This is a genomic window from Pararoseomonas sp. SCSIO 73927 (assembly GCF_037040815.1).
Taxonomy (GTDB): domain Bacteria; phylum Pseudomonadota; class Alphaproteobacteria; order Acetobacterales; family Acetobacteraceae; genus Roseomonas.
The window spans coordinates 4,263,646-4,321,316 of sequence record NZ_CP146232.1 but is presented as its reverse complement, the minus strand read 5'-3'; the positions used below and the strand labels follow the sequence as shown (position 1 = coordinate 4,321,316).

Here is a 57,671-nt window from a genome sequence, read left to right as displayed (position 1 = left end):
GGAGGCGGCGCTGGCCCGCGCGCAGGCCGGGCTCGGCATCGTGCCGCCGGAGGCCGCGCAGGCCATCACGGAGGCCGCGCGCGCCGAAAGGCTGGACCTGCCGAAGCTTGCGGCGGCCACGCGCAACACTGGCTACCCCGTGGTCGGGCTGGTGAAGCAGCTCGGCGCCCTGGCGGGCGAGGAGGCGGCGCGCTGGACTCACTGGGGCGCCACCACCCAGGACATCCTGGACACGGCGCTAGTCCTGGCGCTGCGCGACGCCTTCGCCCTGATCCGCCGCGACCTGGACGCCACCATCGCCGCCCTGGCGGGCCGCGCGCGGGAGCACCGGGGCACGGTGATGGCCGGCCGCACGCACCTGCAGCACGCCCTGCCGGTGACCTTCGGCTACAAGTGCGCAGTCTGGCTCGCCCCGCTGATCAACGCGCGGGAGACGCTGGAGGCGCTGCTGCCCCGGCTGCTGCGGGTGCAGTTCGGCGGCGCCGTGGGCACCCTCGCCTCCCTCGGGGAAGGGGGTCCTGCCGTGGTTGATGCGCTGGCGAAGGAGCTGGACCTCACGGCGCCGGAGATCCCCTGGCACGTCGCGCGGGACACGGTGACGGAGGCGGTGTGCTGGTGCGGCATCCTCTGCGGCGCGCTGTCCAAGATGGCCACGGACGTGATGCTGCTGATGCAGACCGAGGTGGCCGAGGTATTTGAGCCGCACGAGGCCGGGCGCGGCGGCTCCTCCACCATGCCGCAAAAGCGCAACCCCATCGCCTGCGAGTACGTGCTGGCCCAGTCCCGCGGCGTGCACGCCCTGGTGCCGCAGGTGATGTCCGCCATGGCGCTGGACCATGAGCGCGGCACCGGGCCCTGGCAGGCGGAGCCGCTGGCGATCCCGCAGGCGATGCTGCTGACCCATGGCGCGTTGGATCAGGCGCGGCAGATCGCGGAGGGCATGACGGTGGACGCGGCGCGCATGAGGCGTAACCTGGAGGCAACCGGGGGAGCGATCATGGCGGAAGCGGTGATGATGGGATTGGCGCCGATGCTCGGGCGCGGGGCGGCGCACGACGCCGTGCACCACGCCTGCGACGTGGCGCTGGCAGAGCGCGTCCCGCTGGCCGAGGCGCTGGGCCGGGACGCCGCCGTCGCCTCCCGCCTCGATGCGCCGGCGATCGGGCGCATCACCGATCCCGCCACCTATCTCGGCAGCGCCGGCCTCTTCGTGGACCGCGTCCTGGCGAGGCTGGCATGAGCCCCGCGGACGGTTCCGGCGGGGGCGCGGTCCCCGTCCCTCCCCCTGCCCAGAGCGTCTACCGCACCGTCTCCAAGGGCACGCCCCGCGCGCTGCGGCCGATCCTGGCGCTGGACGACTTCGAGGACGCGGCGCGGCGCCGGCTGCCCCGCCCGCTCTTCGGCTACATTGCCGGGGCGGTGGAGACCAATGCCTCGCGCACGGACAACCGGTCCGTCTTCGGCGAGTGGGCCTTCCGGCCGAACTACCTCATCGACGTCTCCCGCCGCAGCATGAAGACGACCCTGTTCGGGGAGGAGTTCGGCGCGCCCTTCGGCATCTCGCCCATGGGGATCAGCGCCATCATGGCCTATCGGGGCGACCTCGTCCTCGCGCGCGCGGCGCGGGAGGCGGGGATCCCGATGATCATGAGCGGCTCCTCCCTCATCCGCATGGAGGAGGTGGCGCAGGAGTATCCGCGCGCCTGGTTCCAGGCCTACCTGCCCGGGGAGCCCGCGCGGATCGAGGCGCTGGTGGACCGCGTGCAGAAGGCCGGCTTCGGCACGCTGCTGCTGACGGTGGACACCACCACCCTGGGCAACCGGGAGAACAATGTCCGCACGGGGTTCTCCACGCCGCTGAAGCCGAACCTGCGCCTGGCCTGGGACGGGATCACCCATCCCCACTGGCTATGGAACACCCTGCTCCGCACGCTGCGGCACCACGGGATGCCGCATTTCGAGAACTCCTACGCCACGCGCGGCGCGCCGATCATCGCCAAGCACGTGGAGCGGGACTTCGGCGCGCGGGACCACCTGAACTGGACGCACCTCGCCCAGATCCGGCGCCAGTGGAAGGGGCGCCTGATCATCAAGGGCATCCTGACCGGGGAGGACGCGGCCCGCGCCGCCGCGGAGGGGGCGGACGGCGTGATCGTCTCCAACCACGGCGGGCGGCAGCTGGACGGCGCCATCTCCGCCTTCCGCGCCCTGCCGGAGGTGAAGGCGGCGGCCGGCGGGATGACGGTGATGATGGATGGCGGGATCCGCCGGGGCACGGACGTGCTGAAGGCCCTCGCCATGGGCGCGGACTTCGTCTTCGTCGGCCGTCCCTTCCTCTACGCCGCGGCCGTGGGCGGGGAAGCCGGGGTGCGGCACGGGATCGAGCTGCTCTCCTCCGAGGTGAACCGCAACGTCGCCTTCCTCGGGCTGCAGTCGCCGCACGAGATCGGGATGGGGCACCTCGTCCGCGTGGCCGGGGTACCAACGAAGGCGGAACTGGCGGCGGCGCTGCGGGGCTGAGCCGTTCCGCCCCGTGTCCCTTGCGGAGCGGCGCGGCGGGGTGACAGGCTTCTCCCACAAGGTGCGGAAAGCGCCAGCGAGGGAGGAAAGGTCATGCGCATCAGGCGCCGTGGGGTTCTGGGTGTCGCAGCCGGGCTGACCGCGCCGGGCATCGTGCGGGCGCAGGGGGCCTGGCCAAGGCAGCCGGTCCGGCTCATCTGCCCCTTCGCGGCGGGAGGGCCGACCGACGTCGCCGCCCGGATCGTCGCGGACGGGCTTTCCAACATCCTGCCGGAGCGCGTGGTGGTGGAGAACCGTACCGGCTCCGGCGTGGTGGTCGGCACGGAGATGGTGGCCAAGGGACCGAAGGACGGCACCACCTTCCTCTACAGCACCGTCGCGCACTCCGTTCTGCGGGGCCTCTTCAACAATCTCTCCTTCGACCCGGTGCGGGACTTCCAGCCCGTCGCCCTGCTCGGCACCATCCCCATGCTGCTGCAGGTGAACAATCAGGTGCCCGCGCAGGACCTGCGGGCGCTGATGGCGATGATCCGGGAGAATCCTGGCCGGTTCGACTACGGCAGCTCCGGCGCGGGCGGGGCGGTGCACCTTGCGACCGAGCTGTTCCTGCACGCGGCGGGCGGGTTGAAAATGAACCACGTTCCCTACCGCGGGGCCGCGCCCGCCATGCCGGACCTGCTGAACGGCAGCCTGACCATGTTCCTCAACGTCGCCTCCGACGGGGTGGAGAGCGTGAGGCGCGGCCAGACCAGGGGACTGGCGATCAGCTCAGCAAAGCGGATGCCCCAATTGCCGGACCTCCCAACCTTCTTCGAGGCCGGGCTGCCGGGCTACGAGGCCTATACCTGGCACATGCTCCTCGCCCCCACGGGCACGCCGGAGGAGATCGTGCGGAAGCTGAACGAGGCAGCGAACGCCGTGGTGCGGGACGGGCGCGCGCAGCAGCGCTTCACGGATATGACGATCGAGCCGCGTTCCGACACCACGCCCGCCACCGCCTCCGCCTGGCTCGCGGCCGAGATCGCGAAGTGGGAGCCGGTGGTCAAGACAATCGGGATGACGCCCGCCTGAGGAGACCTCCTCCCCCGCCTACTCCACCGCGGGCGCCAGCAGCCCGCCGGAGGAGGAGAGGACGGGGGAGTCGGTCAGCTCCACCGCCTCGATCGCCACGCCCCGGCGGGCGATCTTGCCCGTGGTGATCTCGATCTGCTGCACGTCGGTCTGGATGTCCACGAAGTGCTTCCGCAGCTTCGTCACGCGGTCGTCCAGCCGGCCCACATCCTTCACCAGCTCTGCCACCTGGGCCTTGATCTGCCCGGCCTCCGCCCGGATCCGCACGTCCTGCATCAGCGCGCGCATGGTGCCGAGCACGGCCCACATGGTGCTGGGGGAGACGATGTAGACGCCCAGCCGCGCGGCCCGGTCCACCACCGGGGCGTGGGCGGCGTGGAGGTCGGCGTAGATCGCCTCGCTCGGCACGAAGATCAGCGCGCCCTCCGCCGTCTCGCCGGGGCAGATGTACTTGCCGGCCACGTCGTCCACATGGCGCGTCACGTCGGCCGCGAAGCGCTTGGTGGCGGCGATGCGGGCGCCGTCGTCGGCCGCATCCCGGGCGGCCAGCCACCCCTCCAGCGGGAACTTGCTGTCCACGGCGATGGGCCCTGGCGGATAGGGCAGGCGGATCAGCACGTCGCAACGCGTGCGGTTCGCCAGGGTGTGCTGCCAGGAGAAGCCGTCCGGCGGCAGGCGGTCCTCCACGATCTGGCGCAGCTGCACCTCGCCGAAGGCGCCGCGGGACTGCTTGTTGCCGAGAATCTGCGCCAGGCTACCGACCTGCGCGCCCAGCGCCTCCATGTTGGCCCGCGCCGCGTCGATCACGGCCAGCCGCTCGTGGATCTTGCCGGCGGTCTCCTCGGCCTTCACGGCGTTCTCGTTCAGCACTCGTCCCAGCCGGTCGTTCTGCGCGGCCACGGCGGCGCCCAGCGCCTCCTGCGAGGCGGCCAGCCGGTCCGCCAGGGCCTTCTCCTGCGCCGCCAGCCGCTCGTTCTGGGCGGAGAGCGCGCCGGCCAGCGTCTCCGTCAGCGCGAGCGACGAGGCGGCGAGGCGCTCGGCCAGCACCTTCTCCTGCGCGGCCAGCCGCTCGTTCTGGGCGGCGCTGGAATTGGCGACCGCCAGCCCCTGGGCCGCCAGGGCATCGGCCATGGCGCGCGTGGCCTCGGAGAGCCGGTCCGCCAGCGCCTGCTCCGTCGCGCCCAGACGTTCCCGCTGGGCGGCCAGGGCGGCCTCCGTCGCCAGGCGCGATTCGGCCAGCCGGTCGGCCATCACCCGTTCAGTGGCGGCTGCCCTCTCGGCCGCGCTCGCGGCCCCGCGCTCCTGCGCGGCCCCAAGCGTGTCCAGCTTCGCGGAGAGGACGGCCAGGGCTTCCCCACTGCCGCCCCCACCCCGCCGGAACAGCAGCGCCGCCACGCCCAGCAGTGCCAGGCCGGCCAGGATCAGGGGCAGCAACGGGCTCAGTTCGGCCATACGGAAGGCTTTCGACTCATTGGTTTGCGGGGCGGCTCTCGCAGCGCGTCAGATCCATGCCATATACCAGGGGCCCATGGGAACATTGCCGGAACCCTTCGCGGGCTGGTTCGCCGCGCGCGGCTGGACACCGCGACCTCATCAGCTGGCCCTCTGGAGGGCCGCATCCGCCGGGGAGAGCGCCCTCCTCATCGCGCCCACGGGCGGCGGCAAGACGCTCGCAGGCTTCCTGCCCAGCCTGCTGGAGCTGCACGCGGCGCCGCGGGAAGGGCTGCACACCCTCTACGTCTCGCCGCTGAAGGCGTTGGCCGTGGACATCGCCCGGAACCTGATGGACCCGGTGACCGAGATGGGCCTGCCCATCCGCATCGAGACCCGGACGGGGGACACCCCTCAGAACCGCCGCGCCCGGCAGAAGGAAACCCCGCCCAACATCCTGCTGACCACGCCGGAGAGCCTGGCGGTCCTCCTGGCGAACCCGGAGGCGCCGGAGCTCTTCTCCGGGCTGCGGAGCGTGGTCGTGGACGAGGCCCACGCCATGGCCGGGACGAAGCGGGGCGACCAGCTCTCCCTCTGCATGGCCCGGCTGAACGTGCTGGCGCCGGGCCTGCGCCGGGTCGGCCTTTCCGCCACCGTGGCGCACCCGGAGGCGCTGCGCGCCTGGCTCTCCCCCACCGCCCGCGCCGAGGATGTGCGCCTGGTGGTGGGACGCGGCGGGGCGGAGCCGGAGATGAGCCTCATGCTGCCGGAGGGGCACCTGCCCTGGGGCGGCCACATGGGCATCGCCTCCGCGCCGGGCGTGCTGGCGCGGATCGCGGAGGCGGGGGTGACGATCGTCTTCGTCAACACCCGCGCCCAGTCAGAGCTGATCTTCGCCGCGCTGTGGCGGATCAACGAGGACAACCTGCCGATCGCCCTTCACCACGGCTCGCTGGAGATCACCCAGCGCCGAAAGGTGGAGGCGGCGATGGCGGCGGGGAAGCTGCGCGCCGTGGTGGCCACCGCCTCGCTGGACCTCGGCATCGACTGGGGCGCGGTGGACCAGATGATCCATGTCGGGGCGCCCAAGGGCGTATCCCGCCTGCTCCAGCGCATCGGCCGCGCCAACCACCGGATGGACGAGCCTTCGAAGGCCGTTCTGGTACCGGCGAACCGCTTCGAGGTGATCGAGTGCGTGGCCGCGACCGAGGCGGTGCGCGCCCACGAGCTGGACGGCGACCCGCCCCGGCCGGGCGGGCTGGACGTGCTGGCGCAGCACGTCCTCGCCATGGCGTGCCAGGCGCCCTTCCACCCGGACGAGCTCTACGCCGAGGTGACGCGGGCCGGGGCCTATTCCACCCTGTCCCGCCGCGACTTCGACGACGTGCTGCGCTTCGTGGAGGATGGCGGCTACGCGCTGCGCGCCTACGAGCGCTTCCGCCGCCTGTTCACGGATTCCGAGGGGCTGGTGCACGTCCGCGACCTGCGCGTGGCGCGACAGGCCCGGATGAACCTCGGCACCATCGTCGATACACCAATGATCAAGGTACGGCTGCGCGGCGGCCCCGTGCTGGGCGAGGTGGAGGAGTGGTTCGCCTCCACGCTGGAGCCGGGAAACAGCTTCATCTTCGCCGGCCAGACGCTCCGCTACGAGGGCATCGACGCCCTGACCATGGTCGTCTCCCGCGGCGGCGAGGGCGATCCGCGCGTGCCCACCTATGCCGGCGCCCGCCTGCCGCTCTCCACTAACCTCTCCTTCCGCGTCCGCTCCATCCTGGCCGAGCCGCGACGCTGGCGCGCCCTGCCCGACCCGGTGCGGGACTGGCTCCGCTTGCAGCAGCGGCGCTCCGAGATGCCGCAGCGGGATGGGATGCTGATCGAGGTTTTTCCCAAGGGCGGCCGCTGGTTCATGGTCGCCTACTGCTTCGAGGGGCGGCTAGCGCACCAGACGCTGGGGATGCTCGTCACCAAGCGGATGGAGCGGCTGGGCTTCGCGCCCATGGGATACCTCGGCACGGACTACGTCCTGGCCACCTGGTCCGCCTTCGAGCCCACGGGCCCTGAGCGCCTGTTCGAGGAGGACATCCTCGGGGAGGAGCTGGAGGAGTGGATCGCAGAGAGCTCCATGCTCCGCCGCACCTTCCGCAACATCGCGACGATCGCCGGGCTGATCGAGAAGAACCACCCCGGGCAGGAGAAGTCCGGCCGCCAGATGACCATGAACTCGGACCTGATCTACGACGTGCTGCGCAAACACGAGCCCGACCACATCCTCCTCCGCGCCACCCGCGCCGAGGCCGCCCATGGACTGACCGACGTGTCCCGCATCGCCACCCTGCTGGCCCGCGTGCAGGGGCAGATCCGGGTGCGGCGGCTGGATCGCGTCTCCCCCCTCGCCGTCCCCGCCCTGATCGAGGAGGGGCGCGAATGGGTGGCGGGCGGCGCGGAGGACGCGCTGCTGGCCGAGGCCGCCGCCCTGGTGGAGGAGGCGACGGACGGCGCCGAGCACTTCGCGGACGTGCTGGCGGAGGTGACGGAGGGCGTCCGCGTGCGTTCAGGCGTGGTGGATCGCCCCCGACGACAGGACCGGAAGCGCCGCCCGCCGCCGCGCCGCTTCGTCCGCAGCGCCAAGGGCCTGGCCTCGTGACCCCCGCCCCCCTGCACCTGGCGGGCGAGCGGCTGATGCTCGATCCCGCGGGCGTCGTCTCCTGGCCCGCGCGCCAGACGCTGATCGTCTCCGACCTGCATCTGGAGAAGGGCAGCCACTTCGCCGCGCGCGGCCGCTTCGTGCCGCCCTACGACACGCGGGAGACGCTGGCGAAGCTGGCGCTTGCGGTGCGCCGCTACGGCCCGGCGCGGCTGGTTCTGCTGGGGGACAGCTTCCACGACCCCCTGGGCTGCGACCGCATGGCGCCGGCCGACTGCGCCGCCCTTCAGCGCATCCTCGGCGCGGTGGAGGAGGTGGTCTGGGTGCTGGGGAACCACGACCCGGTGGCACCGCGCGGCCTGCCCGGCACTGCGCTGGAAGCCCTGGTGGACGGCCCCCTCACCTTCCGCCACGAGGCCGATCCCCGCACCGGGGGCGAGTTGAGCGGCCATTTCCACCCCAAGGCCACGCTGGCCACGCGGGCGGGCGGCATCTCCCGCCCCTGCTTCGCCACCGATGCGCGCCGGGTCATCCTGCCCTCCTTCGGCGCCTACACGGGCGGGCTGGACGTGCGCGACCCGGCGCTGGGCGGGCTGTTCCCGCGCGGCGGGCGGGTGTTCCTGCTGGGGCCGGACCGGCTGTTCAGCGTGCCCATGGCCCCGATGCGCCGGCGCGCGGAGCCGGTGGCGTGAGCGGCCTGGGTCCGGTCCTCACCCTCCCTCGGGAGGGCGCGGGTTGAGGGACATTCGCGGCCGTTTCGAGGGGATCCGCGTGGTCGGCGACGTCCACGGCGACGCCGACGCGTTCCACGCGGCCGTGGACGGCGCGGCGGCAGAGCGGCTCTTCGTCATCCAGCTCGGCGACCTGACCGATGGCGGCTCGGACGGGCCGGGGGTGCTGCGCCGCGCCATCTCCCTGCGCGTGGAGGGCCGCGGCCTCTTCATGCTGGGCAACCACGACCACAAGCTGCGCCGCGCGCTGGAGGGCGCCTCCCTCCGGATCGAGGCGAGCGGGCTCGGCCGCACGCTGGAGCAGATCGGCGCCGCGGGCGACGCGGAGAGCCTGCGCCGGCGCGCGGTGGAGGAGATCGGCCGGGCGCCGGCCTGGCTGCGGATCGACCAGCGCCTCTTCGTCCATGGCGGCTTTCACCCGCGGATGCTGCACGCCCCGGCGCCGCCGGATGCCGGCGCGCGCAAGCCGGAGGGCCTCGTCCCCCGTGCTCTCTTCGGCCAGGTGACGAGCCGGATGCGCGACGACGGCTTCCCCGAGCGGCTGCACGACTGGGTGGACCGCATTCCCCAGGGCTTCACCGTCTATTGCGGGCACGAGGTACGGAGCACCGATGGCCGCCCCTACATGCAGCTCGGCGCGGGGGGCGGCGCGGCAGTGTTCATGGACACCGGGGCCGGCAAGGGCGGTCACCTCTCCTGGGTGGACCTGCCGTGGTAGCCGGGCCCCGCTAGAGGCGTCAGCCCAGCCCCACCTTGCGGTTCACGAAGTCCAGGGAGTAGCCGCGCCGGATGTCCAGCCCCGCCGGGTAGACCCCCGTCTCCCGCATGATCCCGTAGAAGCGGTCCCAGCGCTCATGCGTCATGGCGCCGACGCCGAGGGTCAGGGCCTCGTTCGAGCGGACGATCCCGCGCTCGTTCATCGCGCGCAGCCCGTAGGCCAGCAGGTCGTCCGGCATCTCCGGGTTGTGCTGCTTGATGAGGGCGTTGGCGGCGGCCACGTCCGTGCCCCTCATGTACTCCGTCCAGCCCTCCACCGTGGCGTCGATGAAGCGCTGCACCAGGTCGCGCCGCTCCGCGACCATTCGGGCGGAGACGTCGATCGTGGTGTTGTAGGCCTCGTACCCCGCATCCGCGAGAAGGTGGACGCGCGGGCGCGCCCCGGCCTGCATGGCGGAGTAGGGCTCTGAGGAGACGAAGCCCTGCCAGATCGCGTCGGGGTTCGCCATGTAGCCCTGCAGGCCCGTCGTCTTAGGGCGGATCTGCCCGTCATCGAACCCGAAGCGGCTGCGCAGGAAGGGCCAGTGCGTCACGCGCCCGGCGGCGCTGAGGCTGACCGGCCTGCCCTTCATCTTCTCGAAGCTGTCGATCCCCGCCTCCTCATGCGTCATGAGGATCACCGGGTCCTTCTGGAAGATTGCGGCGATGCAGAGGAAGGGCATCCCGTCCCGCGCGTAGTTCAACGCCTGAAAGGGGTTGGACATGATCATGTCCGCGCGCCCGCCCACGAGCATCTGCGCGGGGTTCTGCTGCGGGCCGCCCTGGCGCAGGTCGCACTCGATCCCGTACCGGCGATAGATGCCAGCGGCGGCGGCCTGGTAGTAGCCGCCATGCTCGGCCTGGGCGCGCCAATCCGTCTGGAAAACCACTTTGTCGAGCGTCTGGGCCGAGACCCGCGCGCCGGGGACGAGGACCAGGGCGGAGCCGCCCGCGAGGAGGCTGCGGCGGTCGATGCGGTACTTGGTGCCCATGGTGGTTCCCTTCGGAGGCCGGTTCCGGCCGCGGGCCCGATGCCCGCGCCGATGCGCGCGGCCCCCTGATGCCACGGCGCGGGCCGGTCGCGGAAGCGCGCCCGTTCCGCCGCCGGGCTAGCCCCCCGCGCGCCGGCCGCTATGCTGCGCCCCCTCGCCCGCCCCGCCAGAATGAGGCCGAACAGCCCGGCATGGACGTCGCCGCACCCCTTCCCGACATCGCCTCCCCAAAAGTGACGGCGCCGGACGAGATGGTCGACGGGCGCGGCCGCGTGCGCCCGCACTGGAGCGGCCTGCTCGGCGCCCTCTGCGGCCTGCCGGAAGGGGAGCTCGCCCTGCGCGCCCAGCGGCTGGACCGGGCCTTCGAGGAGGAGGGGACGGCCGGGCTGCTGCCGGCGGCGGCTCCGGGGGACCGGGCCCGGCGCCTGGACCCCGTGCCGTTGGTGCTGGACGCGACGGGCTTTGAGGCGCTGGCGGCGGGGCTGGCCCAGCGCGCCCGGCTGCTGGAGGCGGTGCTGGCCGACCTCTACGGTCCCCAGCGGCTCCTGGCCGAGGGGATGGTGCCGCCGGAGCTCGTTTTTCCTAATCCCTGCTTCCTGCGCCCGTGCCGCGACCCCCGGCCCGGCGCCGCGCCGCCCCGCTTCCTGCACGGCTATGCGGCGGACCTGATCCGCGGCCCGGACGGGCGCTGGCACGTGGCGGCGGACCGGCTGGTCTCGATGGAGGGGGTGGCCCAGGCGCTGACAAACCGCGCCCACATGGCCCGAACCCTGCCCGAATGCACCCGCGCCGTACCGATGCGGCCGCTGCGCCCCTTCGTGGACGCCTGGCGGGACATGCTGCACCACGCCGCTGGAGGCGATGCCTCCGGCCCCGCCGCCGTGGCGCTGCTGACGCCCGGCGTCGGCCACCGCGCCTGGGCGGAGCACGTCACCCTCGCCCGCGACCTCTCCTGCGCCCTGGCCGAGGCGGGAGACCTGACGGCGCGGGGCGGCGCCCTGTACCTGAAGACGCTGCGCGGGCTCCAGCCCGTGCGCGTCCTGCTCTCCCGGATCGACGGCGCGCTGCTGGACCCGCTGGAGCTCGGCGGACGCACCTCGCTCGGCGTGCCGGGGCTGCTGGACGCGATGCGGGCCGGCGGGCTGGCCGTGCACAATCACCCCGGGGCGGGGCTGGCGGAGGCGCCGGGGCTGCGCGCCTTCCTGCCCGCCCTCTGCGAGGCGCTGCTGGGGGAAGTCCCTGCCCTGCCCTCCCGCGAGACGCTCTGGCTCGGCGACCCCGCGGCCCGCGCGCGCGTGGCGGCGGCGCCGGAGGGCTTCACCCTTCGCCCGGCCGCGCGCGGTGTGCCCGAGGGGCCGGGACCCGACAAGGATCCGCGTGCCTGGTGCGCCGTGGCCCGCATGGCCCCTTCCCTCTCCCCTTCCCTTCAGCTGGGCGGTGAGGGGCTTGAGCCGCGCCCTGTCGTGCTCCGCATGTTCCTGCTGCACGACGGCGCGGAGTGGCGCGCCCTGCCCGGCGGTCTTGCCCGGGTGGCGGATGCGGAGGGCAGGGCGACGCCGCTCTGCAAGGATGTCTGGGTGCTGTCGGAGGACCGGGCGGAGATCCGCGGGCCGGGGCCGCTGAACCTCCCGGCCCTGCCTATCCGCCGCGCGGCGGGGGACCTGCCCTCCCGCGTCGCGGACAACCTGTTCTGGCTCGGGCGCTACGTCGAGCGGCTGGACGATTCCGCCCGACTGATGCGCGCCACCCTCGCCCGGCTGGACCGGGCGCCGATGCTGCCGCACGACGTCGCGGAGGTGGCGGCCCTCGCCCGCTGCCTGCAGGACGCCCGCCTGATCACGGAGGAGGAGCGGCCGAGCTCCGGCGAAGACGCCGCCCTCCGCCGAGCCCTGGCCCGCGCCGGGCGGGAAGGCGGGCGGCTGCACCGGCTGACCGGCGAGGTGGCGCGGCTGGTGGAGGCCACGCGGGACCGGCTAACGGGCGACATGCACGCCGCCTTCACCGTGCCGCTGCGGGACTCCCGCGCCGCGCTCCTCGCCGCGGACAACCCGGCCGCGCTCGGCGCCGCGCTCGGCGGGCTGGTGCGCTACGCCTCCGGCGTCGCTGGCGTGGCGGCAGAGAACATGGTGCGCGGCGGCGCCCACAGCTTCCTCGACCTCGGGCGGCGGCTGGAGCGCGGGGTGAGCGTCTCGGCCCTGCTCGGGCACCTCCTGGCGGAGCCGCCGGCGCGGATGGAGAGCGCCCTGGTTCTCGCGCTAGAGCTCTGCGATTCCGTCATCACCTACCGCACGCGCTACCTGCACGTGCTGCAGCCCGCCCCGGCCCTGGACCTGGTGATGGCGGACCCCGCCAATCCCCGCGGCCTGTCCTTCCAGCTTTCCGCGGCGGAACGCCTGCTCGCCGGGGTGGAGGGCGGCGGCGATCCCAGCCTCTCTGCCGCCGCGCGCCGCCTGCGGCAGGATGTGGAGGCGATGGTGGCGGAGGTGGTGCAGGCCGCCGAGCCCGCCCAGGCCGCGAACGGCCTCTCGCCCCGGCTGCTTGCGCTGAAGGACGCGGTCGGCGACCTGTCCGACGTGATCGGGCGCCGCTACTTCACCCTGATCGCCGCCCCGCGCCTGCTCGGCGTGGACACCGCGGAGAGGGGCGCGGCGTGATCTACCGGGTCCGGCACGTCACGGCCTACGCCTATGAATCTCCGGTGGAGATGGCGACGCACCTCCTCCACCTGCTGCCGCGTCCGCTGGAGGGGCGGCAGCGCGTCCTGCGGGCCGCCCTGACCAGCGACCCCGCCCCGGCGCGGCGGGCGGAGGGGCTGGACCACTTCGGCAACACCACCGCCTGGCTGTACCTGGACCGGCCGCACGCCCGCTTCACCGTGACGGCGGAGTTCATGGTGGATGTGACGGCGCCTCCGCCCCTGCCCGCCTCCACCCCGGCTTGGGAGAGCCTCCGCGAGGCCGCGCTGCGCCGGCCGGACGTGGCCGAGTTCCTCTTCCCCAGCCCGGCCCTGCCGCCGGTGGAGGGCGCCCGCGCCTTCTTCGCCTCGCACTTCACCCCGGGGCGGTCGGCCGGGGAGGCGGCGGTGGAGATGATCGCGGCCTTCCGGAAGAGCATGGCCTTCCGCTCCGGCGTCACCACCGTCTCCACGCCCGTGGAGGAGGTGCTGCGGCGGAAGGCGGGGGTGTGCCAGGACTTCGCGCACCTGATGATCACGGGGCTGCGGATGCTCGGCATCCCCGCGCGCTACGTCTCCGGCTACATCCGCACCCGCCCGCCGCCGGGCGGGGTGCGCCGGGTGGGCGCGGACCAGTCCCACGCCTGGGTGGCCGCATGGCTCGGGGAGGAGGCGGGCTGGGTGGAGATGGACCCGACAAACAGCCTTTTCGTCGAGGAGGAGCACGTCGTCCTGGGTTGGGGGCGCGACTTCGGCGACGTCTCCCCCTTGCTGGGCATCATCCTCGGCGGCGGCAGCCATTCCGTGAACGTCGGCGTGGACATGGAGGAGGCGGAGCCGGTTCCCGGCTGATCCCGCGTATCCGCGGCACCGTTCCTGCATGGGCGCGCCTCCTGCGCCCCGGGATCCGGGTGCCACGACACACGGAGAACGCCGACCATGACCCTCTCCCGCCGATCCCTTCTCGCGGCCGGTGCCGCCGGGCTGGCCGCGCCGGCCATCCGCCCCGCCCTGGCCCAGGCACCGCTGCGCTTCTGCCTGGACTGGGCGCTGCAGGGGAACCACGGGATGTTCTCCCTCGCCGATGACCGGGGCATCTTCCGCCAGAACGGCATCGCCCTGCGGATGGACCGCGGCTTCGGCTCCGGCGACACCACGGTGAAGCTCGCCTCCGGCGCCTACGACATCGGCTACACCGACGTTTCCACCATGGTGAAGTTCAACGCCGAGAACCCGGACAAGCGCCTGGTCTGCATCTACCAGGTGCTGGACCGCACGGCGGCCGCGCTGATCACGCTGAAGAGGAGCGGCATCGCCGCACCGGCGGGCGTGGCCGGAAAGCGCCTCGGCGCGCCGGAGGGCGAGGGCAGCCGCATGCTCTTCCCCGCCTTCGCGAAGGTGTCGGGGATCGACGCCGCCGCCGTGCGGTGGACGAGCATGGCGCCCAACCTGCGCGACACGATGCTGGCCCAGGGCCAGGTGGATGCCGTGACGGGCTTCCTCTTCACCACCTACTTCAACCTCGTCGGCCTCGGCACGAAGGAGGAGGACATCGTCGCCTGGCCCTATGCCGAGAACGGGCTGGACATCTACGGCTCCGCCATCGTCGCGCGCGCTGACTGGCTGGAGAGGAACCCGCAGATGGCCGCGAACTTCGTGAAGTCCTCCATCGCCGGGCTGAAGCTGCTGCTGGCCGAGCCCGACGCCGCCATGGCCTCCCTCAAGAAGCGCGAGGCGCTGTTCGACGAGGCGCTGGAGAAGCGCCGCTGGTTCATGACCCGCGACCGCTCCATCCTGACGCCGAACGTGCGGGCGGGCGGCACGGGCGTGCTGGATCAGGCGCGCGGCGAGCTGCTGATCCGGGTGAACGCAGAGGCCTACGGCGTGTCCAACCCGCCGAAGTTCGCAGACCTGTTCACCGACCGGTTCCTGCCACCCCAGGCGGAGCGGATGCTCGGCTGAGTGCTGCCCTGTCCGGGACCAGGGGGCGCCGCCCCCTGGAACCCCCGCCAAGGGCCTGAGGCCCTTGGATCCCCGTCTGGCTGCCGCCGTGCCGTCCTGAGACGGGGTCTCCACCTGACGGGCCTCCTCCTGCCCTAGAAGTCGCCTCGGGTCATCGACCCGAGGCGCACTGTCAGCCGAGAGAGACCAAAGCCTAGAAGAAGATGATGGTGAGGGGTCCGGGGAGAGGAAGAATTCCTTCTTCCTCTCCCTGGCCACAGACCGACGTCCGAGGATCAGGCCAGCATCCCCGTCTCGATCCGCGCGACGAGCGGAAGATGGTCCGACGCCCCGCGCGCCAGCTTCGTGTCGTGCGCCCTGCGGTCCACCACAAGCCCGTGCGGCAGGCCCATGATCCGGTCCAGCGCCAGCATGGGGCGGAAGGCCGGGAAGGTGTGGACCGGGGGCTGGTGCCCGAATACCGCCTCCAGCACGCCGAGTGCCGATGCCCTGGGGCGCCACTCGTTAAGGTCGCCCATCAGCAGCGTGGGCATGGGCGGCCCCTGCCCGATTGCCTGAAGCAGCGCTTCGGCCTGGTGGTGCCGGCGCGCGGCGCCGAGGCTGAGATGGGTCGCCACCACCCGGAAGGCGCCCCATCCCAGGTCGAGTTCCGCCAGGATCGCCCCGCGCGGCTCCAGGCCGCCGATCCGCAGGCCGACCGGCGGCCGCAGCACCCTCGCGCCCGGGCGGACGAGTAGCACGTTGCCGCGCCACCCCTGCTCGCCCGCACGATCCGTGACGGAGAGGGGCAGCAGCCCGGCCTCGCGCTCCAGCCAGGCAGCGTCGAACATGGCCCGCCCGGGGCGCAGCCAGTGCTGGGCCTCCTGCAGCGCGACGAGGTCGGCCCCCGTCTCCGCGATCACCCGGGCGATGCGGGCGGGCCGGAAGATCCCGGCGGTGCTGCGGCCGCGATGGGCGTTGTAGGTGGCGACGAGCACGGGATCAGCGCCGGGGCCAGAGCAGCCCGGCCAGGGCGGCGCCGAGGGTGGTGAGGACCACGTCGGTCCAGGTGTCCGTCCAGTCCCCGATCAGCCCGGTCGCGTACTCGAAGGCCTCCCAGACCGTGCCGAGGTTCAGCCCGAACAGGGTTGCGGCGAGCACGAGGCGGAGCCGGCCGCGCGGGCGCCCGTCCGCCGCGAGCAGCGCCAGGAATACCGCCCCGGACAGCCCGCCGCTGACGAGGTGGACGACCTCGTCATAGGGGTTCTGCCCATAGAACCAGTTCAGCCCGTAGCCGGGGCTTGAGACAAGGGAGGCCAGGGCCGGCACGGCGTCCAGGCCTCGTGGCAGGGCACGGATGCGCCGGGGAAGGACCCCCATCCGCTCCCGCGGCGGCAGGATCAGGCCAAGGCAGCCCAAGGCGGCCAGGGCCGTGCCCCCGGCGGCATTGCCCTTCTCCAGGGTCCAGAACCAGAAGGCCACGCCGAGAAGGGCGAGGATGGACGCCCAGGCCAGGGGCGACTGGCGCCGCAGGTCGTCCCTTGTCAGCAGCGGCAAGGGTGACGCCTCCCCGGCCGGGTTGGCCACCGAGCGCGCCCCCGGAGCTTCGCCGGTCGTGCAGGAAGGGCCTGCCGACGGGGATCGCCCGTTCCGGCGCCGGCCGCGATGGCCGGGCGAAGCTGTCCGAAGCGCGCGCGGCGCATGGGCATGGGCTAACCTTCCAGTGAGCACGTACGGTGCCGGAAACGGCGGCGACGGCCGTGGGCTTCCAGGCCGCCCGTGTCTTCCTGCAACAGCGGACATCCAGGCGGCGGCCGGGCCAGACCTGTCAGCGGCGGGCAGCGGCCGCGAAATTCCGCTGGACATGCAGGTGAGTCGTCCGACGATCCGTTGCCGCCCCGCCCCGGAGCATCGAGGCCCGGGGCGTTGGCGGAGGTTACTGCACGCTGATTCTCTGCTCGCGGATGATGCGGGACCAGCGGTCGGACTCGGCAGCGATGCGGCGGGCGAAGCTGTCCTGCGTGTTGGGCAGGTAGATCAGCCCCTGATCCTCCAGCAGCTTCTTCACCTCCGGCGTGCCGGCGGCCTCCGTGTAGGCCTGGTAGAGCCGGTCGATCACCGGGCGCGGCGTGCCGGCGGGGGTGATCACGGCGTACCAGGTGACGACATCCGCGTCCGGGTAGCCGGCCTCCACCATCGTCGGCACGTCCGGCAGCTGCGGGATACGCTGCGGCGTGGTGACGGCCAGCGCCCTGATGGCGCCCGCCCTCAGCTGCGGCAGCATCAGGGGCAGCGTGTCGAACATCGCGTGCACGTCGCCTTGCAGCATGGCCGGCAGGGATTCGTTCGTGCCCTTGTAGGGCACGTGCTCCATCTGGATGCCGTCCCGCTCCTTCAGCATTTCGAAGATCAGGTGCTGCGCGGTGCCGACGCCGACGGAGGCGGCGTTCATCCGCCCCGGCCGCTCCTTCACCATCGCGACGAGATCCGCCACGCTGTTCACGGGCAGGTCCTTCTTCACCACCAGGACGAGCGGCGAGGCGGCGAACATGGTCACCGGCACCAGGTCGCGCCGCGCGTCGTAGGGCATGTCCCGGTAGAGGTGCGGAAAGATGGTCAGCGGGCCGAGGTTGCCCATGCTGATCGTGTAGCCGTCCGGCACCGCGCGCGCGATCTCCGCCACCCCGATGCGGCCGCCCGCGCCCGCCTTGAAGTCGTTCACGATCGGTTGGCCGATACGGCGGGAAACCTGATCGTTGTAGCCGCGCGCGATGAGGTCATTCAGCCCGCCGGGCGGCCAGGGGATGATGAAGCGCACGGGCTTCGTTGGCCAGGATTGGGCGAGCGCCGGCCGGGCCAGGGAGAGCGCGCCGGGAAGGGCGAGGAGCGCGGCGAGGTCGCGGCGGCGCGGGCTGGGCATGGGTGGTCGATCCCTGGAGGACGGGCGATCAGTCGATGCAGCGATCATGCCAGGATCGGTTTGACCCGCCAGGGGCCGCCGCGCGAGGGTCCGCCTATGCAGCCCGAACACCTTCTTCCCATTGGCGGCCGCGCCGCCTGGACCGGCGCGGAGCTGACGCGCGACGAGAGCTGGGTCTTTCGGCTGGACGAGGCCGCGGTGGCGGAGATCGACGCGGCCCTGGCCGGCGTCCGCGCGCGCGGCCTGCCCTTGTCGCGCATCTGCGCCGCGGACTTCCCCCTGCCCGGCCTGCGGAGGACCCTGGCTGCCGTTTCTGAGGAGCTGGAGAACGGGCGCGGCCTGGTCCGCATCGCCGGCCTGACGCCCGGGCGCTACACGGCGGAGGAGCTGAACGCGGTGTTCTGGGGCCTGTGTGCCCATCTCGGCACGCAGCTGCCGCAGAACACGGAAGGCGAGATCCTGGCCGAGGTGAAGGATGAGACCGGAACCGGCGCGGCGGTGACAGGGGCGGACGCGGGCGGCGCCGTGCCCTCCGCCCGCGCGCGGTCGCGCTCCACCGGCCCGCTGCGCTTCCACACCGACAAGTGCGACCTGCTCTGCCTGCTCTGCGCCTCCAACGGCATCGCGGGCGGGGAGAGCCGGATTGTGTCCACCATCGCGCTGCACGACGCGATGGCGGAGCGGCGGCCGGACCTGCTGCGCGTGCTCTACGAGCCCTTCCACCGCATGCGCCCGGCCGACGAGGAGGGTGACGACGTGTCCGACCGCGTCTTCACCATGCCCGTCTTCTCGCGCGGGCCGACCGGCGCCTTCACCAGCCAGTACTCCCGCACCTACGTGGAGATGGCGCATGCCGAGCCCGGCGTGCCGCCGCTGCGGCCGGAACAGGTTGAGGCGATGGACATGCTGGCCGCGCTCGCGGACGAACTCTGCCTCCAGATCCCCTTCGAGCCCGGCCAGATCCAGCTGATGAACCAGCACGTCACTTACCACGGCCGCACGGCCTACGCGGACGACGCGGCGCACGGTGCGTCGCGCGTGCTGCTGCGGATCTGGCTTGCGGCGCCGAACAGCCGGGCCCTGCCCGCGGGGCACGCCGTGCAGTGGGGCAGCACGGCGCCGGGCGCGATCCGGGGCGGGGCGATGCCCGGGCGCTCCGCTCTGGCGGCGTGACGGCGCTTCACCCTTCGCCAACTTCCGCTTGACATGCTTCGGCCGGGCACGCGATACGCCCGGCCCCGAAACGGCGTGAACCGCCGCCCGCGTTCACCGCACCACAGGGAAGGAGGAGGTTGGCATGGATCGATACGACGCACCGAACGCCCACCGGCCCTTCCCAGGCTATCCGGTCCGGAGCGCGGCCATCCTGCCGATGCTGCCCGAACGGCGCTGCACCTCTCTCCCCTCTCCGGCGCGCCCGGGACCGGGGTCCGCCGCCGGGTGACGCGCCCGGCACCGCCCTGAGGGGCGGTTCCGGCCCCTCTCCCGCTCCGCCCGCCGGATCACCCATCCGCGGACGGCATCGTGACAGTCAACCCATCCTTCCCGCGCGTCGGTGCCGCCCTTCGGCCTGCCGTCGCGCATCCCCTTCCCGCCCCGCACGCTTGCGCGGGGCGGGACCGGTTCCGCGCGGGCACGTCGTGCCTGCCGGGCCGTCTGGGCAGAACGGCGCGCGGGGCCCGGCCGCGCATCCCGACGTGGAGAACCTTCCGATGAGACAGCCCGACTCCCTGGAGATCCGCTGCCGCGAGCTCGCGCTCGCCGCCGGCATCGACCCCGACTCCCGTATTCCCAAGCCCGGCGAGGAGCTCGATGGGCGCGGCATGCCGGCCTGGTGCGGCTTCCGCGACGCCGCGCGCGCCGAGCGCACCGCCGCCCAGGTCGCGAGCGTTGCCGTGGGCGCGCAGGAGCCCGCCTGGCGCGACGCGCCGCTCACCGTGTTCGGCGCGCATGACGAGGGCACGATCGGGCAGATGCGCAACTGCCTCGCCGTCGGGCGCCCCGTGGCGGGCGTGATCTGCGCGGACGGACATCTCGGCTACGCGCAGCCCGTGGGCGGCGTCATCGCCTATGAGGGGCAGGTGAGCATCTCCGGGGTCGGCTTCGACATCGGCTGCGGCAACATGGCCGTCCGGCTGGACCTGCCTTTCGAGGAGGTGCGGGACCGCGTCCCGGAGGTGCTGGCGGACATCCGCCGCCACGTGTCCTTCGGCGTCGGCCGCGCCAACGCGGAGCGCGTGGAGCACCCGCTGCTCGACGACGACGACGCGTGGCGCGCCTCCGGCATGAGCGACTACCGCCAGAAGGCGGCGGCGCAGCTCGGCACGGTGGGGTCCGGCAACCACTACGTGGACCTGTTCCGTGACGAGGCGGACCTCGTCTGGATCGGCGTCCACTTCGGCAGCCGCGGGCTGGGGCACAGCAGCGCCACGCGCTACCTGAAGGCGGCGGGGGGCAAGGACGGCATGCACGTCCCGCCGGCGGTGGTGGAGGAGGACAGCCCGCTCGGCCAGGACTACCTGGCCGCGATGGAGCTGGCCGGGCGCTACGCCTATGCCGGGCGCGAGTGGGTGGTGGAGAGGGTGCGCGGGATTCTCGGCGGGGCCGTGACGCACAGCGTGCACAACCACCACAACTACGCCTGGAAGGAGTGCCATGGCGGGCGCGACCTGTGGGTGGTGCGCAAGGGCGCGACGCCGGCCTTCCCGGGCCAGCAGGGCTTCGTCGGCGGCTCCATGGCGGACGCCGCCGTGATCCTGGAGGGGGTGGAGAGCCAGGCCTCGGCCGCGGCGCTCTACTCCACCGTCCACGGGGCGGGCCGCACCGTCGGCCGCCGCGAGGCGAAGCGCCGCTTCGTCCGCGCGGAGATGGAGTCCTGGCTGAAGCGGGAGGGCGTGACGCTCTCGGGCGGAGACCTGGACGAGAGCCCGATGGCCTATCGCCGCCTGGACCAGGTGGTGGCGGAGCACGCGGGCACGGTGCGCGTGCTGCACCGGCTGCGCCCCTTCGCCGTGGCGATGGCCGGCGCGGACGAGTTCGATCCCTTCAAGGACTGAGTGAAGGAGGATCGAGCGAAAGGGGAACAGCGATAGGGCGGGGGGGGGGCGCGGGCCCCCTCCCCTCAATCCGGCTGGATCCGCGCCTCCCGCACCACGCGGGTCCACTCGTCCAGCTCGCGCACCACGCGGGCCTGGATTTCCACGGGCTGCATCACCCGGATGATCGCGCCCTGCTCTTCCGCCCGGCGGCGGAACTCGGGGGTGGCCACCACGGCGTTGCAGGCCTCGGTCAGGCGCCGCAGCGTGGCGTCCGGCGTGCCCGCCGGGGCAAACACGGCGAACCAGCCGATCACCTCGAGGTCCGGCAGGCCCTGCTCCGCCAGGGTGGGCACGTCCGGCAGCGCGGGGTGGCGCTGCGGCGCCGTGATGGCGATCGCCTTCAGCCGGCCCTCCCGCACGAAAGGCATCAGCGGCGGCGGCGTGGTGATCATCATCTGCACGCGCCCCGCCACGAGGTCCTGCGTGGCCGGGCCGGTGCCGCGGTAGGAGACGTGGGTCATCTGCGTTCCTGTCCGCAGCTTCAGCAGCTCCGTGCCGAGGTGCTGGAGGGATCCGTTGCCGGAGGAGGCGTAGTTCAGCTCCCCCGGACGGGCCTTCGCGTAGGCGATCAGCTCCCCCATGTTGGCGGCCGGAACGGAGGGGTGCAGGAACACCACCTGCGGCGCGTCCAGCAGCAGGGACACCGGCGCGAAGTCCCGCCGCACGTCGTAGCCGATGTTCGGGACGAGCGCTGGCGAACCGACATGGTAGCCGGAGTACTGCACCAGCAGGCGCGTGCCGTCCGGCCGGGCACGCGCCACGTCCTGCGTGCCGAGGGCGCCGTTGGCGCCGCCCTTGTTCTCCACCACCACGGGCTGGCCGAGCTGGCGGGACAGCGGCTCAGCCAGCAGGCGGGCGGCGAAGTCCGTGGTGCCGGCCGGGGCCGTGGGCACGACGAGGGTGATGGCGTTGGACTGGGCGGCGGCGCCGCGGGCGCCTGCTGCGGCCCCGAGCGCCGCGAGGGCGGCCCGTCTGGACAAGGGCATGGCTCGTTCTCTCCTGGACTTGTCCGGTCAGCATAAACGGGGCTGGCACGGGGGCGAGCGTTGCCGAAATGCCGCACCCTCCGGATGACACGAACATTACGCTGAAGAGCGATTGCGAGGCGTTCTCACGTCACATAAATGAGAGACTTGCCGCGACTGACCTTCTGCAACCGGCATCGGAGACCGCCATGCGCCCCGCCCCTTCCCGTCCCGCTCGCCTGTTGGCCGGGCTGATGAGCGCCACTGCGCTCACAGCTGTCGGCGTCACGGCCGCCCGCGCCCAGGAAGCCGGGGAGACCGTTTCCGTTCCGCTGGTGGACGTGGCCGGAAGTGCTGAGCGGGCGCTGGACCCGGTGCGCGGCTTCGTGGCGCGGCAGGAGATCAGCGGCACCAAGACCGACACGCCACTGATCGAGAACCCGCAATCCGTTTCCGTGGTGCCGCGTGACCAGATCGACGCGCGCCAGGCCCAGACCCTCGGCGAGGCGTTGCGCTATACCGCCGGCGTGCGGGTGGAGAACTACGGTACGGACAGCCGCACGGATTGGTTCCAGATCCGCGGTTTCAACGCTCAGGACAACGGCATCTTCCTGAACGGACTCCGCTACAACACCGGCTTTGCCGGCAACGTGTACGAGACCTACGGGCTGGAGCGCTACGAGATCCTGCGCGGCCCCACTTCCGTCCTCTACGGGCAGATCGCACCGGGCGGGCTGGTGAACATGGTCTCCCGTCGCCCGACGGACACGGCGCAGGGCGAGGTACGTCTGACGGCCGGCAGCTACGGCCGCGCCCAGGCGCAGGCGACGAGCAGCGGGCCGCTGACGGCCGACGGCGTTTGGTCCTACAGCCTCACAGCGCTCGGCCGTAAGAGCGAGACGACCGTGGACCACACGCGGGACGACCGCGCCTTCATCGCCCCCGCCCTGACCTTCCGGCCGGACGCGAACACCTCGCTGACGGTGCTGGGCTACTACCAGCAGGACAGCACGAATGGGAACCAATTCCTGCCTTTCAACGGCACGGGGCGGCCCACTGCCTTCGGCCGTATCAGCCGCGACCGCTTCACCGGTGAGCCCGACTTCGACAAGTACGCGCGCACGCAACTCGGCATCGGCTACGAGTTCAGCCATCGCTTTAACAACGTGTTCTCCTTCCAGCAGAACGCGCGCTACTCCCACACCGACATTGCCTGGAACCAGGTCTATGGCGGCGGGCTGGCCGCCGATCAGCGCACGCTGAACCGCATTGCCTATCGCGCCGATATCGGCGTCTCCACCTTCCAGGTGGACAACCAATTGCGCGCCGACTTCACCACCGGCCCGCTGACGCACACCGTCCTCGGCGGCTTCGATTATAACTATGTCGCCTATCGCAACGGACAGGCCTTCGCGAGCGACCCGAGCTTCGGGTTAGATCTCTTCGCCCCGGTCTACGGCGCCTTTCCCATCCCGAACCTTTCCTCCCGCTTCAGCGACATCCGGCAGAACACGAGCCAGTACGGCCTCTACCTGCAGGACCAGATCCGCTGGGGCCAGCTGGTGCTGCTGGGCGGCATCCGGCAGGATTTCGCCTATGCGGACACGCGCAGCCGCCTGAACGAGAGCAACAGCTACCAGTACGACGGCAAGTTCACCTGGCGCGTCGGCGCGATCTACCTCTTCGAGAACGGCCTCGCGCCCTACGTCTCCTACGCGCGGTCCTTCCAACCGCAGATCGGCACCACCGTCACCGGCGCCACCTACGATCCGCTTGAGGGCGAGCAGTACGAGGCGGGCATCAAATTCCAGCCGAACGGGATGCGCAGCTTCATCCAGGCCAGCGCCTTCCAGCTGACTCAGGAGAACACGCTCACGGCCGATCCGAGCAGCCAGTTCAACCAAGTCTCGGTTGGCAAGATCCGCGTGCGCGGGCTGGAGCTCGAGGCGGTGGCGGAGCTGGGCAACGGCATCACCCTCACCGGATCCTACACCTATCTCGACCCGGAGATTACCCGCACCACGGTGGCGGCCGAGGACGGCAACCGCCCGAACGGCGTGCCGCGCCACACGGCCGGGCTCTACGGCGAGTACACCTTCGTCAACGCCGCCGGGCCGCTCTCCGGCCTCACGCTCGGCGCGGGCGTGCGCTACCTCGGCAACACGACGAGCGCGAACAGCAACTACTTCGTGGTGCCCTCCACCACCCTGTTCGACGCCACGGTGCGCTACGACCTCGAGAAGGCCTCCCCGCGCCTGCGCGGCCTGACACTTGCGGTGAACGCGAGCAACCTCGGCGACACGCGCTACGTCAGCCGCTGCTCGACGAACGACTCCTGCTTCTATGGCAACCGGCTGAACGTGCTGGGGAGCGTCTCGTACCGCTGGTAGCAGCGGCGCCGGCCCCGGGGAGGTGCCCTCCCGGGGCTGGAGGCTGTCGTTGACGGAGCTTCCTTCCGGATCGGGAGCACGGTTGCGACAACTTGCCGTAATCCCATCCCGTGAACGCGGGCGGGGAGGAGCGGTTGTTTGCCGCGCCCGGTCAAGCGCTTTCGCCCGAGGCGGCCGGACAGCAGCGACCGGGAAGCGGGGTGGGCCAGTCAGGCCGCTACGGTGCGGGCGATCCTGCGGCGGGCTGGACGGTGACGGAAACACTCAAGGCGCGTCACAGACATGTCAGAGATCAGGTGCCTCGACCTGTCATTGCGCCAATGACATTGTTCCTCGCATGACCCTGAACGACGTCCTGGCCCTTCTGGCCGACCCCGAAAAGCTGATGCGGCGGTGCTACCTCCATATTCACGGCGGGAGCGGTGCCGCGCCCGCGAATGGGCAAGCTGCCCTCGCCACCTTCAAGGTGGAGTTCGGGCATCAGACCGCCATGGGCTTCACCACCGGCCTCAGTGGCCTGCTAGGCCTGAAAAAAGACCGGCCCTTCGTGAAATTCATCAAGCAGCCCGGCCCCGCACAGAACCCCGTACCGGCCGACTGCTTCAATGCCTACTACATCCCCATGGTGCAGACGGCCGATGTTGCGGCCGGAAGCAGCCACTACACTCTGCCGATTGCGGCGGGGAGTCTGATGATCACCTCCAAGCTGTCTGGCTGCACGGTTGGCATAGGATCGGACGCGAACGGCGCTGTGCTGGTCAGTCATGTCCAGCCAAACGCCAATGCCGCGGGCGGATCGGCGGCGCTGTCCACTGCGGTGCAGACCGGCATGCATGCGATGCAGGGCGAGTTCCGCCGGAACTCTGAATACACGGGCTTCGCTGCCGTCATGGGGCGCTGCGACGGGAATCGCTGGCGGTTCTATCTCCAGGCAAGCGTGCCGGGCCAGACCAGCAACTATTCCATCACCGATCTTCGGACGATCTGACGCAGGGCAGCGATCCCTCATGTGATCCCGCCAAGGATCGGTAACCGCTGCTCGGATCGGAGCGGCCACGGGTCATGAGGGCCGGGATCGGAGCGAGCGGGGTCGTGGGGAGGTTGAGCCTGCCCTCCCCGCGCGCTCCTGCGATCGATAACCCCCCTCCGGTGGACCTGCTCGCGATCGCCCTAGGCCGCACCCGGGTCTCCCGGTGCCGTTTCCCAGGCCAGCCCGACGAGCGCGACGATCCGCCGCCCCCCGGCCGCGGGCTTCTGCACGATCAGGCCCTGCTCCTCGATCCAGGTCAGCAGCCGCCGCGCCCGGCCCGCCGAGCGGCTTCCGTAGGCGCGGGCGATCGCGGCGTCCGACGGGCAGGGCAGCCCCTGCCGGGCGGCGTGGGCCAGCAGCAGGAAGACGCCTTGGGTGTCCTCCGGCAGCGTGTCCGCGCGGGCGGCGGCCTCGGGCCAGCCGGGATCGTTCGCGGCCTCCGGCGGCACCCCGGCGCGGGCCACGGCGAGCATGCGGCGGAAGGCCGGCAGTTCCGGCGGCTTGCCGCCCACGGCGTGGATGCGCAGCCGCACCAGCAGGTCCTGGTAGAGCACGCCGATCGGGCGGAAGGCCGCGTCCTCCTCCGCCAGCATCTCGTGCAGGATGGCGCGGGTGCGGGTCTCGCGCTCCGCGGCCTCCTCCGGGCTCGGCTCCGGCTCTAGCGCGCGGGCGGCGGCGGCCGGGCGCGTGCCGGAGGCCTGGGCGAGCTGCGCCAGGATGTCCTGGGGCGGCGCCGGGGGCGGGCGGCGCTCCCGGCGCGGGGTGGCGGCCGGCTCGGTCGCGGCCAGGATCAGCTCCCGCGCCTCCTCCGGCGCCGTCTGCGGCAGGGGAGTGAGCGAGGGACCGGAGCCGCGGCTCTCCGTCTCCACCGCCCCGACGCGGATGGCCAGCGGGCGGCGGGCGATGGCCGGGCCGAGGCCGATGAAGTGGCCGCGCTGCAGGTCGCGGAACTGCTCGGCCTGGCGGCGCTCCATGCCCAGGAGATCGGCGGCGCGGGCCATGTCGATGTCGAGGAAGGTGCGGCCCATGAGGAAGTTGGACGCCTCGGCCGCCACGTTCTTCGCCAGCTTCGCCAGGCGCTGGGTGGCGATGATCCCGGCCAGGCCGCGCTTGCGTCCCCGGCACATCAGATCCGTCATGGCCGACAGGGCGGCGCGGCGCGCGTCATCCGATACGTCGCCGCCGGCGGCGGGGGCGAAGAGCTGGGCCTCGTCCACCACCACCAGCATCGGGGTCCAGTGGTCCCGCTCCGCGTCGAACAACCCGTTCAGGAAGGCGGCGGAGTGGCGAAGCTGCTTGTCCACCTCCAGCCCTTCGAGGTTCAGCACCACGGAGACGCGGTGGCGGCGCACACGGTCGCCCGCGGCGGCCATGGCCTCCTCCGCATGGGCGGCGGCATCGATGACGAGGTGGCCGAATTTCTCGGCGAGCGAGGTGAAGTCGCCCTCCGGGTCGATCACGGCCTGCTGCACCCAGGGGGCGGACTGCTCCATCAGCCGGCGCAGGAGGTGGGACTTGCCGCTGCCCGAATTGCCCTGGACCAGCAGGCGGGTGGCGAGAAGCTCCTCCAGGTCGAGCGTGCCCGCGGCGCCGTTCGTGGTGCGCCCCATGTCGATGGAGATGGTCATGGGGGGGATATAGCGGATCGCCAGGGCTCGGGTAGGCGGATTGGGGTAGGCAGCGCGGCGCGGCCCTTGCAGGGTGCAGCGCATGGAACGCCTGCTGATCACGGGGGCCCGGGTGCTGGCACCCGATGCCCTCTCCGCCCCTTTCGCCGAGATCCTGCTTGAGGGGGACCGGATCGCCGCCATCCTGCCGCCCGGCACCGCGGTGGAGGATGCTGCCCGGCACGATGCCGCCGGGCGGCTCGTCATGCCCGGCCTGGTCAACGGGCACACCCACGGCCATGGCGGGCTCTCCAAGGGCATGGGCGACAAGTGGGACCTGGCGCTGCTGCTGACCCATGCCCCCTGGATCGGCGGGCATCGCGGGCTGGAGGACAAGCGGCTCGCCACCGCCCTCACCGCGGTGGAGATGCTGCGGAAGGGCTGCACCGCCGGCTACGACCTGCCCTTCGAGTTCCCCGGCCCCACGGTGGAGGGGCTGCAGGTCATGGCCGAGGCCTACGAGGCCGTGGGCCTGCGCGCCGTGCTCGCCCCGATGGTGGCGGACCTCACCTTCTTCCAGGCGACCCCAGGGCTGATCGGGGCCCTGCCGGAGGAGCACCGGGCGCGCGCCGCAGGAATGAGCATGGCGCGGCCGGACGACATCCTGGCCGCCATCCACGCGGCTGCCCGGTCCTGGCGCAGCACAACGGTGCGGCTGGGCGTGGCGCCGACCATCCCCCTGCACTGCTCCGACGACTTCATGACGGGCTGCCGCGACCTGGCGGCCGAGCACGGGATGCCGATGCAGACCCATGTGGCCGAGGCCCGCTATCAGGCGGGCGGCGGAGAGATCCGCTACGGCTCCACCCTGCTGGCGCACATGGACGGGCTGGGGCTGGTGAACGAGCGCTTCAGCGTGGCCCATGGCGTCTGGCTCACCGATGTGGACCTGGAGCTGCTGGCGCGGCGGGGGGCGGGGCTCTCTCACAACCCCGGCTCCAACATGCGCCTGGCCTCCGGCATCGCGCCCGCGCGGGCCGCGATCCGGGCTGGGGTCACGGTGGGATTGGGAACGGACGGCTCCGGCTCCTCCGACAACCAGAATATGTTCGAGGCCATGCGCCTCGCCGCCTTCGCCTCCCGCCTCTGGGAGAACGCGACGGAGGAGGACTGGCTGGGCACTGCGGAGACCGTGCGGCTGGCGACGGAGGGCTCCGCCAGACTGCTGGGGCTGGATGCGGGCGTGATTGCGCCGGGGAAGCTGGCCGACCTTCTCTTCCTTGACCTTGCCCACATCAACTGGGCGCCCTTCAACAATGCTGCGAACCAGCTCGTCTTCACGGAGGACGGCGCGGCGCTGCGCGAGGTGATGGTCGGCGGGGACTGGAAGCTGCGGGACGGGCGGGTGCTCGGCGTCGACGAGGCGAAGCTGGCGCGGGACGCGCAGGAGGCGGCGGACCGCCTGGCCGGGCTGAACAGGGGCACGCGGGACTGGTGCGAGGCGCTGGCGCCGCACGTCGCCTGCCACTGCCGCGCCCTGGCCGGGCGGTTCACCGGCGCGCGCCGGCTGCTGGCGGAGTGAGGCGGCGGCTGGCGGAGTGAGGCGGCGGCTGGCCGGCCCGGGAATGGCTGCGCCCCTTGTAACCCGGCGTGACCGAGGCGTGCGAAGTGCAGCGGGAGCGGCGCCGGACCCGGCAAGCCCTTTATGACCGGAAGTTCATCATCTACCTCGCCCCACGCGGCCCGGCGCTCCCGGCCGGCCGACGACCGAGATGAGGACCCGATGAACCGTTCCGCGATCCTGGCCCTGGCCCTGGCCGCCGGACTTGCCGTGGTCCAGCCCTTCGGGGCCGTGGCCCAAACAACCTACGGCGCGCAGCTCGAAGGCTTCGCCTACCCGCACCCGCAGCAGCGGTTCGAGTTCACCTCGCAGGGGCAGGCGATGTCCATGTCGTACATGGACGTGGCCCCCACGGGCGCGGCGAACGGGCGCACGGTCGTCCTGATCCACGGCAAGAACTTCTGCGGCGCCACCTGGGAGGAGACGATCACGGTCCTCGCGCGGGAGGGCTACCGCGTGATCGTGCCGGACCAGATCGGCTTCTGCGCCTCCACCAAGCCGCGGGGCTACCAGTTCTCCTTCTCGCAGCTCGCGGACAACACCCGGCAGCTGCTGCGGGCCCGCGGCATCGGGCGCGCCACGGTCATCGGCCATTCCATGGGCGGCATGCTGGCCGCGCGCTTCGCGCTGAACCACCCGGAGCTGGTGGAGCGGCTGGTAATGGTGAACCCGCTGGGCCTGGAGGACTGGCAGGCGGCCGGCGTGCCCTACGCGACGATCGACGCGCTGTACCAGGGCGAGCTGCGGACGACCGCCGAGAGCATCAAGGCCTACCAGCTCCGCTTCTACTACAACGGCCGCTGGGAGCCGCGCTACGACCGCTGGGTGGAGATGCAGGCCGGGATGTATGCCGGGCCGGGGCGCGAGATCGTGGCCTGGAACCAGGCGCAGACCGCCGAGATGCTGTTCGGCCAGCCCGTGGTGCATGAATTCGGCCGCCTCCGCGTGCCGACCGTGCTGATGATCGGCGGCACCGACCGCACCGCGCCCGGCGCGAACCGGGCCGCGCCGGAGATCGCGCGCACCCTCGGCCACTACGCGGAGCTGGGCCGCCGGAGCGCCGCCGCGATCCCCGGCTCGCGCCTCGTCGAGTTCCCGGATCTCGGCCACTCGCCGCAGGTCGAGGCGCCGCAGCGTTTCCACGCCGAGCTCGTCAAGGCGCTGGCGAACTAGGCTCCCGCCGGCCCGGGCGGCTGCGCCGGCCAGTGGCCGCGCGGCCTTGCCACGGGCCGGCGCGGGACGCAGGCTCCGCCCCTGAACCGGATCAGGGGGGAAGCACATGGCGGAACGCTACGCGGTCGTCACCGGCGCGGGCCAGGGAATCGGGCGTGCCGCGGCGCAGGCGCTGCTGGCGGAGGGATGGACGGTGGTCGTACTCGGCCGCCGCCCGCAGCCGCTAGAGGAGACGATCGCCGGCCAGGCGAAGGGCAGCGCCATCACCTGCGACGTGGGAGACCACGTGCAAGTGGAGGACGCCTTCGCCGAGGTGAAGTCCCGTTTCGGGCGGCTGGACCTGCTATTCAACAATGCCGGCCGCGGCGCCCCCGCGGTGGACTTCGACGAGCTGCCGCTGGAGGACTGGCGCGGCGTTGTGGCGGCCAACCTGGACGGCACCTTCTTCTGCGCCCGGGCCGCCTACCGCATCATGAAGAACCAGTCGCCCAAGGGCGGGCGGATCATCAACAACGGCTCCATCAGCGCCCACGCCCCGCGCCCTGGCGCCGCTGCCTACACCGCCACGAAGCACGCGGTGACCGGGTTGACGAAGCAGATCGCGCTGGACGGCCGCAAGCACGACATCACCGCGAGCCAGATCGACATCGGCAACGCCGCCACGCCGATGACGGAGCGGATGACGAAGGGTGTGATGCAGCCGGACGGGTCCATGATGGTGGAGCCGCGCATGGACGTGGCGCATGTCGGGCGCACCGTCGCCCACATGGCCTCCATGCCGCTGGACGCGAACATCCCCTTCCTGACCATCATGGCCACGAAGATGCCCTGGCTCGGCCGGGGCTGAGGTTTGCCGCCCGCGCGCCTAGCGCGCGCGGGCGATGCAGAACTCCACGATGCCCGCGAGCGCCCGGCGCTCCGGGCCGTCCGGGAAGACGGACAGGGAGTCCAGCGCCCGCGCGCCATACTCCCGCGCGCGGCGGATGGTGGCCTCCAGCGTGCCGCGGGACCCCATCAGCTCGATCGCCCTCTCCAGGTCCCCCTCCGCCTGGTCCCGCTCCTCCAGGACGCGCCGCCAGAAGACCTTCTCCTCGTCGCCCGCCGCGTTGAAGGCGAGCAGCACGGGAAGGGTGATCTTGCCCTCCCGGAAGTCGTCGCCGACCGTCTTGCCGAGGGCGGCCTGGCTAGCGGAATAGTCCAGCGCGTCGTCCACGAGCTGGAAGGCGATGCCGAGGCTGCGGCCGTACTCGCGTAGCGCCTCCGCCTCCGCCTGCGGCCGGTCGGCCACGACCGCGCCCACCTCGGTGGCGGCGGCAAAGAGGGCGGCGGTCTTGCCCTCGATCACCTGGAGGTACTGCTCCTCCGTTGTGGCCGTGTCGTTCTGCGTGACGAGCTGGAGGACCTCGCCCTCCGCGATCGTGGCCGAGGCGGTGGCGAGGATATCCAGCACCCGCAACGAGCCGTCGGCCACCATGATCTGGAAGGCGCGGGCGAAGAGAAAGTCGCCCACCAGCACGCTCGGCTTGTTGCCGAACACGGCGTTGGCGCTGGGCGCGCCGCGGCGCAGCGCGCTCTCGTCCACCACGTCGTCGTGCAGCAGGGTGGCGGTGTGGATGAACTCCACGCAGGCGGCGAGCGCCACGTGCCGGTCGCCGCGGTGGCCACAGAGCCGCGCGCTGGCGAGCGTGAGCAGCGGCCGGATACGCTTGCCCCCGGCGGCCACCAGATGCGCGGCGAGCTGCGGAATTAGGGCCACCGGGCTCTGCATCCGCTCCACGATCAGGCGGTTGCAGGCCTCCAGGTCCGGCCGCACCAGGTCGGTCAGCGCCTCCAGGGCCAGTTCGGGATCGCGCTCGGAGGTCACGCTGGAGGTGACGGGCGCGGTAAGGACGCTCACGCGGGCATTGACCTGTCCATAGGGGGCGGCACCATACCGATGGGGCACGGGGGCAGCAACGGGCGCGCCCTCAAGAGAGGGTGGCCCCTCCCCGCCCCTTTCCAAGAGGTTCAGTCCCCATGATCCGCGTGCTGCTGGCCGAATCCGATCCGGTGCGCCTGGGGTTCCTACAGGCCCTGCTGCGCGACGGCGGGCTGCGCCCCCTGTTGCTGGACAGCCATGTCAGCGCGGTGGAGGGGCGGATCAGCGCCTTCCCCCAGCGCCTGGCGGTGCCGGAGGAGCAGGCGCGGGCCGCGGAGGCGCTGCTGCGCGAGGCCGGCGAGTGGAGGGACTGACGCCTTCCGCCGCGGGCCCGGTCCACGCGCTGCTCGGCGGCCGCGTGCGGCTGCAGCAGCCGGCGGAGGGGCTGCGGGCGGGAATGGACGCGGTCATGCTCGCTGCCTCCGTGGAGATGCGGCCGGGTGGCGTCGTGCTGGATGCCGGCTGCGGGCCGGGCGGGGTCTTCCTCTGCGTGCTGGCCCGCATCCCCGGCGCCCGGGCGGTGGCGGTGGAGCGCGACCCCGTCCTCGCTGCCCTGGCGCGGGAGAACGCGGCGCTGAACGGGTGGGCAGATCGGGTGGAGGTGGTGGAGGCGGACGTGTCCGACCCCGCGCTCCGGGCCCGCCTGCCGCGCGCGGACGCGGCGGTGAGCAATCCCCCCTACTGGCCCGGCGGCTCGGTGCCACCGGTGGCGATCCGGGCCGGCGCCACCCATGCGGGCGGGGTAGGGCTTCGAGACTGGGCGGCGCTGCTCGGCGCATCCCTCGCGCGGGGCGGGCGGGCCACGATCGTCCTGCCCGCCGGGCGGCTGGAGGACGGGATCGGCGCGCTGCGCGGCGCCGGACTGGGCGGGACGGAGATCCTGCCCCTCTGGCCTCGATCCGGAGACGCGGCCGGGCGGGTGCTGCTTCGGGCGCGGCGCGCCCCCCGCGCCCCCGCCACTCTGCTGCCTGGGCTGGTCCTGCATGAGGGCGCGGGCTGGACGCCGGAGGCGGAGGCGGTGCTGCGCGGGGGCGCCCTGGGATGGAGCCCCGGCGGGAAGTTGGCCCCCTAGACGTCCTTCTCCGGGTGGCGGAGCAGCCAGAGGCGCTCATGCGCGGCCACCAGGCTTTCCATGTTCTTGCGACGGTTCGCGTCCGGCGAGACGGTTCGGCGGCGGATCATCATCTCGAGGATGCGGAGCATCTCCTCTGCCACTTCGTAGTCGCCCTGGTCGCAGGCGTGGTGGAAGGCGATGAGGATCTTGTCGGTCAGGCGGCGGGTATGCCGAGGGGCCGACGGGGCCCGCCCCGCCGGCTTTGGTCCTTCAGGCTCGTCCGCAGCCATGCCCGTTACAGCCTCCCAGTCCACAGGCCGGCGCCCACACCGGGCAGCCGAATCCCATGAGAGATGAGTTAGCATAGCCGCCCGGTGCAGGATCGAAAACGGGCGGGAGGCGCGAAAGCCCGCGGCCGGCGAAGGATGCCCTCCGCCGGTGGCGCGCCCTCCCTCAGTGCCGGGACGGCTCGCCGAACGCGATCTCGCCGCTGGGCTGGGGGGAGCCGTTGAAGGCGTGGTCCGCGAAGGCCTCCTCCCAGGTGCCCTGGGTCGAGGCGCGGGAGTACTCCGTCGCCCGGTTCTCGAAGAAGTTGGTGTGCTCCACGGCGTTCAGCATCTCGTCCAGCCAGGGCAGCGGGTTCTTCTCGATGTGGTAGAGCGGCTCGAGGCCGAGCTGCTGCAGGCGGCGGTCCGCGATGAAGCGGATGTAGGTCTTGGTCTCCTCCGCGTTCAGCCCTTCCACCGCGCCCATGCTGAAGGCGAGGTCGATGAAGGCGTCCTCGTGGTCCACGATGGTGGCGCAGATGAGATAGAGGTCGCGGCGCAGCTCCTCCGTCCAGATCTCCGGATTCTCCTGCACGAAGGTGCGGAAGAGGCGGATGACGGACAGGCAGTGCAGCGTCTCGTCGCGCACGGACCAGGAGACGATCTGGCCCATCCCCTTCATCTTGTTGTGGCGCGGGAAGTTCATGAGGATGGCGAAGGAGGCGAAGAGCTGCAGCCCCTCCGTGAAGGCCCCGAAGGCGGCGAGGGTCTTGGCGATCTCCGTCTTGTTCTCGACGGAGAAGTTCTGCATGTAGTCGTACTTGTCCTTCATCTCCTTGTACTTGAGGAAGGCCGAGTACTCGAGCTCCGGCATGCCGATGGTGTCGAGCAGGTGGCTATAGGCCGCGATGTGGATCGTCTCGATGTTTGAGAAGGCCGAGAGCATCATCAGCACCTCGGTCGGCTTAAAGACCTGGCTGTAATGCTTCATGTAGCAGTTGTTCACCTCGACATCCGCCTGGGTGAAGAAGCGGAAAATCTGGGTGAGCAGGTTGCGCTCGCCGGGCGTCAGGGTCTTCTGCCAGTCCTTCACGTCATCGGCCATCGGCACCTCTTCCGGCAGCCAGTGGACGCGCTGCTGGGTCAGCCACGCCTCGTAGGCCCAGGGGTAGCGGAAGGGCTTGTACACGGGGTTAGCCGTGAGGAGGTCGAACCGCACGGGCAGCTCGTCGCGGGTGATGGCGCCGTCGGGCATGGTGGGCTTCCTGATGGGCGATGGAGAACTGAAGGGGTTCCCGGCCGGGCTGGCCCCCCGCCGGAATGGCAGCAGCGTGGGACCGCCGGAGGCCGGCGGTCCAATCACGACTGGTTACGTCAGATCACGCGGGCCGACGAAGCCGAGGACTCACTGGCAGGCGAGGCATTCCTCGTAGTTCGTCGTCTCGGCCGGCGCGGCGGCCACCAGCGGCAGCGCTTCCACGTCGTTCACGGCGTAGCCGAGCTTCGGCTGCACGGCCACCTTTTCGCTGATCGTGTCCGCGCGCTGGATGGAGAGGGAGCGGCAGTAGTAGAGCGACTTCACGCCCTTCTTCCAGGCCGTGTAGTGGATCTGGTGCAGGTCCCGCTTGTGAATGTCGGCGGGCAGGAAGACGTTCAGCGACTGGCTCTGGCAGATATAGGGCGTGCGGTCCGCCGCGTGCTCCACCACCCAGCGCTGGTCCAGCTCGAAGGCCGTCTTGAACACGTCCTTCTCCTGCTGGGTCAGGAAGTCCAGGTGCTGCACGGAGCCCTTGGTGACCGTCACGGAGGTCCAGGTCTCCTCGTCGTCGCGCCCGTGCTTCGCCAGAACCTTCTGAAGGTAGGGGTTCCGCACGATGAAGGAGCCGGAGAGCGTCTTGTGGTTGTAGACGTTCGCCGCGATCGGCTCGATCCCCGGGGAGGCGCCGCCGCAGATGATGCTGATGCTGGCCGTCGGGGCGATGGCGATCTTGTTGGAGAACCGCTCCATGATGCCGTACTCGGCCGCGTCCGGGCAGGGCCCGCGCTCGGCGGCCAGCTCGCGGCTGGCGGCGTCGGCACCGGCGCGGATGTGCTTGAACATCCGGATGTTCCAGACCTTCGCCACCACGCTCTCGAACGGAACGTTCTGAGCCTGCAGGAATGAGTGGAAGCCCATAACGCCGAGGCCGACGGAGCGCTCGCGCATGGCGCTGTACTTCGCCTTCGCCATGCTGTCCGGCGCGCTCTCGATGAAGGACTGCAGCACGTTGTCGAGGAAGCGCATCACGTCCGGGATGAAGCGCGGCTCGTCCTTCCACTCAAACCAGGTCTCGCAGTTCAGGGAAGAGAGGCAGCACACGGCGGTGCGGTTGCGACCGTGGTGGTCGCGCCCGGTCGGCAGCGTGATCTCGGAGCAGAGGTTGGAGGTCTTCACCTCGAGCCCGGCAAGCTTGTGATGCTCCGGCATCGCCCGGTTCACGTGGTCCGAGTAGATGATGTAGGGCTCGCCCTGCTCCATCCGCGCCGTCAGCAGGCGGATCCAGAGGCCGCGGGCGGAGATCTTGCGGATCACCGCGCCGTCCTTCGGCGAGGTCAGCGCCCACTCCTCGTCGGCCTCCACCGCGCGCATGAAGGCGTCGGGGATGAGGATGCCGTGGTGGAGGTTCAGCGCCTTGCGGTTCGGGTCGCCGCCGGTCGGACGGCGGATGTCGATGAACTCCTCGATCTCCGGGTGGGAGATCGGCAGGTACACGGCGGCCGAGCCGCGGCGGAGCGAGCCCTGGGAGATGGCGAGCGTCAGGCTGTCCATCACCCGGATGAAGGGGATGATGCCGGAGGTCTTGCCGTTCTGCCCGACCTTCTCGCCGATCGAGCGCAGATTGCCCCAGTAGGAACCGATGCCGCCGCCCTTGGAGGCGAGCGCCACGTTCTCGTTCCACAGCCCCACGATGTCGTCGAGGCTGTCATCCGCCTCGTTTAGGAAGCAGGAGATGGGCAGGCCGCGCTTGGTGCCGCCGTTGGACAGCACCGGGGTGGCCGGCATGAACCAGAGCTTCGAGATGTAGTCGTAGATGCGCTGGGCATGCGCCGCGTCGTCACCATAGGCGCTGGCGACGCGGGCAAAGAGGTCCTGGTACGATTCGCCAGGCATCAGATAGCGATCGCTCAGCGTGTCCTTGCCAAACGCCGTCAGCAGGGCGTCGCGCGAACGATCGACCTGAACCTGGCCATGGCCCTCAAGCTGGATGGCATCAAACATCTCGAAACCCCTGAATTCCCCCGCGGCGGAGGATGCCTCTGGGACGCTACCCGCACAAGATATCGCGTGGCCCGGGGAGAACGAGCGCTATATGTGGTGAGTTGCCGTGGCGTTTTCGACACGGCCGGACAGGTTGCGCCGAACGACTCGCATCTTTTCAGCGAGTCGCACAGCGTTCCTCCGGCTGTCATCAAAGGAGAACATTTTTGTGAGGCTGAAGCCTCCCCGTGATCCCCGCAATCCACAGCCCCGCGCCATGCGCGGGGCTGAATGCAGGCCTCAGCGCAGCGGGGGCGCGTACTGCAGACCGCCCTTGGTCCAGAGGGCGTTGATGCCGCGCTGGATGCCGAGGGGCGTCATGTTGCGATCCCAGACCTCGGCGAAGTTGCCGACCTGCCGAACGATCTGCGCCGCCCAGTCGTTGCTCATGCCCATCCCCTGCCCGAGCTCGCCCGAGCGGCCGAGGAAGCGCTGGATGTCCGGGTTCGTGCTGTTCGCGAAGCTGCCGATGTTGCGGCTGTCGATGCCCAGCTCCTCCGCCGTCACCATGGCGAAGTGCGCCCAGCGGGCCATGTCGAAGAACCGCCAGTCGCCCTTGCGAACCGCGACGCCGAGCGGCTCCTTCGAGATGATGTCGGGCAGCACGACGAAGCGGGTGGCGTTCGCCCCGTGGCTGGCGCGGTAGGAGGCGAGGGCCGAGGCGTCGGTGGAGTAGCTATCGCAGCGGCCGGCAAGGAAGGCGGCGCGCAGCTCCTCGATGCTGTCCATCACCACGGGGGTGAAGCGCATGTTGTGGGTGCGGAAGTAGTCGGCCACGTTCAGCTCGTTCGTGGTGCCGGGCAGCAGGCAGATCGTCGCGCCGTCCAGCTGGCGGGCGCTGGTGATCCCGGAATCGGACTTCACCAGGAAGCCCTGGCCGTCGAAGACGTTGATGCTGGCAAAGGCCAGGCCCAGCGAGCCCTCGCGCGCCATGCTCCAGGTCGTCACGCGGGCGAGGACGTCGATCTCGCCGGATTGCAGCATGGTGAAGCGCTGCGCCGTGCTGGCCGGCACGAAGCGCACCTTGCGGGCATCCCCGAGCACGGCCACCGCGATGGCGCGGCAGGAATCCACGTCGATCCCGTGCCACTCGCCGCGGCTGTCCGGCGTGCCGAAGCCCGGCGAGTTCGGGGTGACGCCGCAGATTAGGGAGCCGCGCGCCCGAATGGCGGCCACGGTGTCCGGCGCGGGCTGGGCGAGCGCCGGCAGGGCGAGGAGCGCCGCCACCCCGGCGGCCAGGATTGTCTTGAGCATGGGCGTTTCCTCCATTCCCCGGTTTCGCCGGGCGGGCGCCCATTCTGTCCCCTTCCCGCCCCGCTTCCCAGGGGGCGGGCGCGGTGGCCCCCCCTAGCCCCTCACTCCCACTCGATTGTTCAGATAGCCTATAAGGCTTTGAAAACTATAGGATAACACCCCATTTCGACGGCCATTTTCCGATTGCATGGCCGTCAAAATTGTACGCTTTTGATTTCATTGGGAAAACTGCCAGAAAAATATTTTCGCGGGTCCGGCATCTATCGAGGTCAATCGCCGCTCAGAGCCCGTTCTTTTGCCTGCCGAGCGTTACTCAGAGGACTGCCCGAAAGGAACATCAACGTCATTTAGCAGCATACGTACCTTGAATCGAGTGAGTGCTGAAGCCTGATTGCTCCACCCCCATCGACGGCGCTTGGGCGCGCTAACGCGGCTCGACGACAAACCGCCGGGCGCGGAACTCCGTTACACGTTTGATACGATGAGTGAGGTATTCGCGATAGCTGGACAAGATCCCGTTGGCGTCAGCACCATTTTCAGCCAACAGCCGCTCCGTCTCGTCAAGTGCCTGACGCAGCGTAAAGCCCCCAGCGGCATGGTCTATCAGACGGTCGGTCAAGTCACACTCCACACCAAGCTTCACGTCATCCGACAAGGCCGACCGGCCGCCGTAGTAGATCAATCGCCGACCAAAAACCCGGAGCCGTTCATCGTCAAATTCTTGAACGATGGCCGCCGCCTCCCCCCAACCCACGGTATGGAATTTTGCCATGCGATCCTCGTCATCTCGACCAGGAAAGCCCTCGTAGATCCGCCCTTCCACATGGCTAGACGGCGAACGACGTGCTCGCGTCGCCACGAAGGCCTCAATGATCCGAGAGCGCAGCGCCGTATCTTCCTTGATGCTCCGGGCACGTCTCTCCAGATCATCAATGTCGGCGCCGTCGAGCATGGCGTCGGGCGCATCGTAGAAAGCTGTCAATGTAGGGGCAGCATTGATTCGGAGCCTTCGGACAGGACTTGGTTTTGCTGACAAGTAGCTCTGGAACGCCTCTTCCGTCATCACAGCAAGCTCTTCGCGGGCGACGTCCAAACGTAAGCAGAACCTACCATTGGGCTGATCCGGATCTGCGCCGATACACACAACCGGCGTGTGATAGGGCGCATTGCCAAAAAACTCGGTGAGGAAAAACCCGTCTTCGGTGTCGACGAAATCTCCAACAGTCGCTTTCTTCGAAAAGCGCACGAAGCGATGCCAGAGTTCGGGCGATCGTTCATGGACGCGGCGGCAAAGACCGAGCGTGGCAACCACATCACCCATAGCGTCGTGCGCGTCTGTGTGAGCAACGTCATTTGCCGATGCAAGCTGTTCCAGACGAAAAATCGGGCGCCCTTCTGGCCCGTAGGGAACAGACAGGCTGGCCGGTGATAGACCCGCCGCCGCCATTACAAGGCCCAGAACATCGGCGCGGGAATTACCGTGGCTGCTGGTGAGATAAGCTGGCTGCAGCGTCTGAAAAAATGCGTGCCTGAGCATTTCCTCGTCGAACCGGATGGAGTTGTAGCCCACAAAAATCGACGGAGACCAGCACAGGAGCTTTTCTCGGATAAGGAGGACCATCTGATAGTGCGACGGCAACCCCTCATCGGTGAGGCGTTCAATTGGCAGCCCGTTTGTCAGAAGTGCGCTCGGGTGGGGAACGACATGCGGCAAAAGACGTGAGCGCGCCTCGAACCGATCGACCTCGTTGAGATCGTTGTCAGTCCGTATTGCCGCGAAATGCACGATCTGATCGAAACCATGCCTGAGCCCCGTTGTCTCCGTGTCGAAGAATACGAAGCCCATACACACCCCCTCGCCTAGAAATGACTCGCTAGGCGGAACCGCATCGCGGATGCACTCACCCGGAACTTTTTTGCAAGCACCTCAATCCCGACGTCATCCTCCATGTCCAGTCCACTAGCGTCCAGGGCATTCGCAAGGAATTCTCGAGGCATAAGTAGCTCAGACGCAAATGCGTTGGCCTCGATTTCCAGAGGGTCGATTCCCTGTGACGAGACGTCATCGCGCAACAGAACCCGAAACCCTTTGTCGACATGCACGGCCTTCTGGATATTCGCGGCATGCAACACATGATGCCCAAGCTCATGTGCGGCCGTAAACCGTTGCCGGTTCGGGTGATGCAAGGCGTTCACGCCGATGATACCGATGCCGTCCTTTATGAAGGCCATGCCGGAGAGATCGTCCTCCAGAGGCGCATACTGAAGTACAACGTTCCTAGCCTTGATAATGCGCTCAATGGGAACTGGGGCTCCCTTCACTCCGAACTCCCGCAACATCCTGCGCGCAGCTTCCCGCGCCATTTCGGGGTTGGCGGTCACGACCCGGCTCTTCCGGAACTATGGCGCGCAAGCGCATCCGCGATCAGATCATTGATCTGCGCCTTGCCGCGAGCGGTCACTGTTTCGTCTGACAAGATCATCTGCATATCCTCACGGGGCTGTGGTTTTGGCACGGCGGGTAGCAAATCGGCGGGCTTTGAAAATTCCAGCGCCGACGCGAGACTGTAGACGTGATGCAACAACACGTTCTGCCGGCCGCTCTCGATATTTGCCACTGACGCACGCGACATACCCACTTTGGCTGCCAGCTCGGCTTGGGTGAGTTCAAGTGTCTTTCGCCTCGAAGCGACAAGCTTCCCGAACGCTACATAGATCGACTCATCTGGCATTCCCAATGTTTGCGTTCCACACCGCACGATGTCAATGTCACAAACACAATGTGCTTAATATTGTCATTTAAAATGTGTGTATTGACAACAATCCAGCGTCCTGAAATTGGTTAGGCGTCGGTGAATGTCCGATTCGGGCAGCGGCGAGCAGGAAGGAAGTCAGAATGTCAAAACGCATCCATGTCGTTCCCCACGATTCCGGTTGGGCGACGCGCCGTGAGGGAGCTTCCCGCGTGGGAACGACACACAGCACCCAGGCGCAGGCAACCGAAGCAGCGCGCAACACCGCGATCCGCGAGCGCGGCGAGGTGGTGATACACCGTCCCGACGGTCGCATCCGGGACGCCAACTCCTACGGCAACGATCCCTTCCCTCCGAAGGGGTAAGCCCAGCGGCCGCAGCCGCTTGGGCTCAGTTTTTCCAACTTTCGCATTCAACCCGCCAGGCAGGCGACGCGAGGACGATCACGATGCAGAAGCTGACGGCGGTGCAGAACGAGGACTTCAATCAACCCAAGGGCATCCAGCGCGCACGCCGGCTTCCCGATCCCGCGCTCGGAGCACTCTGGAATTCGATCATCCTGGACGAGCGCCTGAAGGCCCAGCTCCTCTCGCAGGCGATGCTGAACTTCACGATGCGCGGTAAGGTCGACCGTAGTGTTATTCCGCTCCACGGCGTCATTATGCTTGTCGGACCACCAGGGACCGGCAAGACATCTCTCGCTCGCGGATTGGCACATCGTACCGCCGAGACATTTCCTGGCGGCGGGTTCCGCCTGCTCGAAGTCGAGCCCCACGCGCTAACCAGTTCGGCGATGGGCAAGACCCAGCGTGCGGTCTCGGAGCTGTTCTCACAGTCGATCGCCGAAGCGGCCGCCGCAGGACCGACGATTGTGCTCCTCGATGAAGTCGAGACGCTTGCCGCGGACCGGTCGAAAATGAGCCTGGAGGCCAATCCGATCGATATCCACCGCGCAACCGATGCCGTGCTCGTTCAACTTGACGCTCTGGCCGAACGGCATCCGAACCTGCTGTTCCTTGCCACCAGCAACTTTCCCGAGGCGGTCGACGCGGCCTTCACCTCGCGCTGTGACCTGGTCGTCCATGTGCCGCTGCCCGATCGTGAAGCGTGCGGGCTTATCCTGAAGGATTGCCTGACTGGTCTCGGCAAGACCTATCCAGCCATCGCGAAGCTGCCGACGACCTCGGGTTTCGACCGCTGCGCGGCCGAATGCGTCGGGCTCGACGGACGCGCCATCCGCAAGATGGTGGCCAACGCCTTGGCCAGCAGCCCGCAAACGGCCATGAATCCCGAACGCGTCACGCTCGAGGATCTGTTAGGCGCGGCGCGCGCTGCCAAGGCGGGCCGTATGTCGGGAGGCAAGGCGTCATGAGCACCGTTGCCAGCCGCACATTCAAGAGTACGCCCGAGCGCGACGCCTCACGGACCTGGACGGCGATCGTTGATCTCTTGACTCAGGGCAAGGCAGGAGATGCACGGACGGAGCTTCTTGCCGTCACCGGTGTCGCCGCCAGTGTGATCGCTGATCAGGCGCCCAAGGACGCCGCGATCACAGTCACCTGCGATGGTCCGCGCACGCGCATCTATTGCCTCTATGACGATGACGCCATCGACGGTTCCGGTGCGAATGAAGACTCCCTTGGCTTTGACCCGCTGAAAGGGGATTGGCGGGTATCGCTGCCTTGCCTGGCGGACGATCTCGCATGGGTCCAGGCTGCGCTCAAAAAGCACAGCACACGCATCACGGCGCGCGATCTTGATGCGGCTGTCTCCAGCGCAGACGAGTCGGCGACCACGAAATCACAGACCCTTATATTCGATCCGAAAGGGTTTCTGGGCTCATGACCAGCGTCGCTGTCAACACCTATACCCACTCTGTCACCTATGTGGCTGACAACATCCTCAAAAGCTTGAAGGACATCATCCGCCTTGTGGGCCTCGATCCAACCGAGTTTGTCGGCGACTGGGAACTGCACATGCGCGGTGTGCAGACCTGGTTGAACACTGGCGATCTCGAAACCGTAAAGCTGGAAATCTACAACCCGAGAACGGACGCGCTGATTGTCCGGTGGGACATCGACATCGCCTATGGCTGGTCCGGAGGCGATGGCGGTTTTTGGACGGATACCGAGCAGCTCAAATACGCCATCAGAAAGGCGGGGCTGGTTCCGAGCGAGGCGCGGTATCGACTCCTTCTTCAAAGCAAGCCGGGACGTCCCGACGTGGCTGGGTGGAGCAAGGCGAGCGGCCGTTCGACGGAGGGCATGGTTCGTCAAAGCCTCGGGACGACTGTCGAACACAGCGGCCTTGGCGCCAGCACCTCTTATCTTAGGAGAGCTTGATGCTCACGATCGACGAAGCGTTCCGGAAATTCAAAAGTCGATTGGAATTGAACGATCGTGAGCAGGCAAACGCCTCCGCGCGCCAGAAGGAAGTCCGGGATTATCTGGACACCAAGTTCAAGATCGACCGGAGCTTCCTGACCGGATCCTATGCGCGCTGGACCAAGACAAAGCCATTGAAAGACGTCGACATCTTCTTCGTCTTGAAACCGTCGGAAGATCACTATCGTTCCAAAGCGCCATCGGTTGTGCTGACTGATTTTCACAACGCCTTGGTCGAGAAGTACGGCGACAAGGCCAAGAAGCAGAACCGCTCGATCAACGTCGATTTTGGCGTGAGGGCGGATGCCGAGGATAACACCGATTACCGAGTCATCAGTGTCGATGTCGTTCCTGCTTTCGACAAAGATGAAAATTTCGAGATTCCTGATAACGAAATCGGCAAGTGGATCGGGACCAACCCTCAGACCCATGCCGCAGAGGCAACGACCGCACATCAGGCCTATTCAAACGAATGGAAGGGTCTCGTGCGGATGTTGAAATACTGGAACAACAACCCCAAGCACGGCGAGAAGCCGGTGAAGCCCTCGTTCCTCATCGAAGTCATGGCAATGCAATGTCTTTATGGCGGCTGGGGTGGCAGCTTTGACCGCGAGATTCAGGGGTTCTTTGCAACGCTCGCGGCCCGGGTTTTCGACGAGTGGCCTGATCCCGCCGGCCTCGGTCCGCCGATCAGCAACAGCATGGACACGGCCCGCAAGACGCGGGCGCGCGACCTTCTGCGTGCAGCGGAGCGTGAAGCAACCGTTGCAATCGACCATGTCCGCCACGGCCGTAACGGAGAGGCGTTGCGCGCCTGGCGGGAATTGTTCGGCCCGAAATTTCCGCTGTCTTAACGACAGCCATCAAAATCCCACGGAGTTTTTCGATGTCGGAATGGTCCTTGTCCCAGCTTCTTTCCTCGTTGCATGAAGACATTCAGCAGCGTCTCGCAACCGTCCGAAAGTCGTTCAGCCACCCGGGGACGAAGGGCGATGCCAGCGAGAATGTTTGGATCAGCATGCTGGAGACATATTTGCCGAAGCGCTATCAGGCTTCCAAGGCGCATGTTGTCGATAGCCTGGGCAACTTCAGCCAACAGATCGATGTTGTGATTTTCGATCGCCAGTATTCACCCTTCATTTTCACATATGAGAACGAGACGATCATCCCGGCCGAGAGCGTCTACGCCGTCTTCGAGGCAAAGCAGACGGCGAATGCCGGCCTAGTGGCATACGCGCAGCAGAAAGTTGCAAGTGTCAGGTGCCTTCACCGCACGAGCCTACCGATTCCATATGCCAAGGGCGTCTATCCCGCGAAACCGTTGATCCCGATCTTGGGCGGCCTCCTGACTTTTGAAAGCGAATGGAGTCCTGCTCTCGGAGCCTCATTTGAGAAGGCCCTGGCCGCCGACGTTGGTGACGGGCGGCTCGATATCGGCTGTGTCGCCTCACATGGCCACTTTTTCTTCGATCAGCCGACCGCGAGCATCAGCTTCGTCAACGAAAATAAGCCTGCGACAGCATTCCTGTTCAAGCTGATTTCTCAACTGCAATTCAGCGGAACCGTTCCGATGATCGATGTGGAAGCCTACGGACAGTGGCTAACCAAATAGGTGATCGGCTGTCCGTCCAGCACATCGAAAAAGTGAAATATCTATTCGCGCAGCTGAGGAAGCTGGATGACCCGGGAGTCCCTGCGGCCTCCAGCGTCTCCAGCTGGTCACAAAATGTCATCGTCCGACGCTGCGTTTACTATCAGCGCCTCGCCCTCAGCCGCCACAGCGGCATCGGCCGGACGGAGCGCTAGGCGGATGTCAGCGGCTCGACCTTCCTCGTGAAACCACAGATCGACCACGGCGGTATCATCACTGCGCGGCCGCGGCGATGCCTCCCTGACCTTGAAGGTCGTTGGCAAATTAACCGACGTTCCAAATACCAGCGCGTGCTGCCGAGGCAATGACGGCAACCGCTTCAGGACCGATTCTGAGATGAACGGCGTCATCTGGCGGATCTGGGAGAGATCGTCGGGATTCTGGATTCGGTGAACCAGGAAGTTGGAGCACTGGCTGAGAACCGTCTTGGACAGCTCGCTCGGGCGCTGAGACGCCAGCAGCACGAACATGCCGTATTTGCGTCCTTCCTTGGCGATGCGCTCGAAAATCTTGGTGGCGTCGATGGAAAAGCGGGACGGCGCAGATGCGATATATCTATGAGCCTCTTCGAGCAATAGGTGTATCGGGAAGCGGTTTCTCGGTTCCGCATGGCGAAGAAACCGAAAAAGCATGCGTGCGATGACCGCACTGACCAGCTCAACGATTTCATCTTCGACAGAATTGAGATCAATAATAATGACTTGATTGCGTTTGGTGAAAGATTCTCCGGCCGCCCTTTGCAGGCCGACGATGTTGGTCAAAAATTCCAGATCGCTCACGGCTGCGGCAACGTCGGTTCCTTCGTGACGCAGAAAGGCATATTCTGTTCTCTCCTGGAGGGATCTGAGGCGCGTAACCATGGACGAGCAGTAGTCTCGGATTTGGCGATTGCCGTGAGCCTCCTCATAGAGGATCGCGAAGTCGAGACACTCGTGCAGCTCATCAAAAGAGAATGGTGTCCGATTATAGGCTGGTAAGGGCGCGTCCTCCCGGAGCTTTTTTCTCACTTCGTCCAGGAACGCCGATTGGTTGTTTCCCGAAAAATTTCCATACTGAAAATTGGGATTAAAGCGGTTCAGAAGCGCCATATTTAGGTCGGTTGTCGGATACTTCTGGAGAAGGGAGACAACGCGCTGAAATTTTGATACAGGGGAGTCGCCATCTGCCCCTCGAAAACACTCTATGATGCAGGTGGCGACAAAGTGCTCGCGCAGCGCCAGAGCTTCTGGCGTATTGGCATGAAAAAGACTTGTCAGACCTAACGCTGTCCGAAGGACCGGCAGCTGTGTTCGCTCGCTGGCCTGCAAGAGCAGTTCCCATTCTGCCATCTCCAGGAACCAATGCGGCATACGGAAGCCAGCCGCCGTGCCGTCGAGGATGACGCGCTCGACCCCGATGGCTCCCTCCTTCGCGGAAGCGGCCAGCGCGGCGTGATACTCGCCATTGACGTCGAAGACGACGAAGGTCGCGCCGCGGGCGTGATGCTCCTCCGGCTTGCTGAAAAGGGACTGCAAGACCGAGGCAACCGTGCAGGACTTACCGCTGCCGGTATTGCCCAGGATGGCAACATGACCGCCGAAGAACTCGTTCAATCGAACCTTGATGTCGTAGTTCTCGAACACTACCGACTTGCCTATGGGCAGAACCCGATAGCGCGTGGCCCCTTCGGGTTCGCCGGCGCCGCCATCCGGGCCGACTGACGGCTCGACGGCCGCCTCGGTCTCGAAGATGCGATCGAGTTCGCCGTCCAGCGCATAGAGTGCGTCCGCATATAAAGACGGGAAAACGGACACACCGAAACGGAACGCGCCGCCATGCATCGGCAACATGCCGACCGGCACCACGTCCAGATACTTCGAGGAGCCGGCCCTGTCGAAATCGCCGCGCTCGGACGGCGTGCTCGCGTCGCGCTCACGCAGGCCGACAACCTCGACCACGACATATTCCGACTGCGACGGGATCATCAGGAACGATCCCAGCCGCGCCACATAATGCACGCCGTCGAAGCCAACGACCGTGAAATTGTCGGTGCCGGCGTGCATCTCGACGACGAAACGGTCGGCCGCGACCGACACCACCTTGCCGATCGCGCGCTTGCGATCATCGTGGCTCATGCCCCGCCAACCTTAGTCTCGTCATCCCTCTTCGGCGCCAGTTCGGACAACACCTTGCGAACGGCGTCATCGATCCTGTCGCTGGGGCGCTGTGGCATGAAATGCTCGACGATCATGTCGAAGTAGTGAGCCCTGGTTCCCTCGGCAGGACCGTCGCCCCCGATGATCCAGATGCGCGGGTCTCGCAGCGCTCGCAGCTTGGCGATCTCGCCGCCCGTATCCGGCGCCGCGAAGATCACCAGACGGAACGTCGGGATCGTTAGCGCCTGGTAGATAATGTTGTTCAGGTGCTCATCGCCGAAGGCGTAGCCGGCCGTGATGAGAACGCTCTGCTCGCGCACGATCCGGGACTGAAATTCCCGAAACATGTCTGCATAGGGCGAGCCGAGCGAAGAGTTCTGTTTCGCCGGCGTCGGATAGATCAGCATCTGGTTCGTGGATTCCGGCGGCCAGACTTCCTTGATCGGGAACAGGCCATGATCGTCTTCGGTCCAAGTGACCGAGCCATGCAATTTGCAGAGATAGACGAAGGCGTCGACGGCGGTCCACTTGCGGCTGGCGACGTCGAGCTGTTCGGCCAGGGCATAGCGGAAGATCGCCGGATTGAAGCGACGTTCCACGACGCCGGAAAAGCCGTTGGCATAGGGAATGCCAAGCCGATCCATCGCCAATTCGCTGAAATGATCATAGTTGGTCGTGAACACCCACGGTCGGGGCAAGGACCGATCGCGCAGGACCAGCTTTTTGTAGAACCGCTCGTAGAGGTCGCGCACGGTGGTGTCGCCGTCCGTGGCGAAGGCCCCTTGGGTGACACGTGTCCAGAGGAAATCCTGGACCTTCTTGATAATGCCGTCGAGAACAGCGCGGTAGGGGTGAAGAGCGGCATTCTCGCTCTGGCGCAGCACGAACCGCTGCGCGAACAGCACCTCCATCAGGCGTTCCAGGTTGCGGCTGTAATCCTTCGCCAGATCGATCCCGAGTGCATCGAGATATTCGAGTTCGTCCTTGGTCAGTCGCCATGGCGCCGGGGCAGCGCCGACCACCGGCGGATCGGCGTAGAAGCCCGCCGCGCGCGCATCGAGGGTTTCTCCGCAAAACTCCTTGGCCAGGGGCGCCATGGTTGCAATGCCGAGTTCCTTTTTGCCCTTCATCAGGGAGGAACATCCGGCGCCGAGCAAGAACGCGATGTTCTTGGCATTCATAGCCTCGGAAATCGCCTGGCGGGCACTCTCGATCCCCTTGTTCCAGTCGAGGCTATTCGGTTCAGAATTGCCATCCCGCAGAAAATGAAATCTGGCTTCTCTGGCGTCTTCGTCCATTGAATCTCCCCTGCGCTCACTGCATCAGGTAACCGCCTCAACTCTATGCAGCAGCTCGCCCCACGATATCCATGAGCTTCTCGTAACTCGTCACCACGTCATACTTGACCCGATCCTCGGACACGCGCTGACCGATCTCGTCGAAGAATTTCCGCGCGCAAGCGATCTTGGTGTTCTCGATCTCGCGGAGCTTCATCGAGGACATGGTGCCCTTGGTCTCGGCAACGAAGTAGATGTGCTTGACGCTTCCCTCCTTGAAGGAGATCGCCCAATCGGGGTTGTAGTCGCCCACCGGCGTCGGGATCAGGAAGCCGCGTGGCAGCTTGGCGTAGACCACCACCTCGCTCGCAGTATCCAGCTCGTCGGCAAACTTTCGTTCGATCTCGGAGTCGGTGACCACGTAATCGTACACGTGCCGCTTGAGCTTGGCCGATGCCTTGGAGAAGTCCTGGCCAGTCTGGTTCGCAGTGAAGATGTCGACGTCGTAGCGCTCAGCGAGCCCGTCATAAGCAAGCCGCTCGATCACCATCGTGGCCTTCTGCTCGGCAATGATCCGCGACGCCTCGGCGATGAAGTGCTCTGGATTCTCCTTGAACTGCCCGAACACGCTGGCCTGGATGCTGGTCAGGATTTCGGCTGCACTCTTGCGAGTGAGCTCAGTATTTTCGGCGACCTTCCCGAGGAGGTCGTACTTCACAAGCGAATGGACAGATCCGCCGCGTTCGGTCGTTGAGCGTGTCAGGGCAAAACCATCACCTGCCTTCAGCTGTTCGTCCGTTAACCCGTCACCCTGTATGCCGGTCTGAACCGTGTACTGGAGCGGCGTCACGCGAAGCTGGCTATCAAGGGCGCTTACGCACTTTCGGACCAATTCATCGGAGTCGAACTCGACCCGATAAACAGCCTTCTGATTGATACGCCGCCAGAGCTCCTGGAACTCCTTTTTCTCGAAATTCTCATTGAGCGGATTTGTCTTTGGCTTGCGGCCGTCCTCGACCTTCGGGAGCTGCGCATCGCTGAACACACTGTCGATGATCTGGAAAATCTGATCGGCATGCACCTTCAGCTCATCCGGCAAGGCCGCCAGGGTTCCGGCCTCCTTCGCCTGGTGGTAGGCGCTGGTGATCTGGTCTGCGTCGTCGGAATAATCGTTCTTCACGAGGTAGCGGTAAATCTGCTTCGCCATGGCCGGCGTGATCTCGATCGGGCCAGCATCGGTCGTGATGGTCTTCCCGGTGAAATAGGCCTCCGTCGCCTTCCGCGGGCGCGACGTCAGCGTGTCGGCGATCTCCTTCTGGAGGCCGGCCACGAAGTTATTGTAACTCTCGCTGGCGACGACCGTGAGGACGTTGATGTCATGGACGACTGCGGGGTTGTCCATCCGGTCGCCATTCTGATCGACCGACAGCCGGAGTCCCCGGCCCACTTCCTGGCGCCGTGAGACGGTGTTGTCGCTGTGCTTGAGCATGCACATGACGAAGACGTTGGGATTGTCCCACCCTTCGCGGAGTGCGGAATGCGAGAAGATGAACCGCGTGGGTTCTGCGAAGGACAGCAGCCGTTCCTTGTCCTTCAGGATCAGGTCGTAGGCGTCGACATCGTCTGAATCGACCGATCGCGCCCCGACGGCGGGGTCCTTCAGCCGGTTGGTCTTCTTGTCGATCGCGAAATAGCCGTTGTGCGTCTTGGCTGCATCGATGCCCGCCAGGTGCTTCCGGTAGGCGTCGTTATCAATCGCCAGCTCAGCCAGATATTCTGCCTTGAGAAGCTCGTACTCCTCCTCGAAGACGCGGGCGTACTCGCCCTTCTCATCCGGCTGTGCGTAATCGCGGTACTTCACGACCTCGTCGATGAAGAACAGCGACAGCACCTTGATGCCCTGGGCGAAGAGCTGCTTCTCCTTGTCGAGATGCGCCTTGATCGTCTCGCGGATTTGGATGCGCCGGATGTCGCGCTCGGACACATCGCCGGTCGCCTCCCCGGCGCGGAGCACTACGCCGTTGGTGAACTCGACCGTGTCGTTGCGCGCGTCGATCTGGGAGATCGTGAAGCCGTCGCGGTACTGGTCCAGCTCGCCGGACTCGGCGAATAGGTCGTCTCGGAACTCCAGTCGCTTGAGCTGACGCTTGATCTCGCCGCTCGCGAGCTTCACCTCGATTTCAAGCCGGGCTACCGGCGCCTTTTTCGATATCTCGATCCCCTCGAGGTAGAGGTAGGCGTTGGTGCCGGCGAGCCCCCGCGTCTGGATGCCCCGGACGGCGATCTTTTTCACCAGCTTCTGGTTATAGGCGTCGAGCGCATCCAGCCGGTGAACACGGTTGTGCTGCGTCTTATGGGTCGCCGAGTAGCGCAGGATCATGAGCGGCTTGAACTTCGGCAGCGCCTCCATCGTGGCTGCGCCTTCCATCTTCTGCGGCTCGTCGAGGATCAGGATCGGCCGATTGCTGGCGATGACGTCGATGGGCTTGCGTGATTGGAAGTCGTCCAGCTCCTCATAGATGCGGCGGTTGTCAGCGCCGCGCGCCGCGAACGCCTGGATGTTGATGATCATCACGTTGATGCCGGCGTCCGACGAGAAGCTCTCCAGCTCGTGCAGCCGCTTGGAATTGTAGATGAAGAAGCGCGCCTTCTTTCCGTAGCTCTCGGTGAAGTGGTCGGCGGTGATCTGCAGCGACTTGTGGACGCCCTCCCGGATGGCAATCGACGGCACCATGATGATGAACTTCGACCAGCCGTAGCGCTTGTTCATCTCGAAGATCGTCTTGATGTAGCAATAGGTCTTGCCGGTCCCCGTCTCCATCTCGATGTCGAGGTTGATCCGGCATCCGGCGCTGGCGACCAGCTTGTCGGAAAGAGGCAGGTTCTGGCGGCGCTGGACGTCCTTGATGTTGGCCAGCACCTGAAGCTCGGTCAGCGCGAGATCGGGGTTCTTGAACCCCTCCTCGAAGGCGCTCGTCTGAGCCTTCCGGCCGGGATCGATCCGGTAGGTAATCCCGTTCGACATCGGCTGTCCGGCGAAGCAGTCCACGACCGCAGTCACGGCCTGCGTCTGATAGGGTTGGACCTTGAATTTAAGCTTCATGGCCACTCCCTTATATCGACTTGACGTCGGTGCCAGGCGAGACTTGGCGGAAGACCTGTTCGACGTTGATCTTCACCGCATCGGACACGAAGCCGTTGTCGCGGAAAACCACGCGCAGCGGCTCGCGGCCGGCAAGTTCCTTCACCAGCTCCTCCGTCACGCCGGTCTCGAAGCAGGCGACCAGCGCATTTCCGTCCACGAAGAACACGGTCTTGCCCTGTATGGTCTCGCGCTGGATCGGCAGCGTCAGGTCCACGCCCCAGTCGACGAGCACCTGGAACAGCAGGTCCTCAGGGGTGCGGTCGGACTTGATGTTGTCGACGGCAGCGAGGAGGTCCTTCTGATCGATCTCGTCAGGGCGGTAGTACACGTCCTGCATGTTGGACGTATCGACCTTCAGGACCCGGAAGCCGACATCGCGGTTCCAACCCGGATCGCAAGTCTCCGACACCACCGCTGCCCCGGCCTGTCTCACGCGTTCTTTAGACACTTCAGACAAGACCAGCGGTCGACCATTCTTCTTCATGAGCTTGATTGCGGCCTGCACCGTCTTCTTCGCAGTCCCTGTGGTCGAGGCTTCTGCCTCCTGCAAATTCTCGGGGAGCTGAACCATGATGAAACGATGGTTGGTTCCAAAGGTGGCATTAGCCCGGAAGACAGCTTCGGCGGTACTGGCCGATCCAGCAAAGAAGTCCATCACGAGGGCGGCACGGTCATTCGGCGTCATATATTCGATCAGTTTTGCCAACTCATCGTGATCCTTGGGGTTCGTGAAGACCTTCGCCCCCATGAGCTTGCGCAGGTATCTTACCGAGACTTGTGATTGCTTATAGAAATACGACCCACGAACCTGCGTGGCGAAATCCGCTTCCTCTTCGCTATCGTCATCAACATCATTCGAGTCGACTTGGCTTCCATCCGCCTCTTCGGGGATCGGTCGAATATGGGCCTTCCTGAAAGGTGGTTGTGTATGGTCGTCGCGAAACTCAACCAGTCCGAGCTTGATCTGTCTCTGCATTTCATTTGAGTTTGCGTAGATCCAGCCGCGCTCCGGCACTTCACAGGGTTGCCCAGTCTTGGGGTGGATCACATCATATCGCGGCCCATCTCCACCGGGCCAAGAGATATCGCGGTCTCGCCAGGGACCGTTTTCATCGACCCGCTTGTACCGCGCCCACTTCTTTGCAGGATGGCCCTTCGGCAGGTCGGAGTACCATTGAGAAAGATCAGCCTCGATCGCCTTGAAGTTATCACCATGAACTTCGCGTAGCCTGACGAATTCGGCCCATATATCGCGCGCACCGGGCTTCTCTTCCCGCCAAATTTCTTGCTTCTCGCGTAGCCGCGTCACGTTCTTAGCGAAGACCATCATGTATTCGTGACCAACGGAAAAGAACTTTGCATCGTTCTTTCGGCCTTTCTCCCAGACCAGTTGAGCCACGAAGTTTGTCTCGCCGAAGACCTGGTCCATCAACTTTCGGAGCGCAGCCTGTTCGTAGTCGTCGATGCTGACGAGGATAATCCCATCATCCTTCAAGAGCCTCTTCGCGACCGTCAGACGCGCATAGATCATCGACATCCAGTCCGAGTGATATCGACCGCGCGTATCCGGGTTCGCCACCAGACGCCCGCCTTCGGCAGTTTTCTCCCCCGCGTCTATCTCGAACTGCTCTTTGGCTGCGGTGAAGTTGTCCCGATAGATGAAGTCCTTACCAGTATTATAGGGAGGGTCGATGTAGATCAGCTTCACCTGACCGAGATAGGTTTCCTGTAGCAGTTTCAGGGTCTCAAGGTTGTCGCCTTCGATGAATAGGTTCTTCGTCGTGTCGAAGTTGACGCTTTCGTCCTGTGCAGGTCGTAAGGTTTTTGAGAGGGGGGAGTTCGCAGTGATCAACGCCTCGCGTTTTCCGGGCCAATCCAACCGGTACCGCTCCTGTGGCCCTTCGACGATGTTGTCGCTCAGCTCCTGGCGCAGCTGATCGAAGTCTACCGCTAGACGCACTACCCCCGTCACCTCGTCGCGTGCCTCGGTCACACAGCTGGGGAACAGGTCGCGGATCTTCGCGATGTTCTCCTGGCTCAGGTCAGGGCTGTGCATCTTCAGCTTTTCCATCGTCATTCCCTTACTAGTTCGTCGCAGCAGTGACGGGAGCGCCGCTAGAAAGGCGCTCCAGTTCCTGCCGTGCGGCGCGCAACTCGGCATTGATCGCCACGCGCTTGTTGAACTGCTTCTCGCGGGCCAGGCGGGCCCTGATCCGGTCCACCTCCCGCGCCTTGGCCCGGATCGCCTCCATCCGCGCCACACGCGCCTGGATGTCCTCACCGGCTTGCTCCGCTTCGGCGGCGGACTTCGGCATCAGCGCCGTGATGAGGGAGTCGTAGAGACCGCCGAGATTGAGGGCGACCGGCAACGGCCGACGCGCCGTGTCGTCAGGTGCCCAATCGGTCGCGAAATAGCCGCTGACAACCCACTTCGTGGAATCGGCATCACTCGGCCGCTTGAAAGCGGCCACCGCCTTGCGCTTTCCGGACCATGTGAGCTCGAAGATCAGCGGGAACGGGATCGCGCGGTCGATCGCGCGCAACACATCTTCGTCGAGCTTGCTGGAGCGCATGCTGATGCCGAACACCTGAATCTCGCTGACGGCCTTCGTCGCCGCGAGGTTGGTCGTTTCCGGCGCCAGCTTGTACTTCCAGACGATCTGATCGACCTGGGTGACGAACAGATCCCGGAGCGCCGTGCTGGCACCAGCGTGCTCGTATATGCGGCTTTTGGGGACAACCCGGCCGAATGCTGCAGCCTTGGGATAATCGAAGAACGCTGCCGTCATGTGGCCCCCTCCTCGATCACGAGGAAGGCGATCAGCTCGAAATCGTCGAGCCCGGCGATGGTGTGGACCAGCGCCGTGGTCCGCCCACCGCTGAACAGGCTGTCAATGTCCTTCTCTTCCTTGACCTCTATCATCGAGCGGATCGCCGCACTCAGAAGGGCGGAGCAATGCTCCATCTTCCGGCCGTCCTGCGTCCGCTCGTTGAACAGCTGGCAGACCGCCCGGATCGGCTCTGCCTGGCCCTTGCAGCTCGTGCGGATCAGATCGAGCAAGCACTTCACCTCGGTATGGTCGATGATGACCCCACCGCCGTGACCGACATAGACGAGGTAATAAGGGTGCAGCCGGTTCTGCTGGTTGATGTTCACGCTGTCATGGATGTTCTTCAGCGCGAAGATCACACCGGGCTTCAGCCCGAGCGCCGGCTGTGCCGGCACAACCGCGTGCATGCCGTTGGGCAGATGCTCGAGATCGCCGTGCTCCTTGATGTGGTTCAGAAGGTCCATACGGAAATCGTTGAGGCCGAGATCCGTGATGGAAATCCCGGTCCGCACGTCCTCCAGCTCGATCACCTCTTCCTGGAGCCGCTTGAGCTGCTCCTTCCGGTAGGCAATGTCGCTGCTCTTGGCCGTCAGCACGTTGTCGTCGCCGGTCGCCGTGACGTCGGCGATCATCATGCGGTTTTCGACGCGCTCCTTGAGATTGATGTACTCGTCCAGCGAGATTTCCGGCCAATAGTTGACGAGCTGGATTTGCGCATTGGGAGACCCGATACGGTCGATGCGGCCAAACCGCTGGATGATCCGCACCGGGTTCCAATGAATGTCGTAGTTGATCAGATAGTCGCAATCCTGGAGGTTCTGGCCCTCGGAGATGCAATCCGTTCCGATAAGGATGTCGATCTCGCCGGTTTCGTGCGGCAGGACCAGATGCTTCTCCTTTGCGCGCGGCGAGAACAGGGTCAGCAGGGACTGGAAGTCATAGCTTTTCTTCAGCGTGCTCTTCGGCGCGTCGGAGCCGGTGACCATGCCGCAGTGCAGGCCGTGCGACTGAAGAAAGGCCGGCGCCAAATTGGCGTAGAGGTACTTCGCCGTGTCTGCGAAGGCGGTGAAGATCAGAACCTTGCGGTTGCCGGGGTTGAGCGGGTCAGCGACCTTGCGGGTGATGACGTCCTTCAGATGCTGCAGCTTGGCATCATCCTCCGGAACCACCTTGTCCATCGAGGCGATCAGGTCACCGATCAGCGTGAGATCCGCGGTGAGGTCGTGCTTCCACGATGGAAGGTCCATGTCCGACAGACTGATCTGAATCTTCTTGCCGACCGTGAACTCATCCAGACCATTCAGATCATCATCGTCGGGATCGAAACCGGGATCGCCGAGATGGTCGGTCACACTCGCGGCGGCGCCCGTGCGCTCAAAGGTCTCGATCGCCTTAAGGGTCTGCGCGATGTTGCCGCTGAGCGCCCGCAGGGTGAGGCGGAAGGCTTCGACCGAACTCTCCAACCGCTTGAGCAGGTTGGTGGTCATAAGCGCCTGAAGGCTACGCTCGCGGTCAGCCTGGCGCAGCTTGCCGCGACCACCCTCCACCTGGGTGTCGTAGATTTCTTCGTACTTCCGCAGCCGGCTCGGCAGAATGTAGCTGATCGGGGCATAAACAGCGAGCTTGAGCACCGACAGGCTGCCGAAGATGTCGTTGAGGCCGAGCACGTCGGAGCGATGAGTGATCGGGCATTGGTACGACAGCGGCTTTCGGCGCTGGGGGAATTTTCCGATATCCTTGGTGTCGTAGAAAGTCTCGATATGCTTGCGCGACCGGGCGATCGTCACGGCATCGAGCATCTCGAAGAAATCGAAGTCCAGGGCCTTCAGGATTGCGGCTGCGGTTCGCTCGTGCGGCGGCAGATCCGACCAGGCATTGAACGCCTTTTGGGCGCGCCGGAAAATCTCTTCGATCCCGGTCTTGGTTTTCAGCTTGCGGCTGAGGTTTTCTGAATCCCCTTCATAGGCCAGCGCGAGCTGATTGCGCAGGTCGTTGAACCGGTTGTTCACCGGCGTCGCCGACAGCATCAGAACCTTGGTCTTCACGCCGGCGCGGATGACCTTGTTCATCAGTTTCTGGTAGCGGGTCTCCCGATCCTTAAAGACATCGTTGTTCCGGAAATTGTGCGACTCATCGATGACGACGAGATCGTAGTTACCCCAGTTCACGCGGTTCAGCGGAATCCCGAACGCCTCTCCTGAGGTGCGGGAGAGATCGGTATGGCTCAGTACGTCGTAGTTGAAGCGGTCCTTGGCGAAGATGTTCGTGGTCAGATTGGTGTTGTAGTTGCGCCAATTGTCCGCAAGCTTCTTCGGGCACAGGACGAGCACCGACCGATTGCGCAGTTCGTAATATTTGATGACCGCGAGCGCGGTGAAGGTTTTCCCGAGGCCGACGCTGTCCGCCAGAATGCACCCGTTGTGCATCTCCAGCTTGTTGATGATACCAGTGGCAGCATCCCTCTGGTAGTTGAACAGCTTGTTCCAGACGAGGCTGTCCTTGTAGCCGGTCAGATCGTTTGGCAGCGCATCCTGATCAATCTCTTCGAGGAAATCCTGGAAGAGGTTGTAGAGGATGTGGAAGTAGATCCGTTCAGGTGAATTTTCCTGGTAGACGGACTCGATGTGGTCGCAGATGGCGGCGGTGACGTCGCTGACCTTGTCCTCATCGTTCCAGATCTGATTGAACAGTTGCAGATAGACCTGTGTGTGCGCCGCATCGTCGATGCGCGTAACGAGATTCGAGACGGCGTCGCCCTTCTGATAGCCCAGGTCAACGGCCGTGAACCCGCTAATCGGCATGTAGGCGACGTCGCCGGCTTCCGATCCTGCGTGAATGAACTGCTGCATCGGTGCCTTAGTCTTGTTCGACTTGAAGCGAGCCTTCTTTCGTATCCATTCGGCGCACTCGCGCGCGACTGCGCGCTGCGTGAGCTTGTTGCGAAGCTGAATCTCGAACTCGGTGCCGTAGAGCCCCCGCTCTCGCGTCGTCTTTGGGATGAAGAACTCTCGCCGCTCCTTGCGGAGGCGGTCAGTCACATCCGTCGCGACGAAGGTCGGGGCTGTGAAAATGAACTGTAGGCTTTCGACCTTCGAAAACTCCGCCTTCAGGGCCTCGAACGCATAGATCGAGAAGCAGGACGCTGCGATTTTGATCCGAGCGCCACGCCCCAACGTCGCCTTTAGGTCATCGCCGAGAAGCAGTGAGGTGTTGTCGATTATCTTCATCGGCTTTTCCTCACGCCCACAGACACGATAGTGGCGCGGCCGCCAGGCGGTCTCCGAACGGCACGACATCCGTGCTGTCGTAGAGGACGACGCCAAACGCGAAGCGGTCCCCACAAGCCTCGGCCAATGCGCGCAGGCCCGAAAAGTCGCTGGCCTTGACCGTTGCGCTCGCCTTCACCTCGATGGCGGCAATCATGCCGTCATCGCGCTCGAGCACGATGTCGACCTCGCGCATGTCCCGATCGCGGAAATGATGTGGCGTCAGACGCAGGTCTGAGGCCGTCATCAGCTTCAGCACTTCGGAGAACACAAAGCTCTCGAGCAGCGCGCCAAATGCCCCCCGATCCGCCTTGATCCGATCGAAAGTCAGCCCGCGCGCGGCAGCCAGCAGGCCGGAATCAAGGAAATGCAGCTTGGGCGTCTTAACGATGCGCTTGAGCGCATTGGTGAACCATGGCTGCAGGGTCGCGATCAGGAACACCTGTTCGAGCAGACCGACATAGCGCTGACCGGTCCTGTGGTTGACGTTGATGCCGCTCGCAAGCTGGGAATAGTTGACGAGCTGCCCGGAATGTTCGGCGAGAAGACGCACGAACTTGGGGAGTTCGGTGAGCTTCTCAACTTCAGCGATATCGCGCAGATCACGGGTCAGGATCGAGGTGAGATACGCACGCGCCCAGTCTTGTCGCCGGCGTTCGCTGTCACGACTAATCGCCTCAGGAAAGCCGCCGCGCAACGCAAGCTGGACCAACTCGTCGCCGACAATGGCGGCGCTTTGACTCTCCAAAGTCCCCTCGAACAGGCGTTCCAGAAAGGTCGGTGCTCGGCTTTCGATTTCCGCCCGAGCCAAGGGCAGCATCCGAATGGTTTCCATCCGGCCAGCGAGGCTGTCAGCGACGCGCGGCAAGGTC

General features: G+C 67.2%; 46 protein-coding genes (2 of these 46 only partly in view). 24 read left to right on the top strand and 22 right to left on the bottom strand.

The features are described from left to right. From pcaB to VQH23_RS20325, 3 genes are all read left to right on the top strand, one after another. Positions 1-1,240, top strand: the 3' portion of a protein-coding gene (gene pcaB, locus VQH23_RS20335) for a 3-carboxy-cis,cis-muconate cycloisomerase (RefSeq protein ID WP_338662491.1). 107 nt of this gene lie to the left of the window's left edge; only the last 1,240 of its 1,347 coding nucleotides appear in the window; its start codon lies beyond the left edge, outside the window; the stop codon is at positions 1,238-1,240. Beyond that, positions 1,237-2,520, top strand: a complete 1,284-nt coding sequence (locus VQH23_RS20330; RefSeq protein ID WP_338662490.1) for an alpha-hydroxy acid oxidase — start codon at positions 1,237-1,239, stop codon at positions 2,518-2,520. Before pcaB ends, VQH23_RS20330 begins: the two co-directional genes overlap by 4 nt. Before the next feature lie 93 nt (positions 2,521-2,613). Beyond that, on the top strand, positions 2,614-3,591 hold the full coding sequence (locus VQH23_RS20325; RefSeq protein ID WP_338662489.1) for a tripartite tricarboxylate transporter substrate-binding protein: 978 nt from the start codon (positions 2,614-2,616) through the stop codon (positions 3,589-3,591). 18 nt (positions 3,592-3,609) lie between these two features. Here VQH23_RS20325 and rmuC read toward each other — a convergent pair whose 3' ends face one another. Continuing rightward, positions 3,610-5,043: a DNA recombination protein RmuC gene (gene rmuC / locus VQH23_RS20320; protein WP_338662488.1), complete on the bottom strand. Its 1,434-nt coding sequence runs from the start codon at positions 5,041-5,043 to the stop codon at positions 3,610-3,612. A 76-nt stretch (positions 5,044-5,119) separates the two neighbouring features. Here rmuC and VQH23_RS20315 point away from each other — a divergent pair, with 76 nt between their 5' ends. Genes VQH23_RS20315 through VQH23_RS20305 form a run of 3 tightly spaced genes read left to right on the top strand, consistent with a single transcriptional unit; the run spans position 5,120 to position 9,118 of the window. After that, complete coding sequence (locus VQH23_RS20315) at positions 5,120-7,669, top strand: ligase-associated DNA damage response DEXH box helicase (RefSeq protein WP_338662487.1); 2,550 nt, start codon at positions 5,120-5,122, stop codon at positions 7,667-7,669. Further along, positions 7,666-8,361: a ligase-associated DNA damage response endonuclease PdeM gene (gene pdeM, locus VQH23_RS20310; RefSeq protein ID WP_338662486.1), complete on the top strand. Its 696-nt coding sequence runs from the start codon at positions 7,666-7,668 to the stop codon at positions 8,359-8,361. Before VQH23_RS20315 ends, pdeM begins: the two co-directional genes overlap by 4 nt. Before the next feature lie 43 nt (positions 8,362-8,404). Further along, positions 8,405-9,118, top strand: coding sequence for a metallophosphoesterase (locus tag VQH23_RS20305; RefSeq protein ID WP_338662485.1), 714 nt, complete (start codon positions 8,405-8,407; stop codon positions 9,116-9,118). A gap of 19 nt (positions 9,119-9,137) precedes the next feature. On the opposite strand, the gene VQH23_RS20300 is transcribed toward VQH23_RS20305, so the two are convergent. Beyond that, positions 9,138-10,148, bottom strand: a complete 1,011-nt coding sequence (locus VQH23_RS20300; RefSeq protein WP_338662484.1) for an ABC transporter substrate-binding protein — start codon at positions 10,146-10,148, stop codon at positions 9,138-9,140. Positions 10,149-10,339: 191 nt separating this feature from the next. On the opposite strand from VQH23_RS20300, the gene VQH23_RS20295 reads away from it, so the two are divergent. The 3 genes from VQH23_RS20295 to VQH23_RS20285 all read left to right on the top strand — a co-directional run bounded on the left by VQH23_RS20295 (position 10,340) and on the right by VQH23_RS20285 (position 14,784). Continuing rightward, entirely contained in the window at positions 10,340-12,802 is a 2,463-nt protein-coding gene (locus VQH23_RS20295; RefSeq protein ID WP_338662483.1) for a circularly permuted type 2 ATP-grasp protein, read from the top strand. Next, positions 12,799-13,674 carry a transglutaminase family protein gene (locus VQH23_RS20290; protein WP_338662482.1) on the top strand — a complete coding sequence of 292 codons (876 nt, stop codon included), beginning with the start codon at positions 12,799-12,801 and terminating at the stop codon, positions 13,672-13,674. Before VQH23_RS20295 ends, VQH23_RS20290 begins: the two co-directional genes overlap by 4 nt. A gap of 87 nt (positions 13,675-13,761) precedes the next feature. After that, the gene (locus VQH23_RS20285; protein ID WP_338662481.1) at positions 13,762-14,784 is read left to right on the top strand and encodes an ABC transporter substrate-binding protein; all 1,023 of its coding nucleotides are present in this window, start codon (positions 13,762-13,764) and stop codon (positions 14,782-14,784) included. Between the two features lie 275 nt (positions 14,785-15,059). On the opposite strand, the gene VQH23_RS20280 is transcribed toward VQH23_RS20285, so the two are convergent. The 3 genes from VQH23_RS20280 to VQH23_RS20270 form a co-directional block, all read right to left on the bottom strand. Continuing rightward, positions 15,060-15,761 (bottom strand): endonuclease/exonuclease/phosphatase family protein, encoded by a 702-nt coding sequence (locus VQH23_RS20280; RefSeq protein ID WP_338662480.1) that lies wholly within the window; start codon positions 15,759-15,761, stop codon positions 15,060-15,062. Between the two features lie 4 nt (positions 15,762-15,765). Continuing rightward, entirely contained in the window at positions 15,766-16,320 is a 555-nt protein-coding gene (locus VQH23_RS20275) for a hypothetical protein (protein WP_338662479.1), read from the bottom strand. 379 nt (positions 16,321-16,699) lie between these two features. Then, positions 16,700-17,683, bottom strand: a complete 984-nt coding sequence (locus VQH23_RS20270) for a tripartite tricarboxylate transporter substrate binding protein (protein ID WP_338662478.1) — start codon at positions 17,681-17,683, stop codon at positions 16,700-16,702. A gap of 96 nt (positions 17,684-17,779) precedes the next feature. Here VQH23_RS20270 and VQH23_RS20265 point away from each other — a divergent pair, with 96 nt between their 5' ends. Next, on the top strand, positions 17,780-18,856 hold the full coding sequence (locus VQH23_RS20265) for a TauD/TfdA family dioxygenase (RefSeq protein WP_338662477.1): 1,077 nt from the start codon (positions 17,780-17,782) through the stop codon (positions 18,854-18,856). 539 nt (positions 18,857-19,395) lie between these two features. After that, the gene (locus VQH23_RS20260; RefSeq protein ID WP_338662476.1) at positions 19,396-20,739 is read left to right on the top strand and encodes an RtcB family protein; all 1,344 of its coding nucleotides are present in this window, start codon (positions 19,396-19,398) and stop codon (positions 20,737-20,739) included. A gap of 65 nt (positions 20,740-20,804) precedes the next feature. On the opposite strand, the gene VQH23_RS20255 is transcribed toward VQH23_RS20260, so the two are convergent. Then, positions 20,805-21,767, bottom strand: a complete 963-nt coding sequence (locus VQH23_RS20255) for a tripartite tricarboxylate transporter substrate binding protein (RefSeq protein ID WP_338662475.1) — start codon at positions 21,765-21,767, stop codon at positions 20,805-20,807. A 233-nt stretch (positions 21,768-22,000) separates the two neighbouring features. On the opposite strand from VQH23_RS20255, the gene VQH23_RS20250 reads away from it, so the two are divergent. Together VQH23_RS20250 and VQH23_RS20245 are read left to right on the top strand one after the other, a co-directional pair. Further along, positions 22,001-24,136 (top strand): TonB-dependent siderophore receptor, encoded by a 2,136-nt coding sequence (locus tag VQH23_RS20250; RefSeq protein ID WP_338662474.1) that lies wholly within the window; start codon positions 22,001-22,003, stop codon positions 24,134-24,136. A gap of 337 nt (positions 24,137-24,473) precedes the next feature. Then, entirely contained in the window at positions 24,474-25,124 is a 651-nt protein-coding gene (locus tag VQH23_RS20245; protein ID WP_338662473.1) for a hypothetical protein, read from the top strand. 182 nt (positions 25,125-25,306) lie between these two features. Here the strand turns inward: VQH23_RS20245 and VQH23_RS20240 are convergent, their stop codons facing one another. Continuing rightward, positions 25,307-26,794: an ATP-binding protein gene (locus tag VQH23_RS20240; protein ID WP_338662472.1), complete on the bottom strand. Its 1,488-nt coding sequence runs from the start codon at positions 26,792-26,794 to the stop codon at positions 25,307-25,309. Between the two features lie 82 nt (positions 26,795-26,876). Between VQH23_RS20240 and VQH23_RS20235 the strand changes: the two genes are divergently transcribed. The 3 genes from VQH23_RS20235 (at position 26,877) to VQH23_RS20225 (ending at position 30,414) form a co-directional block, all read left to right on the top strand. Further along, entirely contained in the window at positions 26,877-28,355 is a 1,479-nt protein-coding gene (locus tag VQH23_RS20235; protein ID WP_338662471.1) for an amidohydrolase family protein, read from the top strand. A gap of 201 nt (positions 28,356-28,556) precedes the next feature. Then, positions 28,557-29,567 (top strand): alpha/beta hydrolase, encoded by a 1,011-nt coding sequence (locus VQH23_RS20230; protein WP_338662470.1) that lies wholly within the window; start codon positions 28,557-28,559, stop codon positions 29,565-29,567. Positions 29,568-29,673: 106 nt separating this feature from the next. Then, complete coding sequence (locus VQH23_RS20225; protein WP_338662469.1) at positions 29,674-30,414, top strand: SDR family oxidoreductase; 741 nt, start codon at positions 29,674-29,676, stop codon at positions 30,412-30,414. Positions 30,415-30,432: 18 nt separating this feature from the next. Here the strand turns inward: VQH23_RS20225 and VQH23_RS20220 are convergent, their stop codons facing one another. Beyond that, complete coding sequence (locus VQH23_RS20220) at positions 30,433-31,431, bottom strand: polyprenyl synthetase family protein (RefSeq protein ID WP_338666133.1); 999 nt, start codon at positions 31,429-31,431, stop codon at positions 30,433-30,435. 152 nt (positions 31,432-31,583) lie between these two features. Between VQH23_RS20220 and VQH23_RS20215 the strand changes: the two genes are divergently transcribed. After that, on the top strand, positions 31,584-31,799 hold the full coding sequence (locus VQH23_RS20215; RefSeq protein WP_338662468.1) for a DUF2007 domain-containing protein: 216 nt from the start codon (positions 31,584-31,586) through the stop codon (positions 31,797-31,799). Continuing rightward, entirely contained in the window at positions 31,787-32,557 is a 771-nt protein-coding gene (locus tag VQH23_RS20210; protein WP_338662467.1) for a methyltransferase, read from the top strand. The genes VQH23_RS20215 and VQH23_RS20210 overlap by 13 nt, the downstream gene beginning before the upstream one ends. On the opposite strand, the gene VQH23_RS20205 is transcribed toward VQH23_RS20210, so the two are convergent. The 7 genes from VQH23_RS20205 to VQH23_RS20175 all read right to left on the bottom strand — a co-directional run bounded on the left by VQH23_RS20205 (position 32,554) and on the right by VQH23_RS20175 (position 40,089). After that, positions 32,554-32,829, bottom strand: a complete 276-nt coding sequence (locus VQH23_RS20205) for a hypothetical protein (RefSeq protein ID WP_338662466.1) — start codon at positions 32,827-32,829, stop codon at positions 32,554-32,556. The genes VQH23_RS20210 and VQH23_RS20205 overlap by 4 nt on opposite strands. Positions 32,830-32,992: 163 nt before the next feature. Then, on the bottom strand, positions 32,993-34,060 hold the full coding sequence (locus VQH23_RS20200; RefSeq protein ID WP_338662465.1) for a ribonucleotide-diphosphate reductase subunit beta: 1,068 nt from the start codon (positions 34,058-34,060) through the stop codon (positions 32,993-32,995). A gap of 150 nt (positions 34,061-34,210) precedes the next feature. Next, on the bottom strand, positions 34,211-36,064 hold the full coding sequence (locus VQH23_RS20195; protein ID WP_338662464.1) for a ribonucleoside-diphosphate reductase subunit alpha: 1,854 nt from the start codon (positions 36,062-36,064) through the stop codon (positions 34,211-34,213). Positions 36,065-36,343: 279 nt separating this feature from the next. Then, the gene (locus VQH23_RS20190; RefSeq protein WP_338662463.1) at positions 36,344-37,357 is read right to left on the bottom strand and encodes an amino acid ABC transporter substrate-binding protein; all 1,014 of its coding nucleotides are present in this window, start codon (positions 37,355-37,357) and stop codon (positions 36,344-36,346) included. Positions 37,358-37,781: 424 nt separating this feature from the next. Beyond that, entirely contained in the window at positions 37,782-39,203 is a 1,422-nt protein-coding gene (locus VQH23_RS20185; RefSeq protein ID WP_073135257.1) for an exonuclease domain-containing protein, read from the bottom strand. 14 nt (positions 39,204-39,217) lie between these two features. Beyond that, a complete protein-coding gene (locus tag VQH23_RS20180) occupies positions 39,218-39,739 on the bottom strand; it encodes an ImmA/IrrE family metallo-endopeptidase (RefSeq protein ID WP_073135255.1) in 522 nt (173 codons plus the stop codon). After that, entirely contained in the window at positions 39,736-40,089 is a 354-nt protein-coding gene (locus tag VQH23_RS20175) for a helix-turn-helix domain-containing protein (RefSeq protein ID WP_073135253.1), read from the bottom strand. The genes VQH23_RS20180 and VQH23_RS20175 overlap by 4 nt, the downstream gene beginning before the upstream one ends. 164 nt (positions 40,090-40,253) lie before the next feature. Here VQH23_RS20175 and VQH23_RS20170 point away from each other — a divergent pair, with 164 nt between their 5' ends. From VQH23_RS20170 to nucC, 6 genes are all read left to right on the top strand, one after another. Continuing rightward, positions 40,254-40,475: a DUF2188 domain-containing protein gene (locus tag VQH23_RS20170; RefSeq protein WP_073135251.1), complete on the top strand. Its 222-nt coding sequence runs from the start codon at positions 40,254-40,256 to the stop codon at positions 40,473-40,475. Between the two features lie 83 nt (positions 40,476-40,558). Next, complete coding sequence (locus tag VQH23_RS20165) at positions 40,559-41,482, top strand: AAA family ATPase (protein WP_099095840.1); 924 nt, start codon at positions 40,559-40,561, stop codon at positions 41,480-41,482. Further along, complete coding sequence (locus tag VQH23_RS20160; protein WP_073135247.1) at positions 41,479-41,955, top strand: hypothetical protein; 477 nt, start codon at positions 41,479-41,481, stop codon at positions 41,953-41,955. Before VQH23_RS20165 ends, VQH23_RS20160 begins: the two co-directional genes overlap by 4 nt. Next, positions 41,952-42,452, top strand: a complete 501-nt coding sequence (locus VQH23_RS20155) for an HORMA domain containing protein (protein ID WP_073135245.1) — start codon at positions 41,952-41,954, stop codon at positions 42,450-42,452. The genes VQH23_RS20160 and VQH23_RS20155 overlap by 4 nt, the downstream gene beginning before the upstream one ends. Next, the gene (locus VQH23_RS20150) at positions 42,452-43,348 is read left to right on the top strand and encodes a CBASS oligonucleotide cyclase (protein WP_073135243.1); all 897 of its coding nucleotides are present in this window, start codon (positions 42,452-42,454) and stop codon (positions 43,346-43,348) included. The genes VQH23_RS20155 and VQH23_RS20150 overlap by 1 nt, the downstream gene beginning before the upstream one ends. Before the next feature lie 32 nt (positions 43,349-43,380). Continuing rightward, entirely contained in the window at positions 43,381-44,106 is a 726-nt protein-coding gene (gene nucC, locus VQH23_RS20145; protein ID WP_099095839.1) for a CBASS effector endonuclease NucC, read from the top strand. A gap of 107 nt (positions 44,107-44,213) precedes the next feature. Here nucC and VQH23_RS20140 read toward each other — a convergent pair whose 3' ends face one another. The 7 genes in view from VQH23_RS20140 to VQH23_RS20110 are tightly spaced (at most 43 nt apart) and all read right to left on the bottom strand, a layout consistent with a single transcriptional unit that may run on beyond the window. Next, complete coding sequence (locus tag VQH23_RS20140) at positions 44,214-46,259, bottom strand: ATP-binding protein (RefSeq protein ID WP_099095838.1); 2,046 nt, start codon at positions 46,257-46,259, stop codon at positions 44,214-44,216. Next, complete coding sequence (locus VQH23_RS20135) at positions 46,256-47,578, bottom strand: SIR2 family protein (protein WP_073135237.1); 1,323 nt, start codon at positions 47,576-47,578, stop codon at positions 46,256-46,258. Before VQH23_RS20135 ends, VQH23_RS20140 begins: the two co-directional genes overlap by 4 nt. A gap of 43 nt (positions 47,579-47,621) precedes the next feature. Then, positions 47,622-50,660, bottom strand: a complete 3,039-nt coding sequence (locus VQH23_RS20130; RefSeq protein WP_099095837.1) for a type III restriction-modification system endonuclease — start codon at positions 50,658-50,660, stop codon at positions 47,622-47,624. A 10-nt stretch (positions 50,661-50,670) separates the two neighbouring features. Then, complete coding sequence (locus VQH23_RS20125) at positions 50,671-52,773, bottom strand: site-specific DNA-methyltransferase (protein WP_099095865.1); 2,103 nt, start codon at positions 52,771-52,773, stop codon at positions 50,671-50,673. A gap of 13 nt (positions 52,774-52,786) precedes the next feature. After that, positions 52,787-53,491 (bottom strand): DUF4391 domain-containing protein, encoded by a 705-nt coding sequence (locus tag VQH23_RS20120; RefSeq protein WP_099095836.1) that lies wholly within the window; start codon positions 53,489-53,491, stop codon positions 52,787-52,789. Beyond that, positions 53,488-56,760 carry a helicase-related protein gene (locus VQH23_RS20115; protein ID WP_099095835.1) on the bottom strand — a complete coding sequence of 1,091 codons (3,273 nt, stop codon included), beginning with the start codon at positions 56,758-56,760 and terminating at the stop codon, positions 53,488-53,490. The genes VQH23_RS20120 and VQH23_RS20115 overlap by 4 nt, the downstream gene beginning before the upstream one ends. Before the next feature lie 10 nt (positions 56,761-56,770). Further along, positions 56,771-57,671, bottom strand: partial view of an ATP-binding protein gene (locus VQH23_RS20110; RefSeq protein ID WP_099095834.1) — the 3' portion only. Its footprint extends 320 nt past the window's final position; the window shows 901 of its 1,221 coding nt (coding positions 321-1,221); its start codon lies off the right edge, out of view; its stop codon occupies positions 56,771-56,773.

Bases quoted from the DNA above. Each gene is read 5' to 3' on its own strand.
- VQH23_RS20315 (WP_338662487.1), top strand. From the start codon at position 5,120: ATGGGAACATTGCCGGAACCCTTCGCGGGCTGGTTCGCCGCGCGCGGC.
- VQH23_RS20260 (WP_338662476.1), top strand. From the start codon at position 19,396: ATGAGACAGCCCGACTCCCTGGAGATCCGCTGCCGCGAGCTCGCGCTC.
- rmuC (WP_338662488.1), bottom strand. From the start codon at position 5,043: ATGGCCGAACTGAGCCCGTTGCTGCCCCTGATCCTGGCCGGCCTGGCA.
- nucC (WP_099095839.1), top strand. From the start codon at position 43,381: ATGTCGGAATGGTCCTTGTCCCAGCTTCTTTCCTCGTTGCATGAAGAC.
- VQH23_RS20215 (WP_338662468.1), top strand. From the start codon at position 31,584: ATGATCCGCGTGCTGCTGGCCGAATCCGATCCGGTGCGCCTGGGGTTC.
- VQH23_RS20235 (WP_338662471.1), top strand. From the start codon at position 26,877: ATGGAACGCCTGCTGATCACGGGGGCCCGGGTGCTGGCACCCGATGCC.
- VQH23_RS20150 (WP_073135243.1), top strand. From the start codon at position 42,452: ATGCTCACGATCGACGAAGCGTTCCGGAAATTCAAAAGTCGATTGGAA.
- VQH23_RS20300 (WP_338662484.1), bottom strand. From the start codon at position 10,148: ATGGGCACCAAGTACCGCATCGACCGCCGCAGCCTCCTCGCGGGCGGC.
- VQH23_RS20175 (WP_073135253.1), bottom strand. From the start codon at position 40,089: ATGCCAGATGAGTCGATCTATGTAGCGTTCGGGAAGCTTGTCGCTTCG.
- VQH23_RS20255 (WP_338662475.1), bottom strand. From the start codon at position 21,767: ATGCCCTTGTCCAGACGGGCCGCCCTCGCGGCGCTCGGGGCCGCAGCA.
- VQH23_RS20115 (WP_099095835.1), bottom strand. From the start codon at position 56,760: ATGAAGATAATCGACAACACCTCACTGCTTCTCGGCGATGACCTAAAG.
- VQH23_RS20245 (WP_338662473.1), top strand. From the start codon at position 24,474: ATGACCCTGAACGACGTCCTGGCCCTTCTGGCCGACCCCGAAAAGCTG.
- VQH23_RS20240 (WP_338662472.1), bottom strand. From the start codon at position 26,794: ATGACCATCTCCATCGACATGGGGCGCACCACGAACGGCGCCGCGGGC.
- VQH23_RS20135 (WP_073135237.1), bottom strand. From the start codon at position 47,578: ATGGACGAAGACGCCAGAGAAGCCAGATTTCATTTTCTGCGGGATGGC.
- VQH23_RS20270 (WP_338662478.1), bottom strand. From the start codon at position 17,683: ATGCCCAGCCCGCGCCGCCGCGACCTCGCCGCGCTCCTCGCCCTTCCC.
- VQH23_RS20230 (WP_338662470.1), top strand. From the start codon at position 28,557: ATGAACCGTTCCGCGATCCTGGCCCTGGCCCTGGCCGCCGGACTTGCC.
- VQH23_RS20295 (WP_338662483.1), top strand. From the start codon at position 10,340: ATGGACGTCGCCGCACCCCTTCCCGACATCGCCTCCCCAAAAGTGACG.
- VQH23_RS20160 (WP_073135247.1), top strand. From the start codon at position 41,479: ATGAGCACCGTTGCCAGCCGCACATTCAAGAGTACGCCCGAGCGCGAC.
- VQH23_RS20140 (WP_099095838.1), bottom strand. From the start codon at position 46,259: ATGAGCCACGATGATCGCAAGCGCGCGATCGGCAAGGTGGTGTCGGTC.
- VQH23_RS20325 (WP_338662489.1), top strand. From the start codon at position 2,614: ATGCGCATCAGGCGCCGTGGGGTTCTGGGTGTCGCAGCCGGGCTGACC.
- VQH23_RS20170 (WP_073135251.1), top strand. From the start codon at position 40,254: ATGTCAAAACGCATCCATGTCGTTCCCCACGATTCCGGTTGGGCGACG.
- VQH23_RS20125 (WP_099095865.1), bottom strand. From the start codon at position 52,773: ATGGAAAAGCTGAAGATGCACAGCCCTGACCTGAGCCAGGAGAACATC.
- VQH23_RS20330 (WP_338662490.1), top strand. From the start codon at position 1,237: ATGAGCCCCGCGGACGGTTCCGGCGGGGGCGCGGTCCCCGTCCCTCCC.
- VQH23_RS20165 (WP_099095840.1), top strand. From the start codon at position 40,559: ATGCAGAAGCTGACGGCGGTGCAGAACGAGGACTTCAATCAACCCAAG.
- VQH23_RS20190 (WP_338662463.1), bottom strand. From the start codon at position 37,357: ATGCTCAAGACAATCCTGGCCGCCGGGGTGGCGGCGCTCCTCGCCCTG.
- VQH23_RS20195 (WP_338662464.1), bottom strand. From the start codon at position 36,064: ATGTTTGATGCCATCCAGCTTGAGGGCCATGGCCAGGTTCAGGTCGAT.
- VQH23_RS20120 (WP_099095836.1), bottom strand. From the start codon at position 53,491: ATGACGGCAGCGTTCTTCGATTATCCCAAGGCTGCAGCATTCGGCCGG.
- VQH23_RS20200 (WP_338662465.1), bottom strand. From the start codon at position 34,060: ATGCCCGACGGCGCCATCACCCGCGACGAGCTGCCCGTGCGGTTCGAC.
- VQH23_RS20250 (WP_338662474.1), top strand. From the start codon at position 22,001: ATGAGCGCCACTGCGCTCACAGCTGTCGGCGTCACGGCCGCCCGCGCC.
- VQH23_RS20265 (WP_338662477.1), top strand. From the start codon at position 17,780: ATGCAGCCCGAACACCTTCTTCCCATTGGCGGCCGCGCCGCCTGGACC.
- VQH23_RS20285 (WP_338662481.1), top strand. From the start codon at position 13,762: ATGACCCTCTCCCGCCGATCCCTTCTCGCGGCCGGTGCCGCCGGGCTG.
- VQH23_RS20205 (WP_338662466.1), bottom strand. From the start codon at position 32,829: ATGGCTGCGGACGAGCCTGAAGGACCAAAGCCGGCGGGGCGGGCCCCG.
- VQH23_RS20155 (WP_073135245.1), top strand. From the start codon at position 41,952: ATGACCAGCGTCGCTGTCAACACCTATACCCACTCTGTCACCTATGTG.
- VQH23_RS20185 (WP_073135257.1), bottom strand. From the start codon at position 39,203: ATGGGCTTCGTATTCTTCGACACGGAGACAACGGGGCTCAGGCATGGT.
- VQH23_RS20130 (WP_099095837.1), bottom strand. From the start codon at position 50,660: ATGAAGCTTAAATTCAAGGTCCAACCCTATCAGACGCAGGCCGTGACT.
- VQH23_RS20225 (WP_338662469.1), top strand. From the start codon at position 29,674: ATGGCGGAACGCTACGCGGTCGTCACCGGCGCGGGCCAGGGAATCGGG.